Raw genomic sequence first — 56,365 nt, 5'->3', positions numbered from 1 at the left:
CAAGGGGTGGCTAGGCGTCCTCATCGCAGGAGCGTCCGACCTGCCTGGAAGCCTGATCTGCTCAGAGGAGCCAGGAAGCAGTTCAGAGCCCGGGGCACGCGATGCTCAACGGCCCGGTCCCGGCCAGAGTGCCCAAGATCGGCAGTTCGGTGAAGATCTGGGTCTTGCCGAAGGCGGACGCCGGACTCTCCAACATACGTATGGCACCGAAGATCGGGATATGAACGTGCGCCTGCTTGCCCTGGCGCGCGGTGCGTACGATCTGCGGAGCCTGGACGCTGGCCGATCCGGTGGGCTGCCGGTTGCGGTATGGCACGGCCTACTCACGGAGGATCACCTCGACCTCGTGCCTTTCCTGCAGCCCGGTAGCGACCGGTGGCGAAGCGGCAGCGGCCTTCCGCTGGGTCTCCTCGCCGGAGTCCAGCTCTACACCACCAACGCCGACCCTCGGATCGAGGGCAAGGGCCACTCGCCGCTGTGCCGGCATGCCCACGAACGCGCGGTTGTGGCCAGCGATGACCTCATCACCGTCGCCGACCTCATGGCTCGCACCGACTTCGACTGGTGCAGCAAGTGTGGTGGCTACGCCATACGCAGGCTCACCGGCTCTCAGCTGTCCTACTACCGTGCGGCTCACCGCTTGCACGACATCAGGCGGCGGCTCGACGGCAGAAGCGGAACGCCCGACATCGATACCTCTACGTTGAGCGCACACCTGGAGGAACTTGCGGCCTGGGAGCCGGCTGATGAGGAAGAGTGGTGCAGCAGCGATTCCTGGCAATGGCTTGGTGCCATCCGAGAGCTCAGGCGCAAGGCCGAAAGGTCCCACGCCGTGACGAGCACTGGTGAGCCGGCTTCTTGACTCGGCAGCGGACCACGAATGCGCGCGCCACGACCTGCCCATGGGGACCAGTTGGGGACCGCACGTTGCCCGCGCGCCTTAACGGTACGCACAGCACCGCACGCTGTTCCCCCTGATTTCTGATCGTATGTATAGACAAACGGGACGACCCTCACTCCTGGGGGTCAAGGGGTCGCAGGTTCAAATCCTGTCGTCCCGACCAGCGTTTACGCAGGTCGAGGCCGTATCGGAGCCATCCGATACGGCCTCTCCGGTTTCCCGGGACCAGTTGGCCGTGCCGCTCTCACGCGAACAGCCCGCTGAAGGGGGAGACCGGGCGCTCCCGCCGCTCGCCGTCGACGATGATGTCGACCGCTTCGTTGTAGAAGGCGATCAGGCCCTTGATCTCGCGTACGGCGGGGAGCGGATCGGGGTAGCTCCAGGCCACGTTCGCCGGGGCGTCGCCGGGGCCCGCCCAGGACCAGTACTCCGTCGCCGTGCCCTTGTACGGGCACTGGGTGCGCAGACCGGTGGCGGTCAGCAGGCCGAACCGGATGTCCTCGCGAGGGATGTAGTAGCGGGTCGGCAGCTGCGTCTCGAAGAGGAGCACCGGTGCGCGGGTGTCGGCGACGACCGTGCCGTTGATCTCGACCTGGACGTGCCGGCTGCTGGGGATGGCGTCGACTCGCTTGTGCGGGTCACGCGGGTGCACGAAGATCTCCGCCTCCTCCTCGTACCAGTGGTCGAGGACGTCCCGCCCGAACCACTCGAAGGAGATGTACCCGGCGAGCTCGTCGCCGGGGTAGGACCACGCCGCGTTCCTGGTCGCCTCGCCGTCGATCTCCAGGTCGTAGAAGACCGTCGATCCCGCGTGACGTCCGCTCGCGGGTTCCGCGGCCTTCCGCAGCAGATCCGTGCGGACGTCCTGCTCGGGGAAGGCGTAGAGCGGCACTGGGCGGCCGGGCTCCCAGACCAGGATCGGGCGGCGGCTGTCGACGAGATCAATGATCCTCCGGGGCCGGGCGGTCAGCTCGCCGTCGGGCTGTCCGTCGTCTGCGCCGTCGGCCGGTGGCCGGGCCACGCGTTCAGCGCGGTCGCCAACTGGGCGCGCGAACGGACATCCAGCTTCTGGTAGATGCGGGTGAGGCGGGCCTCGACCGTCTTCACACTGAGATACAGCTTCGCCGCAGCCTCCTGGTTGCTGGCCCCCTGGCGGACCAGCAGCGCAAGGCGCAGCTCCGCGTCCGTGAGGGAGGACGGGGCGCCGCCGCGGTCCGGGGCGGGTTCGGTCGTGCGGGACGGCGTCTCCGTCGCCAGAGCCAGCCACGGGGAAGCCCCCGCCCGATCGAAGACCGCGGCCGCGGCCTGCAGCGCGTTCTGCGCGGCCGACCGTCGGCGGCGGCGGCGCTCGACCCGGGCGAGTGCGATCAGCGTCCGGCCGCGATCCAGCGGCAGACCGGCCGCGGCGAAGCGCTCGGCCGTCTCTGTCAGCAGCCGCGTCGCCTCCTCGAGCTTCCCGTTCGCCGCCAGATACAGCGCGTACGCCCGGTCGCAGCCGAGCAGCACCGTGGCGCGGCCGAGGCGTTCGGCGACCGGCCGCACATCGGCGAGCAGGGCCGCGGCCTCCTCCGGGGCGTCGTTCGCCAGCAGCGCCTCGGCCAGTTCCTCGTGCCAGCGCAGCATGGACGGGTCGACAGTCGACTGGGCGCGTTCGCCGGCCTGCACCCGGCGCAGGGTGTCCAGGGCGTTGGCCACATCCCCGGCGACGAGCTGGACCCGGCCGAGTGCGTAGAGACTGCGGGAGAGGAAGACATGGTCGCCCTCCTCCTCGGATGCCTGGGTGCTGCGCCGGGCGTAGCTCGCGGCGCGTGCGAAGCTGCCGCCCGCGGTCTCGGCGAGAGCCAGCGCGTACCAGGCGGGCCCTGGCGAGAGGCCGGCCTCCAGCGTGAGGGCGAGCGACCGTCCGGCGTGTGAGAGCGCCGCCGCGCACTGCCCCTGCCTGGCCTCGACCTCCGCGAGCGTACGGAACAGCTCGATGGCGTCCTCGACCGGGCCTCGCCGCTCGACCAGCGGCAGCAGTGCGTTCAACTGGTCGCGGGCGTCGGTGAGCCGGTCGTCGAACAGGGCATGGCGGATCGTCAGTATCTGGGCCGCGTTACGGATGCCGAGCGGGCGCTCGAACACTTCGAGTGCCCGCGCCTCGGCGAGGATCCGCTCCGCGTCCGGCGAGCCGAGGACCCGGTCCATGCGCGCCTGTACGGTCAGCGCCCTGGCCGCCGTCTTCCGGTCGCCCACCGAGCCGGCGAGCGTGGCGGATTCGACGGCGGCGGCCCGGGACCGTGCGGGATCGCCGTCGGCCAGCACGTACTTCACCGCCAGCCGGAGCTGGACGGCTGCCCGCAGCGCCGTGTCGCCCTCCGAGTCCTCCATCGCGTGTACGTAGATCTCGTCGAGGTCGCTCAGTCCCTGCCCTGCCGTGTCCAGCACCGCGAGCCGCGCTCGGACCCGGTCGGCCGGTGCGGCGTCGCGGGCGAGGAGATCGGTCGCGGCGCGCATCGCCAGGTCCGCGCGGGCGGCGCGGGCGGCTTCCTCGGCGGCGTCGACGAGCCGGGTGAGGCGCTGCGCGCTGTGCTGCATGGGCGTGGACTCGGCGGCGAGCAGGGCGAGTTCGGCGGCCAGCGCGCTGTTGCCGCGGCGTCGCGCGGTGTCGGCGGCCACGGCGACCTCCGCGGCCAGCAGCTCGTCGGGAACGTCCGTGGCCAGCGCCCGGTGACGTACGGCCTCGACGGGATCGTCCACGACCCGGGCGAGCGCCGCGTGACCGTCGCTGCGCTCCGTCCAGCAGGCGTCGTGCACCAGCGTGGAGGGCAGCACACCTGCGGTGAACGCGACCGTCCCGTCGCCCGTGAGGGAGATCAGATTCGCCCGCTCGGCGGCGGTGAGGTCGGCCTCGGCGGTGCGGCGGCCCGCGCGGCGGATCAGCGACGCCGTCGGGCGCAGCGCCAGCGCGGCCAGCAGGAGCGTGCCGCGGACGGCGGGGGACGCGGCGCCGAGCAGCTGGCGGGCGAGATCGCGGGCGCGCCCGGAGAGGGACAGCGCCTCGGCATGATGCACGGGCGTCCGCGCGTCGGCGAGGGACCGGCCGACGGCGAGCGCGAGCCGCGGATTGCCGCCGCTCGCCTTGTGGATGCGGCCGGCCATCCGGGACGGCAGCCGGTGGTGGATGAGGAGTTCGGCGATCTCGTCGGCGTGCAGCGGCGGCACGAACAGGACATCGGCCTCGGACGGCACCCACAGCGGCTCGGGTCCGGCCGCGTCCCGCTGGGGCTTGCCGGTACGGGGTGTGTCGGGGCCGTACGCCGCCGGGGTCTCGACGGCAACGGCCCGCAGCGCGGAGGGGGCCAGATGCAGAGCGAAACGCAGCAGGTCGGCGCTGTCGGCGTCGATGCGCTGGACGCCGTCGACGACGAGCAGGACGGGTCCGCGCGCGGCGAGGGTCCGCAGGATCTGGGCGAGGGCCAGCCGCAGCGCGATCGGGTCCCAGCCGTCCTCGGGGATCGGCGCCTCGCGGCACAGCATGGCGACGGAGGTCCGCTGCGGACCGGGCAGCCCTTCGAGAATGTCGAACCCGCCCTGAGCTCCGCCACCGCCCGGACCGGCGGGAGTTCCCGGGCCACCGTGGCCCCCCGGCACGGGCCAGGACACGCTCGCCGACACGGACGCGACGAGGGCCGCGGCGGCAGCGCCGGGTATGTCCCGGTCGGTGGGGAGCGTGGCGAGCCAGAGCACCCTCTCGCCGCGGGACTCGGCGCGCGCGGCGACGGCCAGCGCGACCTCCGTCTTGCCGACCCCGGCAGGGCCGGTGAGCAGGGCGCGCCCACGGGTGTGCAGGACGCTTTCCAGCCGCGCGAGGAGATCCCCTCGCCCGACCGTCGCGGGGCGGTACGCCGCCGTTGTCACGTGCCCACCACCCCCTTCCGGACACGTCCGGGCCCCCTGCCCTGGGAGCAGAGCATACGAATCCGGCCGCCGCAGTCCAGGCCTTGAGTCCGGCATGCGGACGCACGAGGCCGGACAGGCGGCAGGGCGCGCCCTCGGCAGTATGCCGCGGACGCGCCCCTGACCAGCGATTACGCAGTTGTGCGGGGTGCTATTAGAAGGTGAGGCTCCAGTTGTCGATGTAGCCGGTGTCACCCGATGCCACATCGCGGACCTGGAGCTTCCAGGTGCCAGTGGCGACCTCGCTGGACGCGTCCACGGTGTACGTCGCGAGGACGTTGTCCGCGCTGTCCGAGCCGGAGGAGGCCTTGAGGTTGCGCACCGTCCCGTCCGGGGCGATCAGATCGATGACCAGGTCGCCGCGCCAGGTGTGCTTGATGTCCACGTCGACCTTGAGGGCGGCGGGGGCGTTGCCGGTGCGGCCGGTGACAGCGATCGAGGAGGTCACGGTCGAGAGGTCCGAGATCGTCACGTCCGTCGCGTTGCTGAACGTCGTGCCGCCGGGGGTGCCGGTGACGGCGTTCACGGTCTTCGTGGCATCGGCGATGCCGGCGCCGCAGCCGCCGGTGCAGGTGCCCGGCAGCGGCCTGGCGTTGCTCTTGATCGCGGCCTCGATCTCGGCCGGGGTCAGAGTGCTCTTGGCCGACTTGAGCAGCGCGGCGAGCCCGGCGATGTGCGGGGCGGCCATCGAAGTGCCCTGGTAGGGCTTGTAGTTCTCCGTCGACTGGGTCGTGGCACCGGAGTTCAGTGTGGAGAGGATGCCGTTCTCGGGGGTGGTGATGGTGCCGGGCGTGTCGGTGGCGCGGCGGGTCTCACCGCCGGGCGCGGCGACGTCGACGATGCTGCCGAAGTTCGAGTAGAACGAACGGTTGCCCTCACGGCTGGTGGACGCCACGTTGATGATGCCCGCGCAGTTGGCGGGCGTGAAGCCGGAGGCGTTCGCGTTGCTGTTGCCGGCCGCGACGACGACGGTGGTGCCGCGCGACACCGCGCCGTTGATGGCGTTCTGGTAGACGCTCGGGCAGGTGGAACTGGCGCCGCCGAGGCTCATGTTGATGACCTTGGCCGGGTTCGGGTTCGCGGGGATGCCCGGGACGGTGCCGCCGGACGCCCAGGTGATGGCGTCGGCGATGTCGGCCGACGAGCCGCCGCACTTGCCGAGCACCCGGACCGGCTGGATCTTCGCGTTGTACGCGATGCCCGCAACGCCCTTGCTGTTGCCGGCCGTTGCGGCGATGGTGCCCGCGACATGCGTGCCGTGCCAGGAGGAGTTGCTCGCCTTGGAACCGGTGCCGCACTCGCCGTCGGTGGCGTTCCAGTCGCCCTCGTCCTTGGCTTCGCTGTCACGGCCGTTGCCGTCGCGGGCGTCCGCGGAGGTGGAGATGAAGTCGTAGCCGGATACGACGCCCGCGGCCAGGTCCGTGTGGGCGGCGTAGCCGGTGTCGATGACGGCGACGGTGACGCCGCTGCCGGTGGTCTTGTCCCAGGCGCCGGGCACGTTCATGCCGCCGGTGGCCTCGAACAGGTCCCACTGCTTGGCGTACTCGGTGTCGTTCGGGGTGACCGCCATCGCGTAGGCGCGGATGTCGGGCTCCACGGACGCGACGGAGGGGTCGGCCCGGAAGGCGTCCATGACCTCGGTGAGGTCCTTCTTGGACGCGTCGCCGCCCAGGTCGACCAGGGCGGCGCCACCGGCGAGCCGGCGTTCGAACGACAGGCTCTCGCCGGTCTCGGCGCCCTTGGCCGTCGCGTCGCCGGCGGCGGCCTTGTTGGAACTGGCCTCGGCAGCCTTGGACTTGTAGGTGACGATGACCTTCTCGACCGGCGCGGTCGGGAGTGCGGTCATCGACTGCGAAGCCGGAGCGGGCTTCGGCGAGGGATTCTGCGGGGTGGCGGCGAGTGCCACGGAAGACGTGGCGGCGACTGCGGCGATCGTGGCGCTGGCGGCCACGACGGATATGAGTCTCCGTCTGGAACCGTTCAAGGTGTTCCCTTTCCACTGACGGTGCGGAGCGCGGGCGGCGGCGCGGGAACCGCGGTTCGCTGTGGGGGTGCGATCCGCGGTTCCCTGGGTTGGGTCGCCCGTGCGCCGCCGCCGGCGCGACGGCCCCTGGTCAAGGGCCGTCACCGACAGAACCCATGATTTACATGCACCTGACATTAAAGAGTCAGAGGATGGGATCCGCCGGTGCGGCAGACAGTAGGGAACGCCGAGATGAACCCGATACGGGGAAAACCCTTGTCACCCCCGTGCGGGCTCCCGGTAGGGGCCGGGGTGCGCGAGCAGCGGGTGGCGGCGCGGGGCCGGGGAACTGGCGGACCGTCGGGCCAATTGGGTTGAAACGGGCGTAGTTGGTGCGCTCTCGTGTGCGGCAGGGTGTCGCGGCGCGCGGAACGGCGGATGTCAGTGGGGGCTGGCATGCTGAAGGCGCCTGACCACATCCGTCATCCACCGCGCGCACTCGCGGGAGGAGAATTGCGATGCTGACCACCACATACGTCCCGGGCGCGCCGAACTGGCTCGACCTGGGAAGCCCCGATCTGGACGAGGCCGCAGCCTTCTACGGAGACCTGTTCGGCTGGGAGTTGCGGACCATGGGACCGGAGGCCGGGGGGTACGGCTTCTTCCAGCTGGAGGGGAAGACCGTCGGCGCGATCGGGCCGCTCACCGAGGAGGGCGCGACCTCCGCGTGGACGCCGTACTTCCTGACCGCCGACGCCGACGCCACCACCAAGGCCGTCGAGCAGGCCGGCGGCACGGTCCGCCTCCAGCCGATGGACGTCTTCACCGAAGGCCGGATGGCGGCGTACACCGACCCGACCGGTGCCGAATTCGCCGTCTGGCAGCCCGGCGACACCAAGGGCCTGGGCGCGGTCACCGATGTGAATACGCTGAGCTGGGTCGAGCTGTACACCACGGACGCGGCCGCCGCGAAGGACTTCTACCGCGCCGTGTTCTCGTGGGACTTCCAGGACATGCCGTTCGCCGGCGTCGACTACACCGTCGTCTCCCCGGCGGGCGGAGGCCAGGACGCCATGCACGGCGGCATCATGCAGCTCCCGCAGGAGAACCTGGACGCGGGTTCCCGCTCGGAGTGGCATCCGTACTTCGAAGTGGCCGACGTGGACGCCACCTTCGCCAAGGCCGCCGAGCGCGGTGCCACCACGCTCATCCCACCGATGGACGCGGAGGGCGTGGGCCGCATTGCGATGTTCCTGGATCCCTTCGGCGCGCCCCTGGCCATTGTGCACAGCGCCCGCTGACTGGCCGACCGCGCCCGCTGACGGGCCGGTCCGGCGGCGCCGCCGTCCTGCGGCTCACTCGCCGGGCGTGCCCAGCCGGGCGGCCCGCAGCGTGAGGTAGTGCCGCTCGGGCAGGCTCGTCGTACGGCTCGCGGCAGCACGGTAGTTCTCCGCGGCGGCCTCCCGGTCACCGGCCATGTCGAGGAGATGGGCGCGTACGACATACAGCCGGTGGTGCCCCGCCAGCCGGCCGTCGCTCTCCAGCTCCTGAAGGATCCGCAGGCCGGCCGCGGGTCCCTGGACCATCGCGGCGGCGACGGCTCGGTTGAGGGAGACGACGGGGCTGGCGGAGAGGCGCTCGAGCACGCCGTACAGAGCGAGGATCTGCGGCCAGTCCGTCTCCTCGACCGTCTTCGCCTCGTCGTGGCAGGCGGCCACCGCTGCCTGCACCTGGTACGGGCCGAGTGGGCCCCTGGGCAGCGCCTCGGTGACGAGCGCGACGCCCTCGGCGATCGCTTCGGCGTCCCACAGGCTGCGGTCCTGCTCGGCGAGGGGGATCAGCTCACCGCCCGGGCCGGACCGCGCCCTGCTCCGGGCGTGGTTGAGCAGCATCAGCGCCAGCAGCCCGGCCACCTCACTGTCCTTGGGCAGCTGCGCATGCAGCGCCCTGGCCAGCCGGATCGCCTCCCGGGACAGCTCGACACGCTGCAACTGCGGGCCGGAGCTGCTCGTGTGCCCCTCGTTGAAGATGAGGTAGAGGACGTGCAGGACGGCGGCGAGGCGGCGCGGCCAGTCCTCTTCGCCCGGCATCCGGAAAGGCACTCCCGAGGACTTGATGCGCTGCTTGGCCCGGCTGATCCGCTGCGCCATCGTGGGGTCAGGCACCATGAAGGCGCTGGCGATCTCGGTCGTGCTGAGCCCGCCGACCGACCGCAGCGTGAGCGCGATCGCCGCAGTCGGCGTCAGAGCCGGATGGCAGCACATGAACAGCAGAGTCAGGGTGTCGTCCTGCTCCACCACGTCATCGCTGTCCGACGACGGCGCCGACTGCCGGTCGGCCGGCTCACGCCGTGCGGCGAGATCCTCGCGGCGCCGCCGGGCCTGCTCGCTGCGCACCTGCTCGGTCATCCGCCGGCTCGCGACCTGGATCAGCCAGCCCCGCGGATTTTGCGGCAGTCCTTCCGCCGGCCACTGCGTCGCCGCCGCCAGCAGCGCCTCCTGCACCGCGTCCTCGGCGGCGTCGAAGTCCCTGAAGCGCCGGGTGAGCACGCCCACGACCTGCGGCGCGAGTTCGCGCAGCAGGTCGGCGGCGGTTTCCTCGGGACCGGCCAGTGCTCGCTACTCCTCAGTCGGCGCCGACATCACCTGGCGTACCTCGATCGGCATGTTCAGAGGGGCTCCGCCGGGGCCGGGAGCCGCCGAGATGGATGCCGCGAGCTCGATCGCCCGCTCGGGGCTGTCACAGTCGACGATCCAGTACCCGGCGAGAAACTCCTTGGTCTCAGGATAGGGGCCCTCGGTGACCACCGGAGCGGCTGATTCGGCTCCGGCCCGCACGATCTTGGCGGTCTCCGGACCGGCCAGACCCTGGCCGTCCACGAACTCCCCGTTGTCCACCAGCTTCTTGTTCGTGTCCAGCATGAACGCGATGTGCGCCTGGATCTCCTCGGGGGTCCAGGTGTCGATCCTCGGGAAGCCCGCGGTCCGCTCGCTGAACTGCATCAGCAGCATGTACTTCATGGTCTGCTCCTTAGCCCTTCGTCGCGCCCTCGTCGGCGCTCTCACGAGTAGGTAGAAGCACGCGTCGCGATTTCGACATCCTGCGCCAAGATTTTTCTGCTCCGGTCAGCAATTCCGGTCACGCGACCCGCTCGGCGAGCCAGAGCGGGTGCGGGTGCGGTGCGGGTGCGGAGGATGCTTCGGCCCCAGGGACCGTACGGTTCACAGCTGCCACGGGTCCGCTCAGGACGCCTCGACGGCCGCCTTGATCCGCCGGCCGAACGCGTCGGCGTCCTTGCGCGCCGCGCTCAGGGCAAGGCCCACGAGCAGCTTGCCGATGCCATGGCCTTCGAGCCTGTTGAAGATGCGGACGCGGGTCTTGCCGTCGGCGGTCGACTCCAGGTCGTATCCACCCTCGTCGGCCGTCACGAGGTTCTTCGAGATCTCCGTCCAGCGGATCTTGGTGGGCGGCACGAACTCGCTGATCCGGAACTGCCGCTTGGTCTTCATCCCGGCGTCCTTGACCGTGCTCTCGAAGACGGTGCCCACCGCCGTCGGGCCCTCCGGCGACTTCGCGATCTCCTGCACCCTGGGGCTGAACTTGGGATCGTTCTTTCCGTCGGCGAGGAAGGCGAAGACCTCCTCGATGGGGCGGTCGATCTCGACCGTTGCCTCGAACTGACCGGCCATGACTCCTCCAGTGATCGCTCGCGCCCGCTGCGGCGTGCGGGCATCATCCCAGACATGTCAGGAGAGTCCGGGCAGACGCGCGAACTGGTCAGGGGTCGTCCTAGCGGCCCAGCGCCGCGCCGCCGTTGATGTGCAGGATCTGGCCCGTCAGATACGCCGCCTCGGGCGACGCGACATGCCGCACCGACGCCGCGATCTGCGCGGGGAGGCCGGGCTTGCCCGTCAGGGACTGTGCCACTCGCGAGGCGATGAACTCCGGCGTGGCCCGGTCGCCGAAGAACTCGGTGTCGGCCACGAATCCGGGCGCGACGGCGTTGACCGTGATGCCCTCCGGGCCGAGCTTCTGGGCCAGGTCGAAGGTGTACGTATTGACCGCGGCCTTCGATCCGCCGTACGAACCCGGGCCCCGCAGTGCCGCGATCGACGACAGATGGATGATCCGGCCACCGGGCCGCCGGACATGGGGGAGGAGCGCCTCCGTGAGCAGGACCGAGGTGAGGACGTTCGCGGCGAAGTTGCGGCGGAAGCCTTCCGCGATGCCTTCGAGCGTTCCGTCGTGCGAGGGTGCGGCATTGCCGCCCGCGTTGGTGACCAGGACGTCGACCGCGTCGCTGCGCTCGGTGATGAACCGCTCCGCGCGGCGGACCTGCTCCGGCTCGGACAGATCGGCCGGGCACCAGCTCGCCGTGCCGTCCCCGTGGGTGGCGTTGAGCTTCTCGGCCGCCGCGCGCAGCACCTCTTCGCGCCGGCCGAGCAGCGTGACCCTGTCACCGTCTGAGGCGAACGCCTCGGCCACCGCGAGTCCGATGCCCGTACCGCCTCCCGACACCACGATCTGTCTTGGACCCACAGCCCCGCCCGTTCTTGTATGTGACCCGTAATTCTATTCGTGCACGGGAAGCTACGGATCTCATGAAGTGGTGTCAAGGAACAGTGCGTTGCGTGCGTGCGCTCTCAACTGGGGTGTGCACGGCGGTGGTTCAGTCACCGAGACTTCGACTGCATGGTTGATCCGTCACCCAGGGCGGTCGGGTGACCGTCCCAGGCCGAACGTCACGTCCGATTTCCGCCAGCCGAGCGCCCGGCGCGGTGCCCATACTGGCCGTATGACGATCGAGGACAGCAGGTACGAGGCGGTGAGCAGCCGGGACGCCCGGTTCGACGGCGTGTTCTTCTTCGCCGTCTCCACCACCGGGATCTACTGCCGTCCGAGCTGTCCCGCGATCACCCCCAAGCGCCGGAACGTGACGTTCTACCGGACGGCCGCGGCCGCCCAGGGCGCCGGCTACCGGGCCTGCCGCCGCTGCCGCCCCGACGCCGTACCCGGCTCCGCCGAGTGGAACGCCCGCGCCGACGTCGTCGGCCGCGCCATGCGGCTGATCGGCGACGGCATCGTGGACCGCGAGGGTGTCGCGGGCCTCGCCGGCCGGCTGGGCTACAGCGCCCGCCAGGTGCAGCGCCAGCTGAACGCGGAACTCGGCGCGGGCCCCATCGCCCTGGCCCGGGCCCAGCGCGGCCACACCGCGCGCGTACTGCTGCAGACGACCACCATGCAGGCGGCGGAGATCGCGTTCGCGGCAGGGTTCGCGAGCGTGCGGCAGTTCAACGACACCATCCGGGAGATCTACGCGGCCACCCCCAGCGAACTCCGCTCCGCCCGGCCGGGCCGCAGCTCACGCTTCGGCCCGGTCGCCCCCGAGAACGGTGCCGCTGCCGGAGTGCCGCTGCGGCTCGCGCACCGCGGTCCCTACGCCGCCGTTGAGGTCTTCGACTACCTGGGCCGCCGCGCCGTCACCGGCATCGAGGAACTCGCCGGCGAGCGCGGCTCCCGCGTCTACCGGCGCACCCTGCGGCTGCCCGGCGGGCCCGGCGTCGCCGAAGTCGGCGAACAGCCGGGCCCGGGAGGCTGGTTGGAATGCCGGCTGCACCTCACGGACCTGCGCGACCTGACGACGGCCACGCAGCGCATGCGCCGCCTGTTCGACCTGGACGCCGACCCGTGCGCCGTCGCCGAACGGCTAGGCACGGACCCGGCGCTCGCCCCGCTGGTCGCCGCACGCCCAGGCCTGCGCGCCCCCGGCACGGCCGACCCGCACGAACTCGCGGTACGGGCAGTAGTGGGTGAGGGGGTCTCGGTGGCGGCGGGTCGGCGACTCGGTGACGCGCTGGTGGCTGCGTACGGCGAGCGGTTGTGCGAGCCGAGCGGCGGGCTCACGCATCTGTTCCCGCGCGTGGACGACCTTGCGGCGGCCGCGCTGAGCGAACTCGAGATGCCCGACGCACGGCGCGCCACGCTGCGTACGCTGACGGCCGCGCTCGCAGAGTGCGCCGTCACCCTCGACCCGGGCGCGGACCGGGACGAGACCGAGCGGCAGTTGCTCGCCCTGCCAGGCATCGGCCCCTGGACGGCGGGCTACATCCGGATGCGCGCTCTCGGCGACCCGGACGTGCTGCTGACGGGGGACGCGGCGATCCGGGCGGGGATGCGGCGGGCGGGCGCGTCGTCGGCGGACGCGCAGGGGTGGCGGCCCTGGAGTTCGTACGCGATGCACCACTTGTGGAACATGTCGTGAGCTGAGGTCCTCAGGCGATGGACGCCGAGACGATGGCCGAGACCGCCAGGTTGCAGGACCCGGTCACCCACACCGCCGGATGCGGCTCCGGCTCGACCAGCGTCGCGCCCAGCTTGCCCGGCGTGACCAGGTCCACCACCAGGAATGCCACCGCCATCATCACCAGGCCCAGCAGACCGAACGCGGCGGTGGAGACGAGGCCCTTGCCAAAGTTGTCGTACGTCGTCCAGATCGAGGTGAAGACGATGCCGCCGATGCCCAGGAGCGCGGAGCTCAGCAGCAGCGCGGCATTGCGGTTGCGGTCCTCCCATATCTGCCGGCCCAGCTTTCCGGGCGTCAGCAGGTCGACCAGGAATATGCCGAGGATCAGGAGGACCACACCGAGGGCGCCGTACGCGCTCGCGCGGCCAAGTCCGTTGAGGATGTCGCTCATTGAGGGGCCTGTCTCCGTGTCGATAAGTTGATGCTGGTCAAGGGCGCGCAAAATCTACCGCACGGTTCCGGCCAGTGGATCACGCGGTCCGTGTCACCCGTATGGCGCAGCAGCGCAGCGGACCGCGGCCGGACTCGTACGAGAGTGGATCCGGTACGCCCCCACCTGACCGCGTCCGCACAGGGAGACACCCATGGAATGCCTCAACCGACGCGACCTCGGCCTTCTTGTCCTGCGGGTCGGCACGGGCGCGGTCCTCGCGGCGCACGGTTCACAGAAGCTGTTCGGCTGGTTCGGGGGCGGCGGCCTTGATGCGACCGCACAGGCCATGGAAGCCATGGGATTCCGCCCGGGCCGGCCGAGCGCCGTCGCCGCCGGGCTCGGCGAGGCGGGCGGCGGGGCGCTGCTCGCACTGGGTCTGGCCACCCCCGTGGCCGCTTCCGCCGCCGCGGGCGCGATGGCCGCGGCGGTGTCGGTGCAGGCGCCCGCCGGGTTCTTCAACCAGGCCGGCGGCTTCGAGTACCCGGCCTTCCTCGGCTTCACGGCGGCCGCCGTCGGCATCGCCGGAGCCGGCCGCTACTCCCTCGATCACGCGACCAGGCACCGCTTCGACCAGCCGTGGGTGGTGGCCGTCGCCTTCCTCGGCAGTGCGCTCGCCGCTGCCACGGTGGTCGGCAGGAGGGCGCAGGATCAGCCCGATGAGCAGCCCACGGACGCTGCCGGGGAGTAGCCCGTACGCTTTCGGTGCCGTCGTCCGACCTGTTCCGACAGTCCGAAGGAGACAGCCGCCATGGCAGAACCCGAGATCCGCGACAACCGGCAGAGGGGGCTCCTGGAGGCGTACGAGGACGGTCAAGTCACCGGCCATATCGCCTACTTCACCCTCGACGCCACGCCGGCCGCCCTGGTCGCCGTGCACACCGTGGTGGAACCGGAGCACGAGGGCAAGGGGATCGCGAGCGCACTGGTGCGAGAGTTCTACGCGATGGCGGCGCGCGAGGGCGTGCCCGTCGTGCCACTGTGCCCGTACGCGGCCAAGTGGGCCCACAGCCACCCCGACGAGGCCCCCAAGCCGTCGGCCGAGCTGGTGCGCACGGCGGAAGAGCAGCTGAAGGACCAGCCGCAGCTCTGGTGACCGGGCGCACGGCGCTACTTCCAGAAACGCTCTAGCATCCGGCCCATGCTGGCGCTGCTGCACACCTCCCCGGTCCACGTCCCGGTCTTCGACGCCCTGCGGGACGAGGACCACCCGGGTCTCACGCTGCTTCATCTCGTTGACGAGGATCTCCTCGCCCGGGCCCGGGAGGAGGGCCCCGAGGCGGTCGCGCCCGCCGTCGCCGCCGTGCTCGCCGGGGCCGTCGCCGAGGGTGCGGCCGCCGTCCTCGTCACCTGCTCCACGATCGGCGGTGTCGCCGAGGCGTGCGCCGCGGACCTCGGCGTTGTGGTGCTGCGGGCCGACCGCCCGATGGCAGCCGCGGCCGCCGCGGCGAACCGGATCGTGGTGGTCGCCGCCCTGCGCAGCACCCTGGAGCCGACAGTCGCGCTGATCCGCGAAGAGGCCGCGGGCCGCGCGGTCGACGTCCGCACGCTACTCGTCGACGGCGGCTGGGAGCGCTTCGAGGCGGGCGACCGCGACGGCTATCTGGACGCCGTGGCCGCCGCGGTCGACGGGGTGCCCGCCACGGATGTCATCGTGCTGGCCCAGGCGTCGATGGCGGACGCGGCAGACCGTACGACGACTGCCGTCCCCGTGCTGTCCAGCCCGCGGTCCGGGCTGCGGGCCGCCGCCCTGGCCACCACGTACGGATCATGATGACTGGACCCGGCGCGCGTGGGCACGCGCACCGGGAGACATTGGGAACGCACGACTTCGAACCGCTGGAGGTCTGGCATGACCCACCCACCCGTCCCGCCTTCGCCGATCCCGTCGCCGGGACCGCCCGGACCTGATCCCGGACCGCTGCCGGGGCCGGGGCCGGTGCCAGGGCCTCCGCCGGGACCCGCGCCCGACCCCATTCCGCAGCCGCCGGGCCCCAGCCCCGAACCCGTACCGCCGCCGGAGCCGGAACCCCAGCCTGGTCCGGCGAGCCGAATCGGCCCGCGGCGCTGATCAGTCGGTGCGCACCTCCGAGCGGTCGCCGCCCCACAGGGTATGGAACGAACCCTCGCGGTCGGTCCGCCGGTAGGTGTGCGCACCGAAGAAGTCACGCTGGCCCTGGGTGAGCGCAGCGGGCAGCCGCTCGGCGCGCAGGGCGTCGTAGTACGAGAGGGCCGCCGAGAAGCCCGGCGTCGGGACGCCGTGGCGGGCGGCCGCCGAGACCACCTCGCGCCAGTCGTCCTGCGCCGCGCCGATCTCCTCCGCGAACTGCTTGTCCGACAGCAGACTCGGCAGGTCGTGCCGGGTGTCGTACGCCTCGCGAATGCGGTCCAGGAACGCTGCCCTGATGATGCAGCCGGCCCGCCAGATCGCGGCCACCGAACCGAGGTCGATGTCCCAGTCGTAGGCGTCGCTGCCCGCCTGGATCTGGTGGAAGCCCTGCGTGTACGACACGATCTTGGACGCGTACAGCGCCTGCTCGACCTGGTCGGCGAAGCGCGCGGCATCGGCCTCGCCCAGCGGCCGGGCCGTCGGCCCGGGCAGGGAGCGCGAGGCCTCGCGCAGGTCCGCGTGCCCGGAGAGCGAGCGGGCGAAGACCGCCTCAGCGATGCCGGAGACCGGCACCCCCAGGTCGAGGGCGATCTGCACCGTCCAGCGGCCTGTGCCCTTCTGCTCCGCCTGGTCGGTGACGACGTCGACGAACGGCTTCCCGGTCGCCGCGTCCGTGTGCGCCAGCACCTCCGCCGTGATCTCGATCAGATACGAGTCGAGCCGCCCGGTGTTCCAGGTGCGGAAGGTCTCGGCGATCTGCGCGGGGGAGTAGCCCGCGACCGCGCGCAGCAGGTGGTACGCCTCGGCGATCAGCTGCATATCGGCGTACTCGATGCCGTTGTGCACCATCTTCACGAAGTGGCCCGCGCCGTCCGGGCCGATGTGCGCCACGGTCGGGGTGCCGTCGGGAGCCTTCGCGGCGATCTTCTCGAGCAGCGGGCCGAGCGAGGCGTACGACTCGGCCGAGCCGCCCGGCATGATGCTCGGCCCGTGCAGCGCACCCTCCTCGCCGCCCGAGATACCCGTGCCCACGAAGTGGATGCCGCGCTCCCGCAGTTCCTTCTCGCGGCGCCGGGTGTCGGCGAAGTGGGCGTTGCCGCCGTCGATGATGACGTCGCCCTCTTCCAGCAGCGGCGCGAACTCCTGGATCACGGCGTCCGTCGGATCGCCCGCCTTGACCATGATCACCAGGCGGCGCGGGCGCTCCAGGGCCGCGACGAACTCCTCGGCCGACTCGGCGGGCACGAACGTGCCCTCGTGACCGAACTCCTCGACCAGCGTCCGCGTCTTCGCCGCTGTCCGGTTGTGTACGGCCACCGTGAAGCCGTTGCGGACGAAGTTACGGGCGAGATTGCGGCCCATCACCGCGAGCCCCGTGACGCCGATCTGGGCTGTTCCACTCATCAGTGTGCTCCTGGATGTCCGTCGGAAAATCCATGTCCCGCCCCTACGCATACGTACAGGCGGAGCCAGCCATTCATCGATCCTCAAGCCCTCCGGACGCTTCCGCATTCCGGGACGGCTGAATCGCGCCGTCGCCCCAGTGTCCGCCCGCGGGCACCGTTCGGACGCCCAAATGGTGCCAAGCGGGCAGCGCGCTGCGCCGCGATGCGTGCCCCGGCCCGCACTACCAGCGCCGACGGCTTCGCCGAAACGGGCAAGAACGGGCACAGCGGATCCTGCGAAGAGCCTGGTCGAGCGGGCGTGACTGCTTGTACAAACGACGCATGAGCCCGAACGGACGCCGGGCCCGGGAAGTAACGACAGCGCACCGACAGCGCACCGACATCGCACGGACAGCGCATGGACCGCGCTACAGGACAGAAGCAGGGAAGTGTGTCGTGGACACCGAGGAACGCCGACGGGGAATTCTCGAGACGGCCCGGCGGGACGGGTCGGTCGATGTCAACCGGCTGGCCGGCCAGTTCCAGGTGGCCAAGGAGACCATCAGGCGGGATCTGCACGCCCTGGAGGAACACGGTCTGGTGCGGCGTACGCACGGCGGCGCCTACCCCGTCGAGTCCGCCGGTTTCGAGACGACGCTCGCGGTGCGGACCACCCGTCATGTGCCGCAGAAGTCACGGATCGCGACGGCCGCCGCCGATCTGCTCGGTGACGCCGAGACTCTCTTCGTCGACGAGGGCTTCACCCCGCAGCTCGTCGCCGAAGCGCTGCCGCGGGACCGGCCGCTGACCGTCGTCACCGCGTCCCTGGCGGTGGCGACCGTCCTCGCGGACGCCGAGAAGATCTCCGTGCTGCTGCTCGGCGGGCGCGTCCGCGGCGGCACCATGGCCACGGTCGACCACTGGGCCACCCGCATGCTCGCCGACTTCGTCATCGATCTGGCGTACGTCGGCGCGAACGGCATCTCCCGTGAGTACGGACTGACCACACCGGACCCCGCGGTGAGCGAGGTCAAGGCACAGGCCATGCGCAGCGCACGCCGCCGCGTGTTCGCCGGAATCCATTCGAAGTTCGGGGCGGTGAGCTTTTGCCGCTTCGCCGACGTCGGCGACTTCGAGGCCATCGTCACCGACGCGGGCCTGCCCTCGGCCGAGGCGCAGCGCTACTCCCTCCTCGGCCCGCAGGTCATCCGCGTCTGAGCACGCTCATGCCGCACAACTGCCTTACCCCGTAGGCCTTTGATCCCCGGCCGCCCGGCCGAGGGCAGAGCCGTCATGTCCTGAACCACCGAACACCGAGCCGTTACGAATGATCAGGAGAAATCATGCACCTCCAGCGACGACGACGTGGAATCCGCCTGAGTGCGGGCGCCGGCACGGCCGCCATGGCACTTCTCGCGGGGTGCAGCGGAGCAGGCGCCTCCTCTTCCACAGGGGGCGAGGCCGTGAACGTACTCATGGTGAACAACCCTCAGATGGTCGAACTGCAGAAGCTGACCGCGGACAACTTCACCAAGGAGACCGGCATCAAGGTCAACTTCACGGTGCTCCCGGAGAACGACGTCCGAGACAAGATCAGTCAGGACTTCTCCAACCAGGCGGGCCAGTACGACGTCGCCACCATCAGCAACTTCGAGGTGCCGTTCTATGCCAAGAACGGCTGGCTGCACGGGCTCGACGAGTACGCGAAGAAGGACACCGCCTTCGACCAGAACGACATCCTCGAGCCGCTGCGGAAATCGCTCACCGCGAAGGACGGAAAGCTCTACGCCGAGCCCTTCTACGGCGAGTCGTCCTTCCTCATGTACCGCAAGGACGTCTTCGCCGACAAGGGGCTGAAGATGCCGGCGAAGCCCACCTGGCAGCAGGTTGCCGACCTCGCTGCGAAGGCGGACGGCGCCGAGAGCGGGATGAAGGGCATCTGCCTGCGCGGACTCCCCGGCTGGGGCGAGGTCATCGCCCCGCTCACCACTGTCGTCAACACCATGGGCGGCACCTGGTTCACCGAGGACTGGGAGGCGAAGCTCACCTCCCCGGAGTTCAAGAAGGCCACCCAGTTCTACGTCGACCTGGTGCGGGGGCACGGTGAAGCGGGCGCGGCCCAGTCCGGGTACGCCGAGTGCCTCAACAACATGACGCAGGGCAAGACCGCGATGTGGTACGACGCCACGGCCGGAGCGGGCTCCCTGGAGGCGGCCGGGTCGCCGGTGAAGGGCAAGATCGGCTACGTACCGGCGCCGGTGGAGAAGACGGAGAGCTCCGGCTGGCTCTACACCTGGGCCTGGGGCATGCAGAAGGCATCCAAGAAGTCCGACAGCGCCTGGAAGTTCATCTCCTGGGCGTCCAGCAAGAAGTACGAGGCGCTGGTCGGCGAGAAGAGCGGCTGGGCCAATGTGCCCGCGGGCAAGCGGGCCTCCACCTACGCCAACCCGGAGTACCGCAAGGCCGCGGGCGCCTTCGCGGACATCACCGAGAAGGCCATCGCAAGCGCCAACCCGGAGAACCCCGGCACCCAGCCCCGCCCCGCGGCCGGAATCCAGTTCGTCGGCATCCCCGAGTTCACCGATCTGGGCACCAAGGTCTCCCAGGAGATCAGCGCGGCCATCGCGGGCCGCCAGTCCGTCGACCAGGCCCTGGCCAAGTCCCAGAAGCTGGCCGAGAAGGTCGGCAAGGAGCAGCAGTGAGTGCCTCCGTCACCACACAGCCGCCGTCCCCCACGGTCCGGTCGAATCAGACGCGGCAGACGAAGCAGCGAAAGGGGGGAGTGCGGGCCTGGGCCACCCGGGCGCCGCTCCTGCCGGCCCTGGTCTTCCTGATCGCGGTCACCCAACTGCCGTTCGTCGCCACGCTGGTGATCTCGCTCTTCGACTGGAACTCGCTGAGCCCCGAGGAGCGCAGTTTCGCCGGACTGTCCAACTACACCTCCGTGTTCACCGACGCGGAGCTGCGCGACTCGGTCTTCACCACCGTCCTGCTCACCGCGAGCGTCGTCATCGCGACCGTGGTGCTCGGTCTGGGTCTCGCCCTGCTCCTCGACCGCACCTTCTTCGGACGCGGCATGGTGCGCACCCTGCTCATCACGCCCTTCCTGATCGTCCCGGTCTCGGCCGCGCTGCTGTGGAAGCACGCGCTCTACAACCCGGAGTACGGGCTCCTCAACGGAGCCTGGACCTGGATCGCCGGGCTCTTCGGCGACGACACCCCCGCCCAGCCGGACTGGATATCCGGCATGCCGCTGATCGCGGTCGAGGCCGCCCTTGTGTGGCAGTGGACGCCGTTCATGATGCTGATCCTGCTCGCGGGACTGCAGAGCCGGCCCGCCGACATGATGGAGGCCGCGCACCTCGACGGAGCGAGTAGCTGGCAGTCCTTCCGCTACCTCACCCTGCCGCATCTGCGCCGCTACCTCGAACTGGGCGTCCTGCTCGGCTCCGTGTACATCGTCCAGAACTTCGACGCGGTGTTCACGATCACCTCCGGAGGCCTCGGCACCGCCAACCTCCCCTACACGATCTACCAGACCTTCTACCAAGCCCACGAGTACGGACTGGCGTCCGCCGCGGGAGTCGTCGTCGTGATCGGCACGATGATCATCGCGACGTTCGCGCTCCGGGTGGTCTCGTCCCTCTTCCGTGAGGAGGCGAACCGCGCATGACCGCTCACACCGCGCCCGCTCCGGCCCCCGCACCCACGACGAAGGCCGCCCGCCCGGAGCACCTGCCGCCCGCCGCGCGCCGGGCCAGGCGCCGCTCCATTGCGCTGGGCCTGCTGGCCTGGGTGGCAGGCATCGGGTTCTGTCTGCCGGCCGTGTGGATGCTGCTGACCTCGCTGCACTCGGAGGCGGACGCGGCCACCAATCCGCCCTCCCTCGCCGCGCCGCTGACCCTGGCCGGCTACCGGGAGTTCTTCGGCGCGGGCGGCGGACCGAGCCCCTGGCCGTCCCTGATCAACTCCCTTACAGCGTCCGCGTTCTCCACGCTGTTGGTGCTCGTCCTCGCCCTCCCCGCGGCGTACGCGCTCTCCATCCGGCGCGTACGCAAGTGGACGGACGTGATGTTCTTCTTCCTCTCCACCAAGATGCTGCCGGTGGTCGCCGGTCTGCTGCCCATCTACCTCTTCGCGAAGAATGCCGGGATGCTGGACAACATCTGGCTCCTCGTCCTCCTCTACACCTCGATGAATCTGCCGATCGCGGTGTGGATGATGCAGTCCTTCCTCGCGGACGTGCCGGTCTCGATCATCGAGGCCGCTCAGGTGGACGGCGCGCGGCTGCCCACGGTCCTGGCCCGGGTGGTCGCGCCGGTGGCCGCTCCGGGGATCGCCGCAACCGCGCTGATCTGCTTCATCTTCAGCTGGAACGAGCTGCTCTTCGCCCGGGTGCTCACCGGCGTCGTCGCCCAGACCGCACCCGTCTATCTGACCGGATTCGTCACCAGCCAGGGCCTCTTCCTCGCCCAGCTGTGCGCCGCGTCCGTCGTTGTGTCCCTGCCGGTCCTCGCCGCCGGCTACGCCGCCCAGGACAAGCTTGTCCAGGGCCTCTCTCTTGGAGCTGTTAAATGAGGGCAGCGATCGTCGAAGCCCCCGGCAAGGTCTCCGTCACGACGGTTCCCGACCCCACACCGGGACCGCGGGAGGTCGTCGTCTCCGTGGCATCGTGCGGTCTGTGCGGCACCGATCTGCACATTCTCCAGGGCGAGTTCGCGCCCACCCTGCCGATCCTGCCCGGCCATGAGTTCGCCGGCGAGGTCGTGGGCATCGGAAGGGACGTCACCGAACTGGCCGTCGGCGACCGTGTCGCCGTCGACCCGTCACTGCACTGCCACGAATGCCGCTACTGCCGGGCGGGACGCGGCAACCTCTGCGACCGCTGGGCCGCCATCGGCGTCACCGTGCCCGGCGGCGCGGCCGAGTTCGCCGTCGCGCCCGTCGCGAACTGCATACGGCTGCCCGACCACATCGACGTCAAGGACGCGGCGCTGATCGAGCCGCTGTCCTGCGCGGTCCGCGGATACGACGTCCTGAGCAGCAGCACCCTCGGCTCCAGCGTGCTGATCTACGGCTCGGGGACCATGGGCCTGATGATGCTGGAGCTCGCCAAGCGCACCGGGGCCGCGGGCGTGGACGTACTCGACATCAACCCGGACCGCCTCGCCACGGCCTCTCTGCTCGGCTGCTCCCGCTCGGCAGCCACCGCAGAGGAGCTGGACCAGCCGGGCGGCTGGGATTTCGTCATCGACGCGACCGGCAACGCCGGTGCCATCCAGGACGGTCTCGGACGGGTCGCCAAGGGAGGCACCTTCCTGCAGTTCGGGGTCGCCGACTATGCGACGACCGCGGTCATCGAGCCGTACCGGATCTACAACCAGGAGATCACCATCACCGGCTCCATGGCGGTGCTGCACAGCTATGAGCGGGCCGCCGCGCTCTTCGCCACAGGGGTGCTCGATCCGTCCGTCTTCATCAGCGACCGGCTGCCGCTGGCGCAGTACCCGCAGGCCATCGACCGGTTCAAGGCGGGACAGGGCCGCAAGATCGTGGTGGAGCCGTGAGCGGGCCTGATGCCGTACTGGTACTCGGCGAGGCGCTCATCGATCTCGTCCCCGTGGCAGGTGACCCGGAGGTCCGGCGCGCACAGCCGGGCGGCGCGCCCGCCAACGTCGCGGTCGGCCTCGCTCGCCTCGGCAGGCCCGTCGGCTTCGCCGGAGCCCTCGGCGGCGACGGTTTCGCGCGTAGCATCGAGCGGCGGCTGGTGGACGCGGGCGTGGATCTAAGCCTCTGCGCCCGCTCCGACCTCCCCACGACGCTGGCCGTCGCCGACCCGGGGGAGTCGGGAACCGGCTACCACTTCCACCTCGAGTCCACCGCGGCCTTCCGGTTCCCGGACCGGGCGGCCGACGTGGGCCGCTTCGGCGCGGTGTACGCAGGAGGCCTGGCCGCGGTCGTCGAGCCGGCCGCGCAGGCCGTCGCCTCCACCGCGCAGGCGGCCGCCCGGCACTCCCTGCTGGTGGTGGACCCCAATGTGCGCGAGGACCGCACGCTCGACCCCCGCCGGGGCCTGGCACTGCTACGCGAGCTGTGCGCGCTTGCCCATGTCGTCAAGGCCAGCGACGAGGACCTGGCGCGGCTCTGGCCGGACACCGACCCGGACCAGAGCTGCCGCCGGCTGGCCGCGGAGGGACGGCTGGTGTTGCTGACGCGCGGCGCGCGGGGCGCGGCCGCGTACACCCCTGACGGCCCGCCCGTGTCCGTACCGGCCGTACCGGTCGAGGTGGTCAACACGATCGGTGCCGGGGACGCGTTCATGGCGGGCGTCCTCGCCTGGCTCGGCACCACGGGAGGCTGGGAGCGCGCGCTGCCCCCGGAGCGTGCCGGGACCATGCTGGAGTACGCCTCGCGGGTCGCCGCGTCCGTCGTCACGCAGACCGGCACGGAGCCCTCGGCGCCTGCTCACGCCTGACCGGGCCTGCCCCGCCGGATCCGGTCCGGCGGGGCGCGTGCGGTCCCGGTCTCGCCCGTGTGTGGGGTGGGCCGCGTTCAGGCGGCTGCGGCCACGACCTCCTTGGTCCTCACCACCGTCGCGAAGCCTCCGCCGTGCAGGGACACGGCCGACGCCTGCGCCAGTTCGTCCGCGGACCGCCGCCAGCCGAACGGCCCCTCGAGATCGAATGTGTACGTCGCGTCCAGCGCGAAGAGCACTTCGTACCCAAGGTTTCCACCCATCCGTGCCGTCGTCTCCGCACACATATTGGTCTGGATCCCGGCCACCACGAACTGCGAGATGCCCTCAGCCCTGAACCACGCGTCCAGGTCCGGCGTCCCGTAGAAGGCCGAATTCACGGTCTTCGTCACGAACAGCTCCGCCGCGGCCCCCTTTCCTCGCCGCTGCTCGACGTACTCCTTGAAGCCGTTCCCCTCGTGCCCCTGTCGCAACGGCGACTCCGGCTTCGACGAGTCGTTCCGGACGAAGACGACCGGGCGCCCCGTGGCCTGCCATACGTCGATGAGCGAAGCGATGTTCTCGTCAGCCTCGGGATTGTTCCGCCGACCCCAGAAGTCCAGCTCATCGAAGCCCTTCTGTACGTCCACCACGACCAGTGCTGCGTTCTCTGCGATCTCCATACCTACGATGCTGCCGCCCCGGTCGACCTGGCCCCAGAGGGGTGCAAGTCAGCGATCGATGGTTTACTGCCATCGTGGCAGCCGACCCCGTCCCGTACCGTGTCGCCCTCGTCAGCTTCCCGGGCATCCGGGCCTTCGACGTCTCCGTCATCACCGAGGTCTGGGGCACGGATCGCACCGAGGGCGGCGTACCCGCCTTCGACCTGCGCCGCGTCGCCGCCGACACCACGCCCGTCCCCATGCGCGGGGGGCTCAGCCTCACCCCCGACCGCACCCTCGCCTGGCTGGCCCGTGCCGACCTGATCCTGGTCCCCGGCCTGGACGATCACCTCACCCCGGCACCGGAACCGGTACTCGAAGCCCTACGCCGCGCACACGTCCGCGGCACCACCATCGCCGCCCTGTGCGGCGGCGCCTTCACACTCGCCCAGGCCGGCCTTCTCGACGGCCGCCGCGCGGTCACACACTGGAACCTCGTCGATCTGCTCCGCGCCCATCACCCCTGCGTCACCGTCGAATCCGACGCCCTCTTCATCGAGGACGGCGACATCTGGACCGCCGCCGGTACGGCCGCCGGCATCGACCTGTGCCTGCACTTGGTCCGCACGGCTCACGGCGCGGAGGCGGCGGCGACGATCGCCCGCTCGATGGTCACGGCGCCCTTCCGCACCGGAACCCAGGCTCAGTTCATCGAGCACCCCACCCCGCGCACCGACCGCGACGCCGACGCCCTCGCCTCCGTGCGCGAACACGCCCTCCACCACCTCCACGAACCGCTGGCTGTCGCTGACCTAGCCGCCCACGCGGGCATGTCGGCACGTTCCTTCGCCCGCCACTTCGCTGCGGCCACCGGCACGACGCCCCTGCGCTGGCTCCTGGACCAGCGCATCGCGGCCGCCCAGAAGCTCCTCGAGCACACCGACCTGCCCATGCCCGAGGTCGCCCGCCGTACGGGCTTCGGCAGCGAGATCACGATGCGCCAGCACTTCGCCTCGCGCCTCGCCACCAGCCCCCGCGCGTACCGCGACTCCTTCGCCGCTCATGCGTCCGGATCTTCCGAGTCAGGATTGACCCGGAACCGCTGAGCAAGTCCGCACAGCAGTGCCGAAACCGCGGTGGCGACCCTCTGGACGACGCCGGGTCAGATCCCGGGTCCGTAACCGGGGTCCGGCTGCCGGCGAGGGGTCCACCACTCGGTGAGCCCCCACACCCCGAGCGCTGGCGCGGCCACGGCTGCGAGTGCCGCGAAAACACGGTGCATGGTTCCGACGGGGCTGCCGCGTCGGCCCCGGTCCGGCATGCTCCGAGCCGAGCCCGCCCTCGGGATCGGCACGACCGGCGGCCGCCCCCCGCCTCTGGAGGGACAGGCCGCGTCCGGTCTCAGCCTCAGCGGCGTCGCGGTCAGGTCGGTGAACGACGGATCAGGACTTGAGGTGGGGATTACGAGTACGTCGACGCCCGATCAAGCCGCCCTGCGTGCCCTGCGCGTCGCCGCGCGGATGATGTCCGCGTACCTGTGCCCGCTGCCCTTGATGGTCCGCCGTTGCGTCGAGTAGTCGACATGGACGAGGCCGAACCGCTTGTCGTAGCCGTACGCCCACTCGAAGTTGTCCATCAGCGACCAGGCGAAGTACCCGGCGACCGGTGCGCCCCGGCGGGCTGCCCGCCCGCACGCAGCCAGATGCTCCTCCAGGTACCGCACCCGCTCAGGGTCGTCGACGGTGCCGTCAGCACGTACGACGTCCGGATAGGCCGAGCCGTTCTCGGTGACGTAGATGCGCTGGGCGCCGTACTTCTCGGTCAGCCGTAGCAGCAGCTGCTCCAGGCCGTCCGCGTGCACCTCCCAGTCCATGGCGGTGTGCCGGGCCCCCGGCAAATAGATCTGCTGGGCGTACGGGACGGAGCCGGTCGGGTCGGCCGTCACGATCTGGCGGAAGTAGTAGTTCAGCCCCAGCCAGTCCAGCGGGGCCGCGATGGTCGCCAAGTCCCCGGCGAGCTCCGGCAGTTCGACGCCGTACAGCTCCAGCATGTCCTGCGGATAGCCGCGCCCGTGGATCGGGTCGAGCCACCAGCGGTTGGTGTGGCCGTCGGCCCTTAGCGCGGCGGCGACGTCCTCCTCGCGTTCACTCGCCGGCTCGATCGGGCTCAGGTTGTTGACGATCCCGACGCGGGCGTCCGACGAGGCCGCGCGGATCGCCTGCACGGCGAGACCGTGGCCGAGGTGCAGATGGTACGAGGCGCGCACGGCGGCCCCGAGATCGGTCAGCCCCGGAGCCATCTTCCCTTCCAGATGGCCGATCCACGCGGAGCACAGCGGCTCGTTGAGGGTCGCCCAGTCCTTGACCCGGTCGCCGAGCCGCTCGGTGACGACGGATGCGTACACGGCGAAGTGCTCCGCGGTCTCACGGGACGTCCAGCCGCCCCGGTCCTGGAGCGCCTGCGGGAGGTCCCAGTGGTAGAGGGTGGCGAACGGAGTGATGCCCGCTTCGAGCAGGCCGTCCACCAGCCGGTCGTAGAAGGAGAGTCCGGCCTTGTTCACGGGTCCGTCGCCGCCCGGCACGACCCGCGGCCAGGCGATTGAGAACCGGTAGGCGTCGACGCCGAGTTGCTTCATCAGCCCGATGTCCTCAGGCCAGCGGTGGTAGTGGTCGCATGCCACATCGCCGGTGTCGCCGCCCGCGACGGCGCCCGGGGTGTGGGAGAAGGTGTCCCAGATCGACGGGGAGCGGCCGTCCTCGGCCACGGCTCCCTCGATCTGGTACGCGGCGGTGGCGACACCCCAAGTGAAGTCGGCCGGGAGGGCGTTGAGGTCGTTCACGGACATCCTTTCTGATGGGGACACGTGCGTCACTTGACTGCGCCCGCGGTGAGGCCCGCGACGAGATAGCGCTGGAGCAGCAGGAACCCGGCGACCACGGGCACGCTGACGACGAGCGAGGCGGCCATGACCTGGTTCCAGTAGACGTCGTTCTGGCTGGCGTAGCCCTGGAGCCCGACGGAGAGCGTGCGGGTGGTGTCGTTCGTCATCACCGAGGCGAACAGGACCTCCCCCCAGGCCGTCATGAACGCGTAGACGGCCACGGCGACGATGCCGGGGACGGCGGCCGGGACGACGACCCGGAAGAGCGCGCCGAGCGCGCCGCAGCCGTCCACCATGGCTGCCTCGTCCAGATCGCGCGGGATGGAGTCGAAGTAGCCGATCAGCATCCAGATGGAGAAGGGGAGCGAGAACGTCAGATAGGTGAGGATCAGCCCGCCGCGCGAGCCGTAGAGGGTGATGCCGGTGCTGTTGCCGATATTGACGAAGATCAGGAACAGCGGGAGGAGGAAAAGGATGCCGGGGAACATCTGTGTGGAGAGCACCGTGACGGTGAAGACCCGCTTTCCACGGAACCGGTAGCGGCTCACGGCGTACGCGGCGAACACCGCGATCACCACGGACAGCACGGTCGCCGCGCCCGCCACGATCAGCGAGTTGAGGAAGTAGCGCGCCAGCGGCACGGTGTCCCAGATGTCGATGTACGGGCGGACGGTGAGCCCGGACGGGATCCACTGGAACTTCCCCGACACGTCCTGGAGCGGCTTGAGCGAGCTGCTGAGCATCACATAGACGGGCAGCAGGGCGAAGGCCGTCAGGAAGGTGAGGACGATACGGCGCGTCCAGCGGAAGGACCGCGGCGGTGCGGTCGGTGAGCTCGGCGGCCTAGGCATCGGCGGCCTTCCTTCCCCGGGATGTGAGCAGCAGATAGACGGCCGTGACCAGCAGCAGGAAGAGCAGCAGCAGGACGGACATCGCTGAGCCCGAGCCGAAGTTCCAGGTGACGAACGACGACTGGTAGATATGGATCGAGATCAGGTCGGCGGCCTCCGGCGCGGCCCTCCCGAACAGCACATACGGCGTGTTGAAGTCGTTGAACGTCCACAGGAACAGGACCAGCACCAGCACTTGGTTGACCGGGCGCAGCGACGGCAGGGTGATCTTGCGGATCTGCTGCCAGATGCCCGCCCCGTCGATGGCCGCCGCTTCGTACAGCTCGCGCGGGATGTTCTGCAGCCCCGCCATGATGATGAGGAACGCGAACGGCCAGGACTTCCAGACCGCCACCACGACCAGCGCGATGAAGCTGTTGTCGCCGATCAGCCAGAATGACGGCTCGTCGGTGAGGCCGAGCTGGTCGTGCAGGACGTGATTGATCAGGCCGTTGTCGCGCTGGAACATGAAGGCCCAGGTGATGACGGCGGCGTACACCGGCAGTGCGTACGGAGTGAGGAAGACGGCTCGCAGGAGGCCCCGGCCGCGGAAGTTCTCCTGCATCATGATCGCCGCGGCGACGCCGAACAGCCAGGAGAGGCCGACGGCCAGCACCGTGAACAGGCAGGTGACATAGAAGGAGTGGAGCAGCGCCTGGCCGATCGGGGCGTCGAAGTCGACGGCGACCCGGTAGTTGTCGAACGCTGCCCACGGCGCCTCGCCCCAGTTGCGGATGTAGAACTGGGTGAGCTGACGGAAGCTCATCGTGATGCCGATGACCATCGGGATCAGATGGACGAGCATTTCGAGCACGATGGCGGGCAGCAGCAGGAGATAGGGCAGGCCGCCGTGGCGGATCCGGTCCGGGATGCGCGGCAGCCTTCTGCGCGTATCCGTCGTACCCACGCTCTCACCGCTGCCCGCCCGGTCTGTGCGGCCCGGAGTCACGGTGGTGGTCATCGCGCCGGCCTCACTGCTGCATCTGCTGCTGGGCCTTGGCCAGACGGTCCTTGACGGACTCGGTCGTCACCGGGCGTCCGGCCGCGGCATCGGCCCACAGCTCCTTGACTGCCGTGCCGACGGCCGTCTCGAACTGCGACTCGGCGGGTACCTGTGGGAGGGGCGCGGCGCTGGTGGCCAGCGTGTCGCGAAGGACCTTCAGATCGGGCGCGGAGAACGCCGGGTCCTGCTGCGCGGCCTTGACCGGCGGGATCGATCCGTACGTCTTGTTGAGCAGCTTCTGCTCCGCGTCGCTCGTCATGAACTTCACGAACTTCTTGGCGCCGTCGATGTTCTTGGTGTTCTTGAAGACGGCCATATTGATGCCCGCCACCATGGAGTTGGTGTTCTGCCCGGTGCCGGGAGCGCCGGCCGCGACCGGCACGGGAGCGACCCCCCAGTCCGCGGGCTTCATGCCCTGGGCGGCGAAGGTCGAGGCGGCGGCCTGCCACAGCACCATGGCCGTCTTGCCGCGCGCGAAGTCCTGGAGGGACTGGTTCTGGGCGTACTCCGCGTTGCCCGGCGCGACGATCTTGTCCTTGGCCATGAAGTCGACGTACTGCTTCACCGCGGCGACCGCGCCGTCCGAGGTGAAGGTGGGCTTGCCGGAGGAGTCGAAGAAGTCCGCGCCGTGCTGCTTGCCGAGGACGAAGACCTGGTGGATGTTGTTGGCGAGGTTGCCGCCCTCGGCGCCCAGCGCCCACTTCCCGCCCTTGGAGATCTTCTTCCCGTCGGCAACCAGTTGGTCCCAGGTGGCCGGCGGCTGGGAGATCCCCGCATCGGCGAACATCTTCTTGTTGTAGTAGAGCGCGTACGCCAGCGAGTACAGCGGCACGGCCGCGGGGTCCTTGCCCTCGGCCCCGGCCGATGCCACAGCCGACGTGACGAAGCGGTCCCGGCCGCCGATCGCGTCGAAGTTCTTCTGGTCCCAGGGCAGCAGCGCACCGGTCGCCTGGAGCGAGGCGGACCAGGTGTTGCCTATGTTGAGGACGTCGGGGCCCTGCCCGGACGCCGTGGCGGCCAGGATCCGGTTGAGCAGATCGGACCATGGGATCACCTCGAGCTTGACCTTGATGCCCGTCTGCTCCTCGAACTTCTTGAGCTCGGGTGTGAGGATCTTCTTGTCGGCCTCGACGCTGGGGCCCTGATTGGAGGCCCAGTACGTGAGCGTCTTGGGCGACTCGTTGCTGCCGCCCCCATCGGTGGAGGCGCCGCCGCCACAGCCGGTGACGGCGGCGAGCGCGGTGACGACGGTGACAGCGAGTGCGGCTCTGGTGCGCATGAGAGGTGGCCCCTTTCCCGGGGTGGCTGCGTTCGGTTCCCGAACGGCCTCCATGACTTAATTTATGCCGTGATTTAAGAGGTGAGAGAAGGTCGCGTCAAGGTCTGCGACCGGGGTATGTTGCGTCCAGGGAAGGAGCACCATGGCGGAGCGCAACAGACGGACAGTGCGTGACCTGCGGCGCGGCAACCGTGCCAGGGTTCTGCAACGGTTGTATTTCGACGGCCCGTTGAGCCGCCAGGAGCTCGGACCGGCCACCGGGCTGAGTTCAGGTTCCATCAGCAACGTCGTCGCGGAACTCGTCACCGAAGGCGTACTGGAAGAAGCCGGAATGGTCGACTCCGAGGGCGGCCGCCCACGCACGCTGCTGCGCGTCAAACCCACCAGCGGCCTGCTGATCGGCATCGACATCGGCGAGACCCGGGTACGCGTCGAGCTCTTCGACCTCTCGCTCACCGAACTCGGCCGCACCGAACACCTCTTGGCCCAGCACGGCTACGACGTCGAGCGCGTCGTCGCCCATGTCCGCACCGGCGTCGCCGACGTCCTGCGGGACGCGAACGCCGACGCCGCGAGCCTGCTCGGCGTCGGGATCGGCGTCCCCGGCATCGTCGAGCAGGACACGTCGGACGGCGCGATCGTGCACGGCCAGACGATCGGCTGGAGCGCCGTGCCGTTCGAGAAACTCGTCCGCGACTCCATCGAACTGCCCCCACAAGTCCCGCTGTTCATCGACAACGGTGCCAAGACACTCGGCCAGGCCGAGATGTGGTTCGGCGGTGGCCGCGGCGCCCGCGAGGCCGCCGTCGCCCTGATCGGCTCAGGAGTCGGCGCCTGCGTCGTGCACGCCGCCACCCCCGACGAGAACGCCCGCAGCAGCGCCCTCGAATGGGGACATACGACGGTACGGATCCGGGGCCGGCGCTGCCGTTGCGGCTCGCCGGGCTGTCTTGAGGCGTACGCCGGCGCGGAAGCGCTGCGCGAACGCTGGCAGGAGGCGGGCGGACCGCTTCCCGCCGACGCCGACGACGAAACCGCGCTGGCCGCGCTGCTGGCGGCGGCCTTTCCCGGTCCGGAAGGACCTGAGCCCGACCCGGTCGCGGTCTCCCTCCTCGACGACACCGCCGAGTACCTGGGCGCGGCCGTCGCCGACCTGATCAATCTCTTCCACCCCGAACGTATCCTCATCGGCGGCTGGGCCGGACTGCTCATCGGCCCCCATTTGCTCCCCGAAGTACGCCGCTACGCAGGGGAGTACGCTCTCCGCCACGCCGCCGCCCGCACCGCCATCGAGCTGGGGCAGCTCGGCCCGGACGCGGTCACCGTCGGCGCGGCGACCCTGCCGCTGGCCGACTTCCTGGCCGGCGGCGGCAGCCGGCCCCCGGCTGCCGACCCGGTGCGTCCTGCCGCCTCTGTGCGCCGCGCCTGAACCCTTGTCATGGTTCGGGCCAAGCACCTAAGTTGACCGCTTGCGACGTGACCTATGTCAGTGGGGGAGTCCAACCATGGCCGCAACCGGTCGGCACCGCCGATACCAGCCGAGCCGCATCAACCGGGCTTCTCTCACCGTCACCGCGGGCGGGGCAGGCATGGCTCTGCCGCTCATCGGCGCGGGCACGTCCCATGCGGCTTCCGTGGATGTCTGGGAGAAGGTCGCGGCATGCGAGTCCACCAGTAACTGGAAGATCAACACCGGTAACGGTTACTACGGCGGGCTCCAGTTCAGCCAGTCCACCTGGGAGGCATACGGCGGCAGACGATTCGCCGCGCGCGCGGATCTGGCCGACAGGGACCAGCAGATAGCCATCGCCGAGAAGGTCCTCGAGGGGCAGGGGCCGAAGGCCTGGCCCACCTGCTCCACCCGGGCGGGCCTCACCCGCGGCGGTGACGCCCCCGAGATCGCGCCAGCCAGGCGATTAGAACCGAAGAGCGAGCGGAAGGCCGCGCTGAAGAAGGTGACGCCGACCACCGTGCCCACGCACCGCGAGGGCTACACCGTGGCCCGCGGCGACTCACTCTCCAAGATCGCGGATGCCGAGGAGGTCAGCGGCGGCTGGCAGCGGCTGTACGCACAGAACCGCGCGGTCGTCGGCAGCGACCCCAACCTGATCCACCCCGGGCAGAAGCTGATCCTGCGAGTCGAGGCTCAGGACGCACCGGCCCCGCAGAAGCCGAAGGCCCAGCCGCGGCCCAAGTCCCCGCCGAAACAGCAGGCCCCGAAGCGGCCTGCGCCGAAACAGCAGGCACCGAAGCAGCAGGCGCCGAAGCAGCAGGGTCCCAAGAAGCAGGCGAAGCGGGTACACGCCACCAAGCCCGCGCATCGGACCGGACTCAGCGCCCCCGTCGACGCGAGCACCGGCACCCCCTACCGCAAGGCCGGTTCCGCCTGGTCCAGCGGCTACCACACCGGCGTGGACTTCCCGGTCCCCACCGGCACCTCCGTGAAGGCCGTCGCATCCGGACGCGTCGTCTCGGCCGGCTGGGGCGGCGCGTACGGCTATCAGGTCGTCATCCGCCACGCCGACGGCAAATACAGCCAGTACGCGCATCTTTCGGCGCTCACCGTGCGCTCCGGCCAGCAGGTCAGCAGCGGTCAGCGGATCGCACGGTCGGGGTCCACCGGCAACAGCTCAGGGCCGCATCTCCATTTCGAGGTGCGTACAGGGCCGGGATACGGGTCCGACATCGATCCCCTCGCCTACCTCAGATCGGGCGGCGTCTCGGTCTGAGGGGAGCACCTGGGCCTGGGCATCCGCGTGGAGCATGCGAGGTTCTGCGCGGCACACCGGCTGCTGCGCGGGGCGCACCGACGCCTCGGCCTGCGCATGTGCTTCCGCCTCGGTGCGCGCCGCCTTCAGCCGCTCGGTCGTCAGCAGGATCAGCCCGCCGGCCGCCACGACGCCGAAGCCCAGCGCGAGCACGGTGCCCGGCACGCCGTACCGGAAGGTCTCGCCGAACATCGTTATGCCGACCGCGGCCGCCACCACCGGGTTGACGACCGTGACCGTGGCCAGCGGTGCCGCGAGGCCCGCGCCGCGGTAGGACGCCTGGGAGAGCAGCAGACCGCCGATCGCGAGGACCGAGATCACCAGCAGGCTCGGCCACTGGAGGAGCGGTGCGGACCATGTCCAGTCCACCGCTACGGTCTTGGTGAACACCGAGGCGATACCGAAGGCCACACCCGCCGCCGCGGCAAGCCCCACGCTGCGAAGGATGGGCCGGTGCACGGTCTGGGCGACCAGGAAGATCAACGCCACGCAGCCCAAGGTCACGCCGGCCAGCACCCCGCGCTGCCCGCCGCCCAGCGAGTGGGCTTCGGCCTCGCCGGTCAGCGCCAGCAGCCCCGCGAGGCCTGCTGTCGCCATGATCGCGCCGCGCCAGGCGGTGGCGCCCGCCCTGCGCCGCACGAAGAGGGCTGCCATCGGCAGGGCGAAGACGATCGTCAGCGCGCCGAGCGGCTGGACCAGGCTGAGCGGCCCGTACGCGAGCGCCATCACATGAAGGACTGCGCCGAGGCTGTTGAGAGCGACGGCGACCCACCACGCGGCGTGGTGCAGCGGGGCGTACGGCCGGGCCGAGGTGGAGGCGGCGACATGCTCCTGCATGATCGCCCCGGCCGCATACGCGACCGCGGAGACCAGGGACAGCACCACGGCCAGCGCGAGGGAACTCATAGAGACCACGATCTCCCTCTTGAGCGAATCCGTCGTCGTCCTTGAGCAGGCACTTGGACGTACTGCCGACGTAGTACGAGCCTAGGCCAAAAGTCCCCCTTACGGCGGGTGAGCTGGTCGGCGGGGATGAGAGGGCCCCACGTCATCGATACGGTGACCGGGTGCGTATGCGGACGGTGACAGGGGACGGGAGCGTGGGCGTGGACCTCGACGAGACGGCGTCCGTGGGCGGTTTCTTCGCCCTGCGTACCGGGACGCCGGGCGACGGGCATGCCCCGCTCGCGCGGCTGTACGCGGGCGACACCGCACCGCTCGTGGCCCGCGTCGACACGGTTGCCGCCCGGCTGCGCGCCCCCGAGCGCCGGGTCGCCGCCTCCATCGCGCATCTGGGGCTCGCCGCCCGGCTCTGGTCGGTCGCGCTCGGCTGTGCCGCGCTGCACGGCAAGGTTCCCGACCTCGACCCCGCGCGGCTGCACTGGGATCCGGACCGCAGCTCGCCCGACGACTTGTGCCTGACCGGCACCCGTCCGCTGCCGGCCGATGCGTCCACGATTCGCGAGACGGTGCAGTACGGCCATCTCGTCCCGCTCGCCGCCGCGGTGCGGACCGACACTCGGATCTCGCCGCAACTGCTGTGGGGCAACGCGGGCTCAGCGCTCGGCGGTGCCGTACGCGAACTGCACACCTGGGCCCGGCGCGGGGGCCGGCCCGAGGTGGCCGAGCGGGCCTCGGCGCTCGCCGCCGAGCTATTCGCCCACCCCGATCTGTCCGGCACCGTCCACGGACGTGCGATGCGGCGGCGCAGCTGCTGTCTCTACTACCGCTGCCCGGGCGGCGGGCTCTGCGGCGACTGCGTCTTCGACGTTCCGCCGCAGCGATCCGCCCACTGAAGCCGACCGAAGCCGACTGGCGCCGACGGGTGCAGAGTGATGCCGACTGGCACCGACTGGTGCCGAGTGATCCTGACCGCGCTCTTCCCCGTACGCCGTATCTGCGTGACCATCATGGGGTGAAGGTCGGACTGCTCACGCGCGAGTATCCGCCGGACGTCTACGGGGGCGCCGGGGTCCATGTGGAGTTCCTCGCCCGGGAGTTACGAGCCCTGACCGACCTCGAAGTGCACTGCTGGGGTGAGGGTGCGGCCGAAGGGGTTCTGCGCCACCAGGCGCTCGCCGGACTCGAGAGTGCCAACGAAGCGCTGCGCACCTTCTCCGTCGACCTGGCGATGGCCGCCGAGCTGCAGGGCCGCGAACTGGTCCACTCCCACACCTGGTACGCCAACCTCGCCGGCCATCTCGCCAAACTGCTCTACGGCGTCCCGCATGTGATGACCGCACACTCCCTGGAGCCGCTGCGCCCCTGGAAGGCCGAACAGCTGGGCGGCGGCTACGCCCTGTCCAGCTGGGCCGAGCGCACCGCGATCGAGGCCGCGGACGCCGTGATCGCCGTCTCCCACGGTATGCGCGCCGACATCCTGGCCTGCTATCCCGCCCTCGACCCGGACAGGGTGCGCGTCGTCCACAACGGCATCGACACCCGCATGTACCGCCCCGACCATGAGACGGACGCCCTTGAGCGGATCGGCATCGACCCGCACCGCCCCTTCGCGCTGTTCGTCGGCCGCATCACCCGCCAGAAGGGCGTCCCGCATCTGCTGCGCGCGGCCCGCTCCTTCGACCCGGACATCCAGCTGGTGCTGTGTGCGGGAGCCCCGGACACGCCCGAGATCGACCGTGAATTCCGCGAACTGGTCGAGGAGTTGGAGCGGGTTCGGGACGGGGTGCACTGGATCCCCGAGATGCTGCCACGGCCACAGGTCATCCAACTGCTGAGCCACGCCACGGTGTTCGTCTGCCCTTCGGTGTACGAGCCGCTGGGCATCGTCAATCTGGAGGCCATGGCCTGCGGCACGGCCGTCGTGGCGTCCGCGGTCGGTGGCATCCCCGAAGTCGTGGACGACGGACGCACCGGACTGCTCGTGCCCTACGACGCCCATCACCCGCAGGACTTCGAGTCGGGCCTGACCCAGTCGGTGAACCGGGTCGTCGACGACGCCGTGGAGGCCGCCAGGATGGGTGCGGCGGGTCGGGAGCGCGCGGTACGTGAGTTCGGCTGGGATCAGGTGGCCCGGCGGACGTACGAGGTGTACGAGGAGTTGCTCAAGCAGGTGTAGCAGGGCACGGCGGGAGCAGGGCACGGCAGGGCACGGCGGGAGCAGGGCACAGCAGGTACGGCAGGGCAGGCACAGGCGTGGAAGGGGCGGCGATGCGCGGTGGACCTTCGGTGCTGGGGATCGTACTGGCCGGCGGGGAGGGCAAGCGGCTGATGCCGCTCACCGCCGACCGCGCCAAACCTGCGGTGACCTTCGGCGGCATGTATCGCCTTGTCGACTTCGTGCTCTCCAGCCTGGTCAACGGCGACATCCTGCGTGTCTGCGTGCTCACGCAGTACAAGTCGCACTCGCTGGACCGCCATGTCACCACCACCTGGCGGATGTCGAGCCTGCTCGGCAACTACGTCACCCCCGTCCCGGCCCAGCAGCGGCTGGGCCGGCGCTGGTATCTGGGCAGTGCGGACGCGATCCTGCAGTCCCTCAACCTCGTGAACGACGAACAGCCCGACTACATCGCGGTGTTCGGCGCCGACCACGTGTACCGGATGGACCCGCGGCAGATGCTGCGGCGCCACATCGAGAACGACGCGGGCGTCACCGTCGCGGGGATCAAGGTGCCGCGTGCCGAGGCGTCGTCGTTCGGGATCATCACCCCCGCCTCCGACGGGACCCGGGTCGAGCGGTTCCTGGAGAAGCCCGCCGACCCTCCCGGACTGCCCGGCGACCCCGACCGGGTCTTCGCCTCCATGGGCAACTACCTCTTCACCACCAAGGTCCTCGTCGACGCACTCCACCGGGACGCGGAGGACGAGCACTCCGTCCATGACATGGGTGGCTCGATCCTGCCGATGCTCACCGAACAAGGTGTGGCGCAGCTCTATGACTTCAATGAGAACCATGTGCCCGGCGAGAGTGCGCGGGAGCACGGCTACTGGCGTGATGTGGGCACGCTCGACACGTACTACGAAGCCCATATGGATCTGATCCCGGACCGGCCGGTCTTCGACCTCGACAACCGCCGCTGGCCCCTCTACACCCACTCCGGCCAGCTGCCGCCCGCCCGCTTCATCGGCGCGGGCATCGCGAGCGAGTCCATCATCAGCCCCGGCTGCGTAGTCCGCGGCCAGGTCACCCGGTCCGTGCTCTCGCCGGGCGTGACCGTGGCGGAGGGCGCTGTCGTGCAGGGCTCGGTCCTCCACGACAACGTGCGCATAGGCCGCGGCGCGGTGGTGCGCGGCTCGATCCTCGACAAGAACGTGGATGTCCCGCCCGGCGCGACGATCGGCGTCAACCCCGGGCGGGACCAGGAGCTCTACACCGTCTCCAAGAACGGCGTCATCGCGCTGGGCAAGGGACAGCCGGTCCTGTGAGGCACCGGGACCGGGACCGGCGCGACGGAGGGTGGCGTTGCCGTCGACGGAGGCAACGGCGACATCGCCGACGCGCACGGCTATCCGAGCCCGCAGATCCCCGCGGCGGACGGAAAACGGGCGCTGGTCAGTGGTGAGTACGGCGGGCTCGGACTCGCCGTGCCGGGCCACGCCTGGCCGGTCCAGCACACCTACGTCGGCGTCGACCAGGCCAAGTACACGGACGAGTACCTGGCCCAGCTCGGCTACGTACGCAGACTGGCCTGCCAGGGGAGCAACGGCGCCGTCTACACCCAGATCACCGATGTGGAGGGTGAGCTGAACGGCCTGCTCACCTACGACCGCAAGATCATGAAGCCCGACGTCAAGCGGCTCAAGGCGGCGCACGACGCCCTGATCCGTGACGCCTCGGACCCGGCTTCGATGGAGTGCGCGAGCTCCTGACCGGCCGGCCGCTCCGGTCCGCCCCTGCGCAGGCGGACCGGAGCCCCCGTGGCTGATTGCCGATCAATGCCTGCGGGCATCACAGGGGGGTGAGGGGCCTGTCATTGTGCCTGGACCGCCGACGGCCCGCCCCAGTCGGCTTTCCCGGCCGATTTCTGGCTGATTTATGCCGCTCTACCGGAACGGAGTGATGCACATGCGTGCGCACAGGCGCTCGCGTCGGCGTGCCGCACGCGCGACGTATGTCCTGCCGCAGGCGGAGACATCCGCCCGCTGGGCACGGCACCTGACGACGGCCTTCCTCACCCGGGGCTGCGGCGAAAAGCTCTCCGGCGACCAGGTCGAGGATGCCACCCTGGTCGTCTCCGAGCTGGTCACCAATGCCACCCGGCACGGCCGCAGCAGCTGCCGACTGCGGCTGCACGTCGATCCCGGGCTGGTGACCGTCGAGGTGGAGGACCTCAGCCCGATTCCGCCGCGGCTGTGCACGCCGGTGGAAACGGACGAGTGCGGGCGGGGCATGGTGATGGTGCGTGAGCTCGCGCAGACGTTCGCCGTACGGGGCGGACCCGGCGGCGGCAAGACCGTACAGGCGGTTCTCGCCGCGTCCTGAGGGCGTCGGAGCCTGAGGACGCCGGAGCTTGAGGGCGTCAGGGCCCTGAGGGGCCGGGGCATCCTGAGGGGGCCGGGGCCCGAGGGCCGCGAGCCGTCCCGGCTCAGCACGGCTGCCGCCACACCCCCAGATTGAGCTTCTTGCGCATGGAGCTGAGCCCCAGTGCGCGCGCCGGCTCGCAGAACTTGTCGACCTCAAGCGCGTATTCGACATGGAAGACCGCCTTCCCGGCCTGCACGAACGGTTTCAGCGCCGCGCATTCCCCGAACTCCGCGCACTCCTCGTTCACGGCGAAGTCGAAGTCCCGTACCAGCTCCCTGACTTGGGGCAGATCGTTCTTCAGCCCCACCGACAGGCCGCGGTCATGGGCGAGACGCGCGATCATGCGGTTGTAGGCGAGCTGGTGGGCTGCGGTCAGCCGGAACCCGGTGTCGTTGAGATACCCGTCAAGCAGATCGGGCTCCACCGCGTCGAAGTCACGGTCGCGGCAGAGGTCCATGCGTTTCGCCATCAGCGGGCGGAGGATGTCGAGACGCCGGATGTCCAGCCAGCGCTCGCCGTCCCACCCGTTGGCCCTGCCGAGTACCAAGGCGGGGAAGTCCCCGTGGTCGGGGCGGAAGGACTCCCACGCGCCCGCGTTGAGATAGCAGATGACCTTGCGGCCGTCCCGGTGGAGCCGGCGGACGGTCGCGGCGTCGTTCTCGAATCCGTCGATGTCGTAGACGGGCACGTCGACGCGGGCGTCGACCCGGCCGTCGAGCTGCCACTGCCAGGCGGTTCCGGGCCTCGGCTGCCAGCGCCGCGGGTGGGGCGACGGGTCCGGCGGCGGGCCCGAGCACGCGGCGAGGAGCGCGAGGGCAAGAGCGAGGATCGCGGTCCGCAGACGCGTCGTGCGGTTCATGAGTCCTTCCGGAGGGCGGGTGGCAGAGCCGACCAGGGATTGGGACCGTGGCCGGATACGGCACAGTGCACCTCGGCGCCGCGCAGTTCCGCGGTACGGGCCGCGAGCCGGCAGAGCCCGCGGGGAACCCCGTACACCAGATGGCAGAACCGGCTCGGCGGTAGGCCCTTGGTCCACGTCGGGGCGACCGGGGCGGCGCGGTAGCTGTCCCAGTCGCCCTCGAAGGTGATCAGCAGATCCCCGAGCGCGGCATAGCCGGGGGCGGGGTGGGCGCCCGGATTGAGGACGACGGTCCGCCCGCCGCGCGACCGGGCGGCCCGGGTGAGCCGCCGGTAGTGACGCAGCCCGGCCGCGTCGGGGGCGACCTGATCGAGGAAGAACCCGTCCGTGCCGTACCAGTCGCGATGCCGCTCGAAGTCCCGTGCGACTTCGCGGGCCGGCCGCCGCCCGTAATCGGTGTCCGCATATCCGAGCACCGGCACGCCGGCCGCCCGCAATTCGCGGGCGGCGGCGACGAACGCGGGGTCCGGAGCGGCGCCGGGACCGTCGTCGACGTTGAGCACCACGCCGTAGAGGAGAAGAGCGGACGCGACGAGGGCCTGCCAGGCGGCGGGGTCGACGGCGGGGTGTACATACATGGGCACGAGCATGCTCATGCCGGTCCGCCGCTCACCGGGAGGCCACGGGTTCGCCGGAAGCCGACCCGCCCCCTCATCGCGGCGCCCCCGCCGGCGTCGGCCGCGCCCAAAGGTCGTACAGCGAGTCGACCAAAGAGCGCTTCGGCCGCCAGTCGAGAGCCCGGGCGGCCGACGTGATGTCCGCGCACTGCCAGGAGACCGCCGTCGAGCGCGCCGACCCCGTGCCGGTCTCCTCCAGGCGGCCGCGGAAACCGGCCGTCCGGACCAGACCGTGGGCCAGGTCGCGTACCGAAGTCGCCACACCGCTGCCGATGTTGAGCACCGGCGGCAGCGGACCCTCGGTTGTCGCGGCGCGCACCACAGCGTCCGCCACGTCCCGTACGTCGACGAAGTCGCGGTGCGCTGACAGGTCGCCGACCCGCACCGTGTCGTCAGCGTCGGCGGCCCGCCGCAGCTCGGCGGCGAGCCGTCCGGGCAGACCCGCGGCAGGCGCTCCCGGGCCCACCGGGTTGAAGACGCGCAGTACGACCGCGTCGAGCCCCGAGGCGCCGACGGCGACCGTGCCGGCCAGCTTGGTGGCGCCGTACGGGCCCAGCGGCCTGGTCGCGGCAGCCTCGGTGACCGGCTCGCCGGGCGCGGTCGGCCCGTACTCCGCGGCGGAGCCGAGGTGGACGAGCCGGACGTCGGGTGCCGCGTCGCCCAGGGCCTCGCACAGCGCGGCCGGGCCGCGGGCGTTGACGTCGGTGAGGTGGACGGCGCTGCCGGCCACCAGGCCAGCGCAGTTGACGACGACCGACGGCCGGGCCGCCAGCAGCGCGTCCGCGAGGACGCCGGGAGAGACGGTGAGGTCGAGCCGTACGTCGGCGTCCGGGGACCGGCCGCCGACGAGCAGCCGCACGCCCGGCAGGGCGCGCAGCTGCTCGGCGGTGTGCCCGCCCAGGAATCCGGTGGAGCCCAGGAGGAGGATGCGCACGGACCGTCACGCTCCCTTGAGCAGCAGGCCGCGGTGCGTGGTGAATTCCGCGTTCGCCCGGTCGTAGTCGTCGGGCCGCCCGATGTCGAGCCAGTAGCCGTCGAACTCGTAGGCGTGCGGCGGGTTCTGCTCCTTGAGCAGGTCGAGTACCAGCTCGTCGAAGCCGAGCGGCAGACCGGGCGTATAGCCGGCGAGCGTCTCGCGGGTGAGTCCGTACACGCCCATGGAGACGCGGTAGTCCATGCTCGGCTTCTCGGCGAAGCCGACGACCCGGCCGGACTCGGTGGTGAGCACCCCGAAGTCGATGGAGACCGTGCGCGCGTATGTGGCGACGGTGAGCGGCGCGCCGGAATTCCGGTGCTGCCCCAGGACATCCGCGTAGTCGAGGTCGGTGAGGATGTCCCCGTTCATGACGAGGAACTCGTCGGGCAGCCGGTCCATCATGGTGAGCAGCGGCCCCATGGTGCCGAGCGGGCTGTCCTCGGTGGAGTAGCCGACGCGCAGCCCCCACTGCGAGCCGTTGCCGACGTAGGCGCGGATGATGTGGCCGAGATGGCCGATCGCGATGGTGCAGCTGACGAAGCCGGCGGCGGCCAGCTGGCGCAGCACGATCTCCAGGATCGCGTGCTGGTCGCCGATGGGCACCAGCGGTTTGGGTAAAGCGGTGGTGTACGGCCGCAGCCGGACGCCCTTGCCTCCTGCGAGTATCACTGCGTGCATGGGGACTCCCCTGTCAGGTCCGGTGGCTCAGATGTTGTAGATGCCGGTCTTGTAGCGGGCGAGATTCGCCGGGTTGCGGAAGAATTCGATGGTGCGTACGAGCCCGTTCTCCAGGTCGTGTTCGGGCTGCCAGCCGGTGGCGTCGCGCAGCCGCGTCGCGTCGGCGACCAGCCGCATCACCTCCGACCCCGCCGGCCGGATGCGCTCCTCGTCCTCGCGTACATCGAGGTCGGCCTCCATCAACTTGCCGATCAGCCGGGTGAGTTCGCCCACCGAGATCTCACCGCCGGTACCCGCGTTGAAGGTGCGGCCGACGACGGCGTCGGCGGGCGCGGTGCCGACGGTGAGGAAGGCGCGGGCGGTGTCCTTCACGTACAGGAAGTCGCGGGTGGGGCGCAGATCTCCGAGGGTGATGACCCGCTCGCCCCCCGCGACCTGGCCGATGACGGTCGGGATGACCGCCCGCATCGACTGGCGCGGCCCGAAGGTGTTGAACGGGCGCAGGGTGACGACCGGAGTGCCGAAGCTGGCGTGGTAGCTGTCGGCGAGCCGGTCCCCGCCCGCCTTCGAAGCGGCGTACGGGGACTGGGTGTTGATGGGGTGGTCCTCGGTGATCGGCACCGTCTGGGCGGTGCCGTACGTCTCGCTGGTCGAGGTGTGCACCATGCGCGGGATCCCCAGCTTGCGCACCACCTCCAGCACATTGAGGGTGCCCGTGACATTGGTGTCCACGTAGCTGTGCGGGGCCCGGTACGAGTACGGGATCGCGATCAGCGCGGCGAGGTGGTAGACGGCCTCGGCGCCCTCGGCGAGCTGATGCACGGAGCCGGCGTCACGGACGTCGCCGAGGACGATCTCGACCTGGTCGAGGGTGTCGGGGGAGAGCGTCTCCAGCCATCCGTAGGAGGAGAAGGAGTTGTACTGGGCCATGGCGCGGACCCGGTAGCCGGCGGCGACGAGGGCCTCGGTCAGATGCGATCCGATGAAGCCCTCGGCTCCGGTGACGGCGACAAGCGCGTTGGATGTCACGACAGTTGCTCCTGTGGTCGGTGGTCGGTGGTCGGTGGTGAGCGGTCGTTGGTCGGTGGTGAGTGGTCCGTGGGCGGTGCGTTGAGATGGGATGTGGTCAGCGGTGTGCGGTGGGCCGGCCGAGCAGCCGACAGGCCGCGGCGACCAGGACGGCAGCTGCCGCGGTGCTACAGATCAGTTGGGCGGGGCCGGGCGGCAGCCCGGCGAAGTGGGCCGCAGCTTCCGCGGCCGCGGCGGCCAGCGTGACGGCGGCCGGCGTCCAGGCCAGCGAGAACGCCTGCAGCAGCAGCGCGGTCCAGAGCACGGCACCCAGGCCGAGCAGGGGAGCGGGCCAGGTCCCCGCGACCAGCGAGCCGAGACCGAGGACCGCCAGATACGCGCCGAGGCAGTACGCCAGAGCCCGCCCGGCGCGCAGCGTGAAGCCGCGACTGGTGGTGCTCGCACGCAGCGCGGCCAGCGCGAGCGAGCGGTAGCGGTACAGCAGCCACTCGGCGAAGCCCATGCTGAGCGTGAGGACGACGACCGAGCGCGGGTCGTCCGCCCCGGCCAGCGCCGCGAGCACGCCCGCGGCGAGGCCGAACAGCCCGTACGGAAGGGAGCGCAGCACCCTGGGCGTGGCCCCCGCGGCCGTGGTCTCGGACCGCACGGCGTCGCGTACGGCGTGACCGGCGGCCAGGACCGCGAGCGTCACCGTCGACAGCAGCAGCCCGAGTGCGAGTGGTGCCGGGGGCTGCCACATCAGCACGGCTCCCGCACCGGCGGCCACGGGCAACAGGGTGAGCAGCAGGGCCCGTTCGCGGCCCAGGACCAGCAGGACGCTCGCCGCCGCGAGATAGCAGGACTGACCGGCGGCGAAGGCCGCGCCCGTACCGGGACCGGATACCAGCAGCCCCGCGACCGCCGCCCCCAGCGCACCGGCGGGCGCGCCGATGCGCAGGGTCCGCCCGGCTGCGGCCTTCCCCCCGGCCGCAAGCCGCAGATACGCGCGATGGCTGAGCGCCTGGTTCCACGCCCAGGCCGCGAGCGCGGAGACGATGAGCCCGGAGACGTCCGCCGTGCCGTGCCACAGCCCGGCGCCCAGCACATAGGCAAGGCCAGGCAGGGCGAAGACCAGACCGCGCAGGGCACAGCGCAGATGGTCGGGCCGCCAGGGGTCGGGCGCGGGCGGCGGCTCCGGGTAGTGGCGCGGCACGCGGGCGTACAGATCCTCGGCGAGCGTGAAGAGGTCCGGACGCGCGTAGCGTTCGGTGATCTGCTCACCCGTCAGACCGTCCGACTCCAGCAGCGCGGCCACCTCGTACGGATGGACGGCGGTCGCGACCTGCTCGACGAGACGCTCGGCGAGCTCGTCGATCGGGTCCTCGGCCCAGCTGGGCAGGGAGCGCGTCCGGAAGCGTGGCCTGGGCATGACAGGCAGGGTGTCGCCGTCGCCCGGCAGAAGGCGTAACGGGCCGCTCATGCGAGGACCTCCGCGGGCCATGCCGAGGCCGCCGGCTCATGGGCGCCCAGGGCGAGTTCGAGATAGATCGAGCGGAAGGTGTCGACGGTCTGCCGGAGCGTGAACTGCTCGATCACCCGCAGCCGCGCCGCCTCGCCCATCGCGGCCCGCCGCCGCGGATCACGCAGCAACTCCAGCGCGGCGCGCGCCATCGCCTCCGGCTCCCGCGGCGGCACCACGAGACCGCTGTCGCCGACGGCCTCGCGTACCCCTCCGACGTCGGTGGAAACGGTGGCGCGCCCACAGGACATGGCCTCGATCAGCGTGAACGGAAAGCCCTCGCTGATGCTGGACAGCATCACGACATTGCCGGCCGCGTACGCGTCCCGTATATCGTCGACCCGCCCCTCGAAGGAGACGGCGTCCGCGTGCCCGAGCTCGGCGGCAAGCGCCTCGCAGCGCTCCCGGTAGGCCTCGCCGCCGCGCGGGGTGCCGCCGAAGAGCCGCAGCCGCGCGTCCGGCAGGTCCTTCCGTACGATCGCGAAGGCCCGGATCAGGGTTTCCAGGTCCTTTATCGGGTCGACGCGGCCGGCCCAGCTCAGCGTGGGCACGTCCGGTTCGGGCCCGGCGGGCGGGAACGCCGCCGGGTCGACGCCGTTGTAGACCGTGCGTATGAGCTCCGGGTCCGCACCGCCGCGCTCCTCCCACAGCCGGTTGTAGCGATTGCCGGGAGTGATCAGGTCGGCCGCGCGGTACGTCTCCTCGGCGAGCAGCCGGAAGAAGCCGAGCAGCAGCGCCTTCACGGGCCAGCGGTAGGGGCCCGTGCGGTAGCCGAGATAGCGCTCGCGCAGATACACCCCGTGCTCGGTGAGCAGCAGCGGTACGCCGTGCAGTTGTCGGCCGACCAGACCGGGCAGGACCGCTATGCCGCCGCTGACCGCGTGCGCGACGCCCCGCTCCGGCGGCGCGGCCGCGAGCGGCCGCAGCGCGTGTTCCAGCAGATCGGTGGCGGTGAGCGCGTCGTGCAGGGTGGGCCGCGCCGCGTACACCGGAAGGTCGCGGCGGTTCCAGACGCCGGCCAGGATGCGCACGGCACGGTCGGTGCGCAGCGCGGGCGCGAGTACGCCGTCCCGGGCCGCCCCGGCCAGTTCGTACAGCGCGGGACCGAAGTGCGCCTCGGTCGCCGGGTCGAGGAACGAGGTCAGAAACCTTTCGTACGTCTCAGTCAGCCGCCGCAGCCGGCGTCCGCGCGGCGCGGCCCCGGCCGGGTCGGGCCCCCACATGGGGACGCTGACGGGCTCGGCGACATGGGCGGGCAGCTCCCAGGCGAGGGACTCCCGGCCGGTGCCGGTCACCGCGATGACGTTGAAGTCGAAGTCGGGCAATCCGTCGACTAGTTGGTCGCACCACACGCTCACGCCGCCATGGCTGTGCGGATAGGTGCCTTCGGTGAGGAGGGTGACCAGAGGCGCGCCGGATCGCGGCGCGCATAAGGACTCGGCCATGTGGAACTGCTCCCCTGGATGCGAGAAGGGAAGGGGGGCGCCTCGCCCGGAGGGCGGGCGGCGGCGCGTCGAGCGCGCGGTCCCGGGGGGACTGGGCCCCGGGACCGCGTGTGCCGAGGCGTCAGCCGGTCACGCCGTACGGGACCCGCTGGCGCACGCCCACGGGCAGCGGCAGCCGCGGCGCGGACGCCTGGACCGGCGCCGCCTTCGCGGTGCGGGCCGCCGTAGGCGCCGCGGCGGGCAGGGTGAGCGTGACCCGGTCCTGGAGCAGCCCCGGGCCGACCCATCCGGAGACCGCGCCGGCGTACGCGCTGCCGAAGTCGGCGGTGCCGAGGAGCAGGTTCTGCCGGGTGCCGGCCGGCATGGTCGCGGTGACCCGGACGCCGTTGGGGGCCTGCACGGTGACGGCGTCGCCGATGCGGTAGGCGGTCACCTGGCCCGCCTTGACGGCGGTGTTCCAGGCGGCCCGGTCGCGCAGTTCGGCGCCGATGTCGCGCTGGCGCAGATTCACCAGCGGGGTGCTGTCCGCGTACAGCGCCGCGTAGTCGTCGAGGACGCGGTTCAGCACGGGGTAGGCGATGCGGTCCTCGGCCAGGTTGGACTGGTGGATGAAGTGCGGCCGAGGGTCGTTGGCGAGCACGTGGCCGAGTCCGATGCGGGCCTCGAGCGGCACTACGTAGTCCGCGTACCCGGTCGCGGTGTCCAGCGGCTCTGCCAGGCAGGTGGAGTTGACCGAGGTCTCGCAGATGCCGCTGCCGCCGTCTGCCGTGCGGGTGTAGATCCAGTTGTACTCGTCGATCTGCTCGGCGGTGCGGCCCGCGTTGTAGAAGACGTTCATCGGGTACCGCGGCACGGTCAGGGCGGAGCCGACCCGGCGCTGGGCGCGGTCGCGCGAGTTGTCGGAGCCGAGCCAGGTGACGGCGTTGTCGGCAAGGGCGGGCGCGAGGTTCGGATTGTCGTCCGGCTGCTGGGGCAGGATCCGCAGCCCGGAGTGCTCACCGGTGACCAACTCGTCGCTCTGCAGCGGGAGTCCGGCCCGCTGGGCCCAGGAGCGGTTGTCCCCGATCTGGGCGGAGATCGCGGAACGGCTGACGTACTTGGTACTCCCGTCCGCGTTCTTGGCGCACACCCAGGGGACGACGGTGACGTCCTGGACGCAGCCGAGGAAGGGGTGGTTGTAGGTGTGGTTCACCCAACGGTAGGCGTCCTTGTCGGCGGTCAGCTGCTGCGCGAGCGGGTCGCTGCCGCCGTGCTCCTCCTTGAACAGCTCGCTGCCCCCGCCGTTGTAGACCATGTCGAGGGTGAAGCCCTTGGAGGCGGACCACTGCGCCGCGTACTGCGCGTCGGCGGCCGTCATCCGGATCGGGTCCGGCTCGCCCTGTCCCGGCGCGCAGTCCACGTCGCCCGGAGTGCAGTTGAGGACGCTGTCCCAGCGGTCGTCGGCGCCGAAGACATCGTCGACATGGACGGCGAAGTAGTTGCGGGCCGCGCCGATCTGGACGCCCTGCGTCAGCCAGTTCACGATGCCGCGGGCGAGCAGCCGGAACTGCTGCTGGTACTGGTTGTAGACAAAGGTGACGACGAGCTCGCGGCGGCCGTCGTGGCGGTACTCGCCGACGATCGAACCGCGCTGCTGCGAGCCGGGCAGTGGCGCGTCCAGGTAGCTGGTGAAGTCGGCGCCCGCGGCGGGCTTCGCAACATACCCGTAACTCTCGCCCACGGAAGGCGAGTTGTCCTCGAAGGGGACGGACCCGTCGAGATAGCCGAAGGGGCCCGCCTTGCCGGCGGCCGTCACCTCGGCCCGCGCGCCGTCGAGCGAGCCGCTGTAGCCGCCGTTGACGGGGTAGTCCAGGCCCACTTCGGGACGGGCGTAGGTGTAGGCGTCGACCTGCGGGATCGCGAAGCTCTTCTCGTACGAGGCGAGAGCGGCCATCTCCGCCGAGCCGGCCCCGAAGGGGTTGTCGTTGGGCAGCACCACGGCCTGGTACTTGGCTCGCGGCCGCCCGCCCACGGTGTCGGCGAGGAAGCCCGCGTCGATCACGGGACGGTCCGTCCGATGCAGATCGAGCAGGGTGTACGGCGTTCCCGAGCCGTCGAGTTCGGCGGTGATGGCGGCGGTGGCAGGGCCCCCGTCGTCCACCACCAGGACTCTCAGATCGATACGTGGCTCCGGTGCCGCTGCCGCTTGGGCAGCCGGTGCGGCGAATGCGAGCAGAAGTGCGCTCGTAGTGGACAAGGCAGCCGTGCGGACCCTGCGCCTCATGTGTTCGGTTCCTCCCCGGAAGGGCATGCCTGACCGAAGTCCGGCATGCCCTTGCCCCCCCAGCGGTGGTCGGCGCGTGTGGGACGCCCCGCGTGTCCCGCTCTCTGTCGGATCACATAGTGGGGCGTAATTTGGGGAATCTGTGTGGGCATTGTGAAACCTGGCGCGAAACGGATGCAATGCCTCTGCCCGAGTGCTTCGCCGATCATCGTCTCCGACATGCCTGTTGGGCGTCCGTCCCGCCTCGCCCCGACGCCGGACGTGCAGGTCAAGGGAGCGCGAAGCGACTCCCTGGCGGGACGCGACCGTCAAGGGTCTGGACCATAGAAAATTCTTCCGCGTTACTCGCAGGATTCGGCCAGATGCCGGTATCCGACAATGAAATGAGTCTGGACAAAAAAAGTTTTCGGTGGGACGGTGGAGACATGTTGGACGTGACCGTGATCGAGGACTCGGCAGCTGCCGCCGTCTCGCTGGACCCCATGCGCTCCCGGCTGCTCGCCGAGCTCGCCGGCGGACCGGCGTCGGCCGCCATGCTGGCCGGCCGGGTCGGGCTGCCCCGCCAGAAGGTGAACTACCACCTCAAGGCACTGGAGCGGCACGGCCTGGTCGAGCTGGCCGGCGAGCGCAGGAAGGGCAATGTCACCGAGCGGCTGATGCGGGCCACCGCGGCCTCGTACGTCATCTCCCCGCTCGCTCTGGCCGCGGTGCAGCCCGACCCGGCCCGCTTCCGCGACCAGCTCTCCGCGCGCTGGCTGCTCGCCGTCGCCGCGCGGCTGGTACGCGACGTCGGCACCCTGATCACGGGCGCCGCCAAGGCCCGCAAGCGCCTTGCGACGTACGCGCTCGACGGCGAGGTGCGCTTCGCCTCCGCCGCCGAACGGGCCGCGTTCGTGGAGGAGCTGACCCAGGGAGTCGGCGCCCTGATCGCCAAGTACCACGACGAGAGTGCCCCGGGTGGCCGCGAGCACCGCATCGTGGTCGCTCTCCACCCCACCGTGAAAACCCCGCCTGCCATCGAGGAGGCGTCATGAGAGTGAAGCAGCAGGACGGCAAGAGCATCACCCGCATCGTCTACGCGCCGCAGAGCGCCTGAGTATCAGGAGTCACCATGTCCAAGGAATTCGAGATCGTCCGCGAGTTCGAGGTCGACGCGAGCCCCGAGCAGGTCTGGGACGCGATCACCACCGGCACGGCGGGCTGGCTTTGGCCCATGGAGTACGAGCCCAAGGAGGGCGGTGCGGCCCCCTTCGGCGGCACCGTCACCGCATGGGACCCGCCGCACCGCCTCACCGGCCGCACCGAGGACGCGGAGGGCGTGCCCCAGCAGACCTTCAACCAGCTCGAGCATGTCATCGAGCCGCGCGAGGGCGGCGGTTCATGGGTGCGCTATGTGCACAGCGGCATCCTCGTCGAGGACTGGGACAACCAGTACGACGGCGCCAACAAGCACACCGACTTCTATCTGCACACCCTGCGGCAGTACCTCAAGCACTTCACCGGCCGGGCCGCCACGTTCGCGACGCTGGACGCCCCCGCCGCCTCCAACGCCCCGGGCGGCCTCGAAGTCGTCAGCCGCGGACTCGGGCTGGCTGACGACGCGTCCCAGGGCGCGACGGTACGGGTCGAGCTGCCCGGCGCCGGACCGGTGGACGCGGTCCTGGACTACCGCAACGCGTACTTCGTCGGTCTGCGCACCGACAAGGCCATGTACCGGATCTTCGGCCGTAACCACTTCGGTGCGCCGGTCGGCGTCAGCGTGCACGACTTCGCGGGTGACGCGGACGCGGGAAAGAACGAGGACGCCTGGCAGAAGTGGCTGACCGGTCTGTTTGCGTGAGGCCGGTGTGGGAGCAGCCCGGGACTTCGCCCCAAGACCCTCTCCCTGGGGGTCCGGGGGCGAAGCTGCCGGACACGGGATTTTGTCGTCACCCTTTTGCTCAGTAAAGTTGCGCTTTTGAAACCCACAGCGCGCGAGTGATCGAGGAACGGCAAGGCAATGACGGTGACAGAGGACAGCCCGGTGTACGGCCCGGGCATCGACCCGGAGCGCCTGGCCGTCTGCCTCAGCGTGCTCGACGAACTCGACAAGCTGGACGTCGACCACCCCGACGCGATCACGGTACGGCGCGCCACCGCCGGCATCTACCGCACCGTGAAGCAGCGCCGCCGCCAGGAGCGCCGGGCCGCCAAGACCGCCCACGACAAGTCGGTCACCGAGGCCACCGCCACCGGCTCAGCCGAGCGGATCGACGACGAGACGGAGGGCCTGCTGCCGTCCTCGTCCGTCACCGGCGAGATCGCGGGGATACTCCAGCGCCCCCGGTCCTGCTACATCTGCAAGACCCGCTATGTCGAGGTCGACGTCTTCTACCACCAGCTCTGCCAGGGGTGCGCTGCGGAGAACCGGGCCCGCCGCGACGCCCGCACGGACCTGACCGGCAAGCGCGCCCTGCTCACCGGCGGCCGGGCCAAGATCGGGATGTACATCGCGCTGCGACTGCTGCGCGACGGCGCCCACACCACCATCACCACCCGCTTCCCGAACGACGCGATCCGCCGCTTCAAGGCGATGCCGGACAGCGACGAGTGGATCCATCGCCTCAAGATCGTCGGCATCGATCTGCGAGACCCCGCGCAGGTCGTCGCCCTCGCCGACTCGGTGGCCGCTGCGGGCCCGCTGGACATCCTGATCAACAACGCCGCGCAGACCGTACGCCGCTCCCCGCAGGCGTACAGCGAACTGGTCGCCGCCGAGTCCGCCCCGCTGCCCGCGGGCGAGCTGCCGCCCGCCCAGGTCATAGGCACCTTCGGCAGCGGCGCCGTGGACTCCGTCGCCGCGCTGCCGTCCGCCGCCGGTGAGGGCCTCACCGCCCAGGACGTGACCGACCTCGCGCTGGTCTCCGGCTCGGCATCCCTGGAGCGCATCGCGGCCGGCACCGCGATCGACGCCGGCGGCCTGGTCCCCGATCTGCACGACACCAACAGCTGGATCCAGACCGTCTCCGAGGTCGACCCGGTCGAGCTGCTCGAAGTGCAGCTGTGCAACTCCACCGCGCCGTTCATCCTGATCAGCCGGCTCCGCCCGGCCATGTCCGCGGCCAAGGCCAAGCGCACCTACGTGGTGAACGTCTCCGCCATGGAGGGCGTCTTCAGCCGCGGCTACAAGGGCGCGGGTCACCCGCACACCAACATGGCCAAGGCCGCGCTGAACATGCTCACCCGCACCAGCGCCCAGGAGATGTTCGAGTCCGACGGCATTTTGATGACCGCCGTCGACACCGGCTGGATCACCGACGAGCGCCCGCACCCCGACAAGATGCGCCTCGCCGACGAGGGCTTCCACGCCCCGCTCGACCTGGTCGACGGCGCCGCCCGCGTCTACGACCCGATCGTGCGCGGCGAGGGCGGCGAGGACCTCTACGGCTGCTTCCTCAAGGACTACGCTCCGGCGAACTGGTAGCCCGCAGCTGGTCATGGACGGCGTACGAGCCCGTGCCCGCCGCCGCGCGCACCCTCGTACCGCCGTCCACCAGCAGATCGGCCCCGGTCACCCACGCGGACTCGTCCGAGACCAGCCACAGCACCGCCCGCGCCACATCGTCGGGCTCGCCTATCCGGCCCAGCGGCAGCCCGTCGGCGATCCGCCGCTCGGCGCCCTCCCAGACGAAGCGGGCCATCTCGGTGCGTACGAGACCCGGTGAGACCGCGTTCACCCGTACCGCGGGGGCGAGTTCGCCGGCGAGCTGCTGGGTGAGGTGCCGCAGCGCCACCTTGCTCGTGCCGTACGCGCCCACCCGCGGGCCCACTCCGTGTGTGCCCTCGGTGCAGATGTTGACCACCGCGCCGCCGTGCTCGCGCATCCAGGCCCGCCAGGCGAGTTGCACCAGCCGCAGCGCCGCCTCCACATTCACCGCGAACGCCTGCCGCCACTGGTCGGGATCGGCCTCCATCAGCGGACCGTAGGGAGCGTTCGTAGCGGCGTTGTTGACCAGGATGTCGAGCCGCCCGAACTCCCGCACGGCGAGGGCGGTGCAGTGATCGAGATGGGCCGGGTCGGCCACGCTGCCGGCACAGCCCGCCGCCCGTGCTCCCGCGTCCCGCAGCTTGGCCACAGCCGCCGTTACTCCATCCGGGTCCCGTGCGGTGACCACCACATCGGCCCCCGCCCCGGCCAGTGCGCCGGCGATGGCGAAGCCGATGCCACGGGAAGCCCCTGTCACCAGGGCTGTCCTGCCTTCGAGGCAGTTCTGCGCAGGCCCGGAAATCATCCGCGTACGATCCCACGAAGCTCCGCACAGGAATAGATCGTTGGCCGGAATTGAGCTGGTTTACAGGAGATTTACAGGCCCCATCGAGCGGAGCTCTGCTCATTTGGTTACTCTGGGGTGAACGGACGCCACCAAAGGGCCCACGAAACCCCCTTGGCCGTCCTGGGACAGGTCTGCAACCAGGCTGCGGTCCCGCCCGAGTACCGGCGCCACCGCGACCGAACTGCCCCTGTCCCAGTTACGCGACACAGAGGAGTGCGCGGTGACATCAGATGTGAAGAAGCACGAGAAGCGACCGCCGGAACGCGGCGGCGAACGGGCCGGCCGGCCCGAAGAACTCGGCAGCCTGGAAGTCTGGGCCCGATCGGCTCCGATCCGGCTGGCCGGCTACGAGGACGACCTGGCCGAGCCGCACATCCTGCCCGGCATCGACTGAGCGGATCGCTTCGCCCCGTACCCCCTGCCGCACCGGCAGGGGGTACGGGGCGTTCGGGGCCCGCTCTCCTGCCCAACGGTGCCGCCGCGAAGGCCGGGCTCAACCGCAGCATTGCCGATGCCGGATGGGGGGTGTTCCTGACGATCCTGCACGCCAAGGCTGAAAGCGCCGGACGGGAAGTGATCGCCGTGGACCCCCGCAACACCTCCCGCCAGTGCCCCCAATGCGGGCACACTGCGAAGGAGAACCGGCCCACACAAGAGAAGTTCCACTGCATCGTGTGCGGTCACACCGCACACGCGGACACAGTAGGCGCGCTCAACGTCCTACGGGCCGGGCTGGCCCGTCGCAAAGCCCAACTGGCATAGCGAGAAGCCACCCCCTTCAGGGGGTGGAGGAGTCACGTACTCGGAATGACGGCACCAACTCGGCACCAACCAACCCCCCGCCGCGGCCCGCCGGGCGGGCAAGCACGTCGGGGTCTTCAAAATAGCCTGGTCGGCCTGAGGAACTCGCGCACATAGGTGCGGTGCCACCAGGCGCCGGTTGCCCGCAGTTCGCGCCAGGTCGTGTACCGGTAGCGGTACACCCTGGCGCGGACGTACGCGGGCGGGGCGTCCGGGAACGGATTGCGGCCCAGCAGCCGCAGCGTGTCCCGGTCGCCGTCCAGCAGCCGCTCCATGAACGGGCCGAACCAGGAGGCCGCGTAGCCGGGGGAGAGCGCGGCGAACCACATCATCCAGTCGAGCCGCAGATGGTAGGGCGCGTACTGGCGGGGCAGCCTGCGTACATCACCCGGCTTGCCCTTGAATTCGTACTCCCGCCAGACCGTGCCCTGATGGAGCACCTTCTCGTCCGTGCCCTCGACCACCACCTCGTGCCGCACCCGCCCGACCGAGCCGAACGCGCCGTAGGCGTTGACCAGATGGAGCGGATCGTAGGACCGGTTCATCTGCTGCCGCCGCGAGAAGAGATTGCGTGCCGGACGGTAACTGAGGACGACGATCAGGGCGGTGACGGCGATCACCACGATCTCGTACCAGAGCGGGGGCGCGGGCAGCGCGGGCGGATCCGCGATGAGCGAGCCGTCCACGGCGGAGAGGGCGAGCACGATGGTCAGCCAGTTCAGCCAGGCGAAGTTGCCGGACAGCACCAGCCACAGCTGGGTCAGCACGATCGTCGCGGCGGCCGCACTGGCGATCGGCTGAGGGGTGAACAGCAACACGGGGACGAGGAGCTGGGTCACATGGTTGGCCGCCACCTCGACCCGGTGGAGGGGTTTCGGCAGATGGTGGAAGAACCAGCTCAGCGGTCCCGGCATCGGCTGGGTCTCGTGGTGGAAGTCCAGACAGGTCAGCTTGCGCCAGCACTCGTCGCCGCGGATTTTGATCAGCCCTGCGCCGAACTCCACCCGGAACAGCACCCACCGCAGCAGCCACAGGACCAGCACGGGCGGGGCCGTGCGCTCATTGCCGAGGAAGACCGCGAGAAAGCCCGTCTCCAGGAGCAGTGACTCCCAGCCGAAGCCGTACCACGTCTGGCCGACATTGACGATCGACAGATAAAGCACCCACAGCACCGCCCACCATGCCATCGCGGCCACGAGCGGGACATGGTCGCCCGCGCCCGCCACCAGCGCCGCCGAGAGCAGACAGCCGGCCCAGGCGCAGAGGGCGAACAGGCGGTCGGAGTAGCGCAGTTGGAACAGGCTCGGCGCACGGCGCATCGGCACCCGGCGTACGTACGCGGGCACCGGCAGCATGCCCCGCTCGCCGATCAGCGCCCGGAACTGCAGGGCGGCGGTGAGAAAGGCGACCAGATACATGGCGGCCAGAGCCCGCTGGAAGACCAGTCGGCTGAGCCAGTAGTCACCGTCGCTGAACCACTCCATCACCTCCAGTATCGGCCGCGGCAAGCCGTCGCACCGTACGACCGAGCCGCATGGCGTACCACTTCTGCACCACGGGTACGAGCGGACCGGCGAGCCGGGTGTACCAGCTCGCCGGACGGCTGAAGGCCATGACGGTGAACCACACCGAGCCGTCGTCGCGGATGTCGACCACGAACGACTCCTCACCGCGCTCGGGATGACCGGCCAAAGTGCCGTACGCGAATCCCGTCCGGTCCTTCTCGTACGCCGTCCAGATCACCTCGCACGGCGCGGTGAACCGCAGCCGGCCGACCCCGAGTGAGACCTCGAGCCGGGCGCCGGGCTCGGCCCGCGCCGCCGTGGTGCTCACCCGGGCGCCCGATCCGCGGTGCATCCGCCAGCTGGTGACCGCCGCGCCCGCCGCCTCGAAGACGGCGTGGCCACGGCCGATACGGGCGGTGTGGTGGAGGTGGTTGTAGCCGTCGGGCAGCGGACCGAGCCGGGTGGCGCCGGTCTCGGGGTAGTTGAGGGCGAGTACGCGATTCATGCGGCCGTCTCCTTGAGTCGTTGCCAGGCCAGCACCGAGCAGAGTGCGAAACCGAGGGCGTTGCCGAGGCCGTGGGTGGCGGCCATCCAGGTCAGGGTCGGGTGGGGCAGACCGGTAGCCTCGCCGAGCGCCCAGCTCAGGGCGAGCAGCATCGTCGCCACCAGCACGGCGGCCGAGACGGCGAGCAGGCCGCGGGTGAACCGGTCGCGGCCGCCTGCCCGGACGTCGAGCCAGGTCAGCAGCGCGACGGCCCACATGCCCGCGGTCAGTACGAGCGCACCGAGCAGCTCGGCCCAGTCGTCCAGGAAGTAGCCGGCCAGTACGAGAAGGGTGCCGAGCGGCACGCTCAGTGCCGCGAAGCGCCCGGCAGGACCGGCCGATGTGCGGCAGACCAGGCCCGCCACCAGCGCGGCCGCGAACCCGGCGAAGTGGAAGTGCGGCACGGTCAGCGCCAGGATCGGCAGGCTGAAGCCGAAGAGCTCGTGCCCGGAGCGTTCCGCGACGAGTGCGACACCGGCGACCGACGGGGTCACGAGCGCTGTGAGCACCGCGACCTCTGCGGGCGCGAGCGATCGGACCCGGGCCAGCCTGCGTGGGGCATGCGCGGCGAGAGCCAGCGTGCCGAGCGCGTACACGGCCGCGAGCACGGTCGCGGTGGTCGAGCGCGGCAGCCAGAGGGAGACGACTCCGGGGACCGCGAACAACGGCCATGTCCGCTGAATGGGCGCGAGCCCGACGGCGTCGATGAGACGGAGTCCCGCGGGCACGACCACCAGCATGCCGAGCATCACGATCAGGCTGACCAGTACGGACACCACGCACCCCACCCCAGGCTTGAACGTGTTCAATTCCTTGTGGTCGAGACTATGCGCTTACTTGAACGCGTTCAAGTCGCGGGGGTGAGGGGAATCCGGCAGAACTTGAGGGACTAGTTGGGGTGAAGAGGCGGGAGACTTTTGTGCGTCCACCCATTCGCCGTCGGTACGCCGCGGTCGCCGGGCTGTTCGCGGTGCTGTCCTGCACGCTCCTGGTCGCCGGATGCGGCGGCGGCAGCAGCAGAGCGGCCACGGACCCGGAGGTCTACCTCGAGCCTGCCGCGGCGCGGGGCCCGGACCCGTACACCGCCTCCACGGTGAGGAACGACATCGGGCCTCCGCCGACCGGCCCGTCCGGTGTGCCGAGCAGCCCCGCAGGGGGGCAGACGCTGCGCACTCTCTCCGGCTCGACGCCAGGCCTGTACGGCGGCACGCAATCGCTGGGCAGTTGCGACGTCGAGCAGCAGGTGAACCTCCTCGTAGCCGACCAGGCCAAGGAGCGCGCCTTTGCCCGGGCCGCCGGCGTCTCCCAGACCGAGGTCCC

At 70.6% G+C, this 56,365-nt stretch carries 51 protein-coding genes, 1 tRNA gene and 2 pseudogenes (2 of these 54 running past the window's edge); 27 read left to right on the top strand and 27 right to left on the bottom strand.

Translation table 11 applies throughout. The annotated features are described in order from the left end of the window. Positions 1–862, top strand: the end of a protein-coding gene (locus tag QFZ67_RS04755) for a hypothetical protein (protein WP_307659827.1). The gene continues 1,373 nt to the left of window position 1, outside the view; the window shows 862 of its 2,235 coding nt (coding positions 1,374–2,235); its start codon lies off the left edge, out of view; its stop codon occupies positions 860–862. A gap of 140 nt (positions 863–1,002) precedes the next feature. Beyond that, positions 1,003–1,064: transfer RNA gene (locus QFZ67_RS04750), tRNA-OTHER, on the top strand. A gap of 81 nt (positions 1,065–1,145) precedes the next feature. On the opposite strand, the gene QFZ67_RS04745 is transcribed toward QFZ67_RS04750, so the two are convergent. The 3 genes from QFZ67_RS04745 to QFZ67_RS04735 all read right to left on the bottom strand — a co-directional run bounded on the left by QFZ67_RS04745 (position 1,146) and on the right by QFZ67_RS04735 (position 6,791). Then, entirely contained in the window at positions 1,146–1,871 is a 726-nt protein-coding gene (locus QFZ67_RS04745) for a DUF427 domain-containing protein (protein WP_307665725.1), read from the bottom strand. Then, positions 1,868–4,801, bottom strand: a complete 2,934-nt coding sequence (locus QFZ67_RS04740; protein ID WP_307659826.1) for a LuxR family transcriptional regulator — start codon at positions 4,799–4,801, stop codon at positions 1,868–1,870. Before QFZ67_RS04740 ends, QFZ67_RS04745 begins: the two co-directional genes overlap by 4 nt. A gap of 193 nt (positions 4,802–4,994) precedes the next feature. After that, a complete protein-coding gene (locus tag QFZ67_RS04735; protein ID WP_307659825.1) occupies positions 4,995–6,791 on the bottom strand; it encodes a S8 family serine peptidase in 1,797 nt (598 codons plus the stop codon). A 530-nt stretch (positions 6,792–7,321) separates the two neighbouring features. On the opposite strand from QFZ67_RS04735, the gene QFZ67_RS04730 reads away from it, so the two are divergent. Further along, positions 7,322–8,104, top strand: a complete 783-nt coding sequence (locus QFZ67_RS04730; RefSeq protein WP_307659824.1) for a VOC family protein — start codon at positions 7,322–7,324, stop codon at positions 8,102–8,104. Positions 8,105–8,158: 54 nt separating this feature from the next. Here QFZ67_RS04730 and QFZ67_RS04725 read toward each other — a convergent pair whose 3' ends face one another. The 4 genes from QFZ67_RS04725 to QFZ67_RS04710 all read right to left on the bottom strand — a co-directional run bounded on the left by QFZ67_RS04725 (position 8,159) and on the right by QFZ67_RS04710 (position 11,342). Continuing rightward, the gene (locus tag QFZ67_RS04725; RefSeq protein ID WP_307665724.1) at positions 8,159–9,415 is read right to left on the bottom strand and encodes an RNA polymerase sigma factor; all 1,257 of its coding nucleotides are present in this window, start codon (positions 9,413–9,415) and stop codon (positions 8,159–8,161) included. A gap of 6 nt (positions 9,416–9,421) precedes the next feature. Further along, complete coding sequence (locus tag QFZ67_RS04720) at positions 9,422–9,823, bottom strand: YciI family protein (protein ID WP_307659823.1); 402 nt, start codon at positions 9,821–9,823, stop codon at positions 9,422–9,424. Positions 9,824–10,045: 222 nt separating this feature from the next. Beyond that, a complete protein-coding gene (locus tag QFZ67_RS04715; protein WP_307659822.1) occupies positions 10,046–10,492 on the bottom strand; it encodes an SRPBCC family protein in 447 nt (148 codons plus the stop codon). A gap of 100 nt (positions 10,493–10,592) precedes the next feature. After that, positions 10,593–11,342 carry an SDR family NAD(P)-dependent oxidoreductase gene (locus tag QFZ67_RS04710; RefSeq protein WP_307659821.1) on the bottom strand — a complete coding sequence of 250 codons (750 nt, stop codon included), beginning with the start codon at positions 11,340–11,342 and terminating at the stop codon, positions 10,593–10,595. A gap of 256 nt (positions 11,343–11,598) precedes the next feature. Between QFZ67_RS04710 and QFZ67_RS04705 the strand changes: the two genes are divergently transcribed. Next, on the top strand, positions 11,599–13,065 hold the full coding sequence (locus QFZ67_RS04705) for an AlkA N-terminal domain-containing protein (RefSeq protein WP_307659820.1): 1,467 nt from the start codon (positions 11,599–11,601) through the stop codon (positions 13,063–13,065). Between the two features lie 10 nt (positions 13,066–13,075). Here the strand turns inward: QFZ67_RS04705 and QFZ67_RS04700 are convergent, their stop codons facing one another. After that, a complete protein-coding gene (locus tag QFZ67_RS04700) occupies positions 13,076–13,498 on the bottom strand; it encodes a DUF350 domain-containing protein (RefSeq protein WP_307659819.1) in 423 nt (140 codons plus the stop codon). A gap of 193 nt (positions 13,499–13,691) precedes the next feature. Between QFZ67_RS04700 and QFZ67_RS04695 the strand changes: the two genes are divergently transcribed. The 3 genes from QFZ67_RS04695 to QFZ67_RS04685 are packed head-to-tail and all read left to right on the top strand — an operon-like array spanning position 13,692 to position 15,311. Then, positions 13,692–14,228: a DoxX family membrane protein gene (locus QFZ67_RS04695; RefSeq protein ID WP_307659818.1), complete on the top strand. Its 537-nt coding sequence runs from the start codon at positions 13,692–13,694 to the stop codon at positions 14,226–14,228. Between the two features lie 60 nt (positions 14,229–14,288). Continuing rightward, positions 14,289–14,633, top strand: coding sequence for a GNAT family N-acetyltransferase (locus QFZ67_RS04690; protein ID WP_373429944.1), 345 nt, complete (start codon positions 14,289–14,291; stop codon positions 14,631–14,633). A 45-nt stretch (positions 14,634–14,678) separates the two neighbouring features. Then, on the top strand, positions 14,679–15,311 hold the full coding sequence (locus QFZ67_RS04685) for an aspartate/glutamate racemase family protein (RefSeq protein WP_307659817.1): 633 nt from the start codon (positions 14,679–14,681) through the stop codon (positions 15,309–15,311). A gap of 297 nt (positions 15,312–15,608) precedes the next feature. On the opposite strand, the gene gndA is transcribed toward QFZ67_RS04685, so the two are convergent. After that, positions 15,609–17,051, bottom strand: coding sequence for an NADP-dependent phosphogluconate dehydrogenase (gene gndA, locus QFZ67_RS04680; protein WP_307659816.1), 1,443 nt, complete (start codon positions 17,049–17,051; stop codon positions 15,609–15,611). Between the two features lie 437 nt (positions 17,052–17,488). Here gndA and QFZ67_RS04675 point away from each other — a divergent pair, with 437 nt between their 5' ends. From QFZ67_RS04675 to QFZ67_RS04650, 6 genes are all read left to right on the top strand, one after another. Further along, positions 17,489–18,250 carry a DeoR/GlpR family DNA-binding transcription regulator gene (locus QFZ67_RS04675; RefSeq protein WP_307659815.1) on the top strand — a complete coding sequence of 254 codons (762 nt, stop codon included), beginning with the start codon at positions 17,489–17,491 and terminating at the stop codon, positions 18,248–18,250. A gap of 125 nt (positions 18,251–18,375) precedes the next feature. After that, positions 18,376–19,734 carry a sugar ABC transporter substrate-binding protein gene (locus tag QFZ67_RS04670; RefSeq protein WP_307659814.1) on the top strand — a complete coding sequence of 453 codons (1,359 nt, stop codon included), beginning with the start codon at positions 18,376–18,378 and terminating at the stop codon, positions 19,732–19,734. Continuing rightward, positions 19,731–20,705 carry a carbohydrate ABC transporter permease gene (locus tag QFZ67_RS04665; protein WP_307659813.1) on the top strand — a complete coding sequence of 325 codons (975 nt, stop codon included), beginning with the start codon at positions 19,731–19,733 and terminating at the stop codon, positions 20,703–20,705. Before QFZ67_RS04670 ends, QFZ67_RS04665 begins: the two co-directional genes overlap by 4 nt. Then, a complete protein-coding gene (locus QFZ67_RS04660) occupies positions 20,702–21,610 on the top strand; it encodes a carbohydrate ABC transporter permease (protein ID WP_307659812.1) in 909 nt (302 codons plus the stop codon). The genes QFZ67_RS04665 and QFZ67_RS04660 overlap by 4 nt, the downstream gene beginning before the upstream one ends. Then, positions 21,607–22,599: a zinc-dependent alcohol dehydrogenase family protein gene (locus QFZ67_RS04655; protein ID WP_307659811.1), complete on the top strand. Its 993-nt coding sequence runs from the start codon at positions 21,607–21,609 to the stop codon at positions 22,597–22,599. The genes QFZ67_RS04660 and QFZ67_RS04655 overlap by 4 nt, the downstream gene beginning before the upstream one ends. Continuing rightward, the gene (locus tag QFZ67_RS04650) at positions 22,596–23,507 is read left to right on the top strand and encodes a PfkB family carbohydrate kinase (protein ID WP_307659810.1); all 912 of its coding nucleotides are present in this window, start codon (positions 22,596–22,598) and stop codon (positions 23,505–23,507) included. The genes QFZ67_RS04655 and QFZ67_RS04650 overlap by 4 nt, the downstream gene beginning before the upstream one ends. Before the next feature lie 77 nt (positions 23,508–23,584). Here the strand turns inward: QFZ67_RS04650 and QFZ67_RS04645 are convergent, their stop codons facing one another. After that, positions 23,585–24,169 (bottom strand): cysteine hydrolase family protein, encoded by a 585-nt coding sequence (locus QFZ67_RS04645; protein ID WP_307659809.1) that lies wholly within the window; start codon positions 24,167–24,169, stop codon positions 23,585–23,587. Positions 24,170–24,243: 74 nt separating this feature from the next. Between QFZ67_RS04645 and QFZ67_RS04640 the strand changes: the two genes are divergently transcribed. Next, positions 24,244–25,254, top strand: coding sequence for a GlxA family transcriptional regulator (locus QFZ67_RS04640; protein WP_307659808.1), 1,011 nt, complete (start codon positions 24,244–24,246; stop codon positions 25,252–25,254). 377 nt (positions 25,255–25,631) lie between these two features. On the opposite strand, the gene QFZ67_RS04635 is transcribed toward QFZ67_RS04640, so the two are convergent. Genes QFZ67_RS04635 through QFZ67_RS04620 form a run of 4 tightly spaced genes read right to left on the bottom strand, consistent with a single transcriptional unit; the run spans position 25,632 to position 30,201 of the window. Continuing rightward, entirely contained in the window at positions 25,632–26,987 is a 1,356-nt protein-coding gene (locus QFZ67_RS04635) for a GH1 family beta-glucosidase (RefSeq protein WP_307659807.1), read from the bottom strand. Positions 26,988–27,016: 29 nt separating this feature from the next. Further along, entirely contained in the window at positions 27,017–27,880 is an 864-nt protein-coding gene (locus tag QFZ67_RS04630) for a carbohydrate ABC transporter permease (RefSeq protein ID WP_307659806.1), read from the bottom strand. Then, positions 27,873–28,880, bottom strand: a complete 1,008-nt coding sequence (locus QFZ67_RS04625; RefSeq protein WP_307659805.1) for a carbohydrate ABC transporter permease — start codon at positions 28,878–28,880, stop codon at positions 27,873–27,875. Before QFZ67_RS04625 ends, QFZ67_RS04630 begins: the two co-directional genes overlap by 8 nt. A gap of 10 nt (positions 28,881–28,890) precedes the next feature. Beyond that, positions 28,891–30,201, bottom strand: a complete 1,311-nt coding sequence (locus QFZ67_RS04620; protein WP_307659804.1) for a sugar ABC transporter substrate-binding protein — start codon at positions 30,199–30,201, stop codon at positions 28,891–28,893. 142 nt (positions 30,202–30,343) lie between these two features. On the opposite strand from QFZ67_RS04620, the gene QFZ67_RS04615 reads away from it, so the two are divergent. Both QFZ67_RS04615 and QFZ67_RS04610 read left to right on the top strand, forming a co-directional pair. Beyond that, entirely contained in the window at positions 30,344–31,630 is a 1,287-nt protein-coding gene (locus QFZ67_RS04615; RefSeq protein ID WP_307659803.1) for an ROK family transcriptional regulator, read from the top strand. Positions 31,631–31,706: 76 nt separating this feature from the next. Further along, positions 31,707–32,930: a transglycosylase family protein gene (locus QFZ67_RS04610; protein ID WP_307659802.1), complete on the top strand. Its 1,224-nt coding sequence runs from the start codon at positions 31,707–31,709 to the stop codon at positions 32,928–32,930. Here QFZ67_RS04610 and QFZ67_RS04605 read toward each other — a convergent pair. After that, positions 32,832–33,875 (bottom strand): DMT family transporter, encoded by a 1,044-nt coding sequence (locus QFZ67_RS04605; RefSeq protein ID WP_307659801.1) that lies wholly within the window; start codon positions 33,873–33,875, stop codon positions 32,832–32,834. The genes QFZ67_RS04610 and QFZ67_RS04605 overlap by 99 nt on opposite strands. Positions 33,876–34,075: 200 nt before the next feature. On the opposite strand from QFZ67_RS04605, the gene QFZ67_RS04600 reads away from it, so the two are divergent. The 5 genes and pseudogenes from QFZ67_RS04600 to QFZ67_RS04580 all read left to right on the top strand — a co-directional run bounded on the left by QFZ67_RS04600 (position 34,076) and on the right by QFZ67_RS04580 (position 38,415). Further along, on the top strand, positions 34,076–34,765 hold the full coding sequence (locus tag QFZ67_RS04600) for a (2Fe-2S)-binding protein (protein WP_373430204.1): 690 nt from the start codon (positions 34,076–34,078) through the stop codon (positions 34,763–34,765). 119 nt (positions 34,766–34,884) lie between these two features. Further along, the gene (glgA, locus tag QFZ67_RS04595; protein ID WP_307659800.1) at positions 34,885–36,048 is read left to right on the top strand and encodes a glycogen synthase; all 1,164 of its coding nucleotides are present in this window, start codon (positions 34,885–34,887) and stop codon (positions 36,046–36,048) included. Between the two features lie 92 nt (positions 36,049–36,140). Further along, on the top strand, positions 36,141–37,358 hold the full coding sequence (glgC, locus tag QFZ67_RS04590) for a glucose-1-phosphate adenylyltransferase (protein ID WP_307659799.1): 1,218 nt from the start codon (positions 36,141–36,143) through the stop codon (positions 37,356–37,358). 39 nt (positions 37,359–37,397) lie between these two features. Beyond that, positions 37,398–37,802: pseudogene (locus QFZ67_RS04585) on the top strand (glycoside hydrolase family 2); the annotation flags it as partial. A gap of 196 nt (positions 37,803–37,998) precedes the next feature. Continuing rightward, positions 37,999–38,415, top strand: a complete 417-nt coding sequence (locus QFZ67_RS04580) for an ATP-binding protein (protein ID WP_307659798.1) — start codon at positions 37,999–38,001, stop codon at positions 38,413–38,415. A gap of 103 nt (positions 38,416–38,518) precedes the next feature. Here the strand turns inward: QFZ67_RS04580 and QFZ67_RS04575 are convergent, their stop codons facing one another. The 8 genes from QFZ67_RS04575 to QFZ67_RS04540 all read right to left on the bottom strand — a co-directional run bounded on the left by QFZ67_RS04575 (position 38,519) and on the right by QFZ67_RS04540 (position 47,882). Continuing rightward, on the bottom strand, positions 38,519–39,316 hold the full coding sequence (locus QFZ67_RS04575) for an endo alpha-1,4 polygalactosaminidase (RefSeq protein ID WP_307659797.1): 798 nt from the start codon (positions 39,314–39,316) through the stop codon (positions 38,519–38,521). After that, positions 39,313–39,954, bottom strand: a complete 642-nt coding sequence (locus QFZ67_RS04570; RefSeq protein WP_307659796.1) for a spherulation-specific family 4 protein — start codon at positions 39,952–39,954, stop codon at positions 39,313–39,315. Before QFZ67_RS04570 ends, QFZ67_RS04575 begins: the two co-directional genes overlap by 4 nt. Positions 39,955–40,027: 73 nt before the next feature. Beyond that, positions 40,028–40,927 (bottom strand): NAD(P)-dependent oxidoreductase, encoded by a 900-nt coding sequence (locus tag QFZ67_RS04565; protein ID WP_307659795.1) that lies wholly within the window; start codon positions 40,925–40,927, stop codon positions 40,028–40,030. 6 nt (positions 40,928–40,933) lie between these two features. Continuing rightward, positions 40,934–41,647: a sugar phosphate nucleotidyltransferase gene (locus QFZ67_RS04560; protein ID WP_307659794.1), complete on the bottom strand. Its 714-nt coding sequence runs from the start codon at positions 41,645–41,647 to the stop codon at positions 40,934–40,936. A gap of 27 nt (positions 41,648–41,674) precedes the next feature. Next, positions 41,675–42,676: an SDR family NAD(P)-dependent oxidoreductase gene (locus QFZ67_RS04555; RefSeq protein ID WP_307659793.1), complete on the bottom strand. Its 1,002-nt coding sequence runs from the start codon at positions 42,674–42,676 to the stop codon at positions 41,675–41,677. Positions 42,677–42,773: 97 nt separating this feature from the next. Beyond that, complete coding sequence (locus tag QFZ67_RS04550) at positions 42,774–44,084, bottom strand: hypothetical protein (RefSeq protein ID WP_307659792.1); 1,311 nt, start codon at positions 44,082–44,084, stop codon at positions 42,774–42,776. Positions 44,085–44,131: 47 nt separating this feature from the next. Further along, positions 44,132–45,619 (bottom strand): GT4 family glycosyltransferase PelF, encoded by a 1,488-nt coding sequence (pelF, locus tag QFZ67_RS04545; RefSeq protein ID WP_307659791.1) that lies wholly within the window; start codon positions 45,617–45,619, stop codon positions 44,132–44,134. Between the two features lie 121 nt (positions 45,620–45,740). After that, complete coding sequence (locus tag QFZ67_RS04540) at positions 45,741–47,882, bottom strand: hypothetical protein (protein WP_307659790.1); 2,142 nt, start codon at positions 47,880–47,882, stop codon at positions 45,741–45,743. A 425-nt stretch (positions 47,883–48,307) separates the two neighbouring features. On the opposite strand from QFZ67_RS04540, the gene QFZ67_RS04535 reads away from it, so the two are divergent. From QFZ67_RS04535 to QFZ67_RS04525, 3 genes are all read left to right on the top strand, one after another. After that, positions 48,308–48,916, top strand: a complete 609-nt coding sequence (locus QFZ67_RS04535) for a helix-turn-helix domain-containing protein (RefSeq protein WP_307659789.1) — start codon at positions 48,308–48,310, stop codon at positions 48,914–48,916. A 77-nt stretch (positions 48,917–48,993) separates the two neighbouring features. After that, complete coding sequence (locus QFZ67_RS04530) at positions 48,994–49,722, top strand: SRPBCC domain-containing protein (RefSeq protein WP_307659788.1); 729 nt, start codon at positions 48,994–48,996, stop codon at positions 49,720–49,722. Between the two features lie 159 nt (positions 49,723–49,881). Further along, positions 49,882–51,345: an SDR family NAD(P)-dependent oxidoreductase gene (locus QFZ67_RS04525; RefSeq protein ID WP_307659787.1), complete on the top strand. Its 1,464-nt coding sequence runs from the start codon at positions 49,882–49,884 to the stop codon at positions 51,343–51,345. Here the strand turns inward: QFZ67_RS04525 and QFZ67_RS04520 are convergent. Then, complete coding sequence (locus QFZ67_RS04520) at positions 51,317–52,153, bottom strand: SDR family oxidoreductase (RefSeq protein ID WP_307659786.1); 837 nt, start codon at positions 52,151–52,153, stop codon at positions 51,317–51,319. The two genes, QFZ67_RS04525 and QFZ67_RS04520, sit on opposite strands and share 29 nt — an antisense overlap. 262 nt (positions 52,154–52,415) lie before the next feature. On the opposite strand from QFZ67_RS04520, the gene QFZ67_RS04515 reads away from it, so the two are divergent. Together QFZ67_RS04515 and QFZ67_RS04510 are read left to right on the top strand one after the other, a co-directional pair. Beyond that, positions 52,416–52,589 carry a hypothetical protein gene (locus tag QFZ67_RS04515; RefSeq protein WP_307659785.1) on the top strand — a complete coding sequence of 58 codons (174 nt, stop codon included), beginning with the start codon at positions 52,416–52,418 and terminating at the stop codon, positions 52,587–52,589. Positions 52,590–52,654: 65 nt separating this feature from the next. Next, positions 52,655–52,957, top strand: a pseudogene (locus QFZ67_RS04510) (RNA-guided endonuclease InsQ/TnpB family protein); the annotation flags it as partial. 116 nt (positions 52,958–53,073) lie between these two features. Here the strand turns inward: QFZ67_RS04510 and QFZ67_RS04505 are convergent. From QFZ67_RS04505 to QFZ67_RS04495, 3 genes are read right to left on the bottom strand one after another with little or no spacing between them, the layout of a single operon-like run. Then, on the bottom strand, positions 53,074–54,480 hold the full coding sequence (locus QFZ67_RS04505) for a lipase maturation factor family protein (protein ID WP_307659784.1): 1,407 nt from the start codon (positions 54,478–54,480) through the stop codon (positions 53,074–53,076). Next, complete coding sequence (locus QFZ67_RS04500) at positions 54,458–55,006, bottom strand: DUF1990 family protein (RefSeq protein WP_307659783.1); 549 nt, start codon at positions 55,004–55,006, stop codon at positions 54,458–54,460. Before QFZ67_RS04500 ends, QFZ67_RS04505 begins: the two co-directional genes overlap by 23 nt. Beyond that, the gene (locus QFZ67_RS04495; RefSeq protein ID WP_307665722.1) at positions 55,003–55,821 is read right to left on the bottom strand and encodes a YndJ family protein; all 819 of its coding nucleotides are present in this window, start codon (positions 55,819–55,821) and stop codon (positions 55,003–55,005) included. Before QFZ67_RS04495 ends, QFZ67_RS04500 begins: the two co-directional genes overlap by 4 nt. Positions 55,822–55,964: 143 nt before the next feature. Between QFZ67_RS04495 and QFZ67_RS04490 the strand changes: the two genes are divergently transcribed. After that, on the top strand, positions 55,965–56,365 hold the beginning of the coding sequence (locus tag QFZ67_RS04490; RefSeq protein ID WP_307659782.1) for a DUF6777 domain-containing protein. The gene runs 655 nt beyond the window's last position; only the first 401 of its 1,056 coding nucleotides appear in the window; its start codon is at positions 55,965–55,967; its stop codon lies off the right edge, out of view.

It is taken from the genome of Streptomyces sp. V1I1 (assembly GCF_030817355.1).
In the GTDB taxonomy this organism is placed as follows: domain Bacteria; phylum Actinomycetota; class Actinomycetes; order Streptomycetales; family Streptomycetaceae; genus Streptomyces.
This window is presented reverse-complemented; position numbering and strand designations above follow the sequence as displayed.

Excerpts from the sequence above, each read along its gene's own strand:
- QFZ67_RS04730 (WP_307659824.1), top strand. The coding sequence starts at position 7,322 with ATGCTGACCACCACATACGTCCCGGGCGCGCCGAACTGGCTCGACCTG.
- QFZ67_RS04720 (WP_307659823.1), bottom strand. The coding sequence starts at position 9,823 with ATGAAGTACATGCTGCTGATGCAGTTCAGCGAGCGGACCGCGGGCTTC.
- QFZ67_RS04715 (WP_307659822.1), bottom strand. The coding sequence starts at position 10,492 with ATGGCCGGTCAGTTCGAGGCAACGGTCGAGATCGACCGCCCCATCGAG.
- QFZ67_RS04705 (WP_307659820.1), top strand. The coding sequence starts at position 11,599 with ATGACGATCGAGGACAGCAGGTACGAGGCGGTGAGCAGCCGGGACGCC.
- QFZ67_RS04700 (WP_307659819.1), bottom strand. The coding sequence starts at position 13,498 with ATGAGCGACATCCTCAACGGACTTGGCCGCGCGAGCGCGTACGGCGCC.
- QFZ67_RS04695 (WP_307659818.1), top strand. The coding sequence starts at position 13,692 with ATGGAATGCCTCAACCGACGCGACCTCGGCCTTCTTGTCCTGCGGGTC.
- QFZ67_RS04690 (WP_373429944.1), top strand. The coding sequence starts at position 14,289 with ATGGCAGAACCCGAGATCCGCGACAACCGGCAGAGGGGGCTCCTGGAG.
- QFZ67_RS04685 (WP_307659817.1), top strand. The coding sequence starts at position 14,679 with ATGCTGGCGCTGCTGCACACCTCCCCGGTCCACGTCCCGGTCTTCGAC.
- gndA (WP_307659816.1), bottom strand. The coding sequence starts at position 17,051 with ATGAGTGGAACAGCCCAGATCGGCGTCACGGGGCTCGCGGTGATGGGC.
- QFZ67_RS04670 (WP_307659814.1), top strand. The coding sequence starts at position 18,376 with ATGCACCTCCAGCGACGACGACGTGGAATCCGCCTGAGTGCGGGCGCC.
- QFZ67_RS04660 (WP_307659812.1), top strand. The coding sequence starts at position 20,702 with ATGACCGCTCACACCGCGCCCGCTCCGGCCCCCGCACCCACGACGAAG.
- QFZ67_RS04655 (WP_307659811.1), top strand. The coding sequence starts at position 21,607 with ATGAGGGCAGCGATCGTCGAAGCCCCCGGCAAGGTCTCCGTCACGACG.
- QFZ67_RS04645 (WP_307659809.1), bottom strand. The coding sequence starts at position 24,169 with ATGGAGATCGCAGAGAACGCAGCACTGGTCGTGGTGGACGTACAGAAG.
- QFZ67_RS04630 (WP_307659806.1), bottom strand. The coding sequence starts at position 27,880 with ATGCCTAGGCCGCCGAGCTCACCGACCGCACCGCCGCGGTCCTTCCGC.
- QFZ67_RS04625 (WP_307659805.1), bottom strand. The coding sequence starts at position 28,880 with ATGACCACCACCGTGACTCCGGGCCGCACAGACCGGGCGGGCAGCGGT.
- QFZ67_RS04620 (WP_307659804.1), bottom strand. The coding sequence starts at position 30,201 with ATGCGCACCAGAGCCGCACTCGCTGTCACCGTCGTCACCGCGCTCGCC.
- QFZ67_RS04615 (WP_307659803.1), top strand. The coding sequence starts at position 30,344 with ATGGCGGAGCGCAACAGACGGACAGTGCGTGACCTGCGGCGCGGCAAC.
- QFZ67_RS04610 (WP_307659802.1), top strand. The coding sequence starts at position 31,707 with ATGGCCGCAACCGGTCGGCACCGCCGATACCAGCCGAGCCGCATCAAC.
- QFZ67_RS04605 (WP_307659801.1), bottom strand. The coding sequence starts at position 33,875 with ATGAGTTCCCTCGCGCTGGCCGTGGTGCTGTCCCTGGTCTCCGCGGTC.
- glgC (WP_307659799.1), top strand. The coding sequence starts at position 36,141 with ATGCGCGGTGGACCTTCGGTGCTGGGGATCGTACTGGCCGGCGGGGAG.
- QFZ67_RS04580 (WP_307659798.1), top strand. The coding sequence starts at position 37,999 with ATGCGTGCGCACAGGCGCTCGCGTCGGCGTGCCGCACGCGCGACGTAT.
- QFZ67_RS04575 (WP_307659797.1), bottom strand. The coding sequence starts at position 39,316 with ATGAACCGCACGACGCGTCTGCGGACCGCGATCCTCGCTCTTGCCCTC.
- QFZ67_RS04570 (WP_307659796.1), bottom strand. The coding sequence starts at position 39,954 with ATGTATGTACACCCCGCCGTCGACCCCGCCGCCTGGCAGGCCCTCGTC.
- QFZ67_RS04560 (WP_307659794.1), bottom strand. The coding sequence starts at position 41,647 with ATGCACGCAGTGATACTCGCAGGAGGCAAGGGCGTCCGGCTGCGGCCG.
- QFZ67_RS04550 (WP_307659792.1), bottom strand. The coding sequence starts at position 44,084 with ATGCCCAGGCCACGCTTCCGGACGCGCTCCCTGCCCAGCTGGGCCGAG.
- pelF (WP_307659791.1), bottom strand. The coding sequence starts at position 45,619 with ATGGCCGAGTCCTTATGCGCGCCGCGATCCGGCGCGCCTCTGGTCACC.
- QFZ67_RS04540 (WP_307659790.1), bottom strand. The coding sequence starts at position 47,882 with ATGAGGCGCAGGGTCCGCACGGCTGCCTTGTCCACTACGAGCGCACTT.
- QFZ67_RS04535 (WP_307659789.1), top strand. The coding sequence starts at position 48,308 with ATGTTGGACGTGACCGTGATCGAGGACTCGGCAGCTGCCGCCGTCTCG.
- QFZ67_RS04530 (WP_307659788.1), top strand. The coding sequence starts at position 48,994 with ATGTCCAAGGAATTCGAGATCGTCCGCGAGTTCGAGGTCGACGCGAGC.
- QFZ67_RS04525 (WP_307659787.1), top strand. The coding sequence starts at position 49,882 with ATGACGGTGACAGAGGACAGCCCGGTGTACGGCCCGGGCATCGACCCG.
- QFZ67_RS04520 (WP_307659786.1), bottom strand. The coding sequence starts at position 52,153 with ATGATTTCCGGGCCTGCGCAGAACTGCCTCGAAGGCAGGACAGCCCTG.
- QFZ67_RS04505 (WP_307659784.1), bottom strand. The coding sequence starts at position 54,480 with ATGGAGTGGTTCAGCGACGGTGACTACTGGCTCAGCCGACTGGTCTTC.
- QFZ67_RS04500 (WP_307659783.1), bottom strand. The coding sequence starts at position 55,006 with ATGAATCGCGTACTCGCCCTCAACTACCCCGAGACCGGCGCCACCCGG.